At 46.3% G+C, this 57671-nt stretch carries 53 protein-coding genes and 1 tRNA gene (2 of these 54 running past the window's edge); 30 read left to right on the plus strand and 24 right to left on the minus strand.

All coding sequences use genetic code 11. From position 1 onward, the window contains the following. Positions 1-693: the 3' portion of a class 1 fructose-bisphosphatase gene (locus tag ICN25_RS03880; protein ID WP_216179162.1), read on the plus strand. 318 nt of this gene lie to the left of the window's left edge; only the last 693 of its 1011 coding nucleotides appear in the window; its start codon lies off the left edge, out of view; it ends in the stop codon at positions 691-693. A 100-nt stretch (positions 694-793) separates the two neighbouring features. Here ICN25_RS03880 and cphA (ICN25_RS03885) read toward each other — a convergent pair whose 3' ends face one another. Together cphA (ICN25_RS03885) and cphA (ICN25_RS03890) are read right to left on the minus strand one after the other, a co-directional pair. Beyond that, complete coding sequence (gene cphA, locus ICN25_RS03885) at positions 794-3364, minus strand: cyanophycin synthetase (protein WP_216179164.1); 2571 nt, start codon at positions 3362-3364, stop codon at positions 794-796. Then, positions 3365-5557 carry a cyanophycin synthetase gene (gene cphA, locus ICN25_RS03890; RefSeq protein WP_216179166.1) on the minus strand — a complete coding sequence of 731 codons (2193 nt, stop codon included), beginning with the start codon at positions 5555-5557 and terminating at the stop codon, positions 3365-3367. It lies immediately after the preceding gene. Between the two features lie 210 nt (positions 5558-5767). On the opposite strand from cphA (ICN25_RS03890), the gene ICN25_RS03895 reads away from it, so the two are divergent. From ICN25_RS03895 to ICN25_RS03940, 10 genes are all read left to right on the plus strand, one after another. Further along, positions 5768-8116 (plus strand): ABC transporter ATP-binding protein, encoded by a 2349-nt coding sequence (locus ICN25_RS03895; RefSeq protein ID WP_216179168.1) that lies wholly within the window; start codon positions 5768-5770, stop codon positions 8114-8116. Further along, entirely contained in the window at positions 8113-8589 is a 477-nt protein-coding gene (locus ICN25_RS03900; RefSeq protein WP_216179170.1) for a DUF1854 domain-containing protein, read from the plus strand. The genes ICN25_RS03895 and ICN25_RS03900 overlap by 4 nt, the downstream gene beginning before the upstream one ends. A 187-nt stretch (positions 8590-8776) precedes the next feature. Next, positions 8777-9775 carry a tripartite tricarboxylate transporter substrate binding protein gene (locus ICN25_RS03905; RefSeq protein ID WP_216179587.1) on the plus strand — a complete coding sequence of 333 codons (999 nt, stop codon included), beginning with the start codon at positions 8777-8779 and terminating at the stop codon, positions 9773-9775. An 86-nt stretch (positions 9776-9861) separates the two neighbouring features. Further along, entirely contained in the window at positions 9862-10389 is a 528-nt protein-coding gene (locus tag ICN25_RS03910) for a tripartite tricarboxylate transporter TctB family protein (RefSeq protein ID WP_216179172.1), read from the plus strand. 41 nt (positions 10390-10430) lie between these two features. Continuing rightward, positions 10431-11930, plus strand: coding sequence for a tripartite tricarboxylate transporter permease (locus ICN25_RS03915; RefSeq protein ID WP_216179174.1), 1500 nt, complete (start codon positions 10431-10433; stop codon positions 11928-11930). A 97-nt stretch (positions 11931-12027) separates the two neighbouring features. Then, positions 12028-12402, plus strand: coding sequence for a DUF2946 domain-containing protein (locus tag ICN25_RS03920; RefSeq protein WP_216179176.1), 375 nt, complete (start codon positions 12028-12030; stop codon positions 12400-12402). 69 nt (positions 12403-12471) lie between these two features. Continuing rightward, a complete protein-coding gene (locus tag ICN25_RS03925) occupies positions 12472-14619 on the plus strand; it encodes a TonB-dependent receptor (protein ID WP_216179178.1) in 2148 nt (715 codons plus the stop codon). After that, a complete protein-coding gene (locus ICN25_RS03930) occupies positions 14616-15884 on the plus strand; it encodes a sialidase family protein (protein ID WP_216179180.1) in 1269 nt (422 codons plus the stop codon). Before ICN25_RS03925 ends, ICN25_RS03930 begins: the two co-directional genes overlap by 4 nt. Further along, on the plus strand, positions 15881-16363 hold the full coding sequence (locus tag ICN25_RS03935; protein ID WP_216179182.1) for a TlpA disulfide reductase family protein: 483 nt from the start codon (positions 15881-15883) through the stop codon (positions 16361-16363). The genes ICN25_RS03930 and ICN25_RS03935 overlap by 4 nt, the downstream gene beginning before the upstream one ends. 15 nt (positions 16364-16378) lie before the next feature. Next, entirely contained in the window at positions 16379-16843 is a 465-nt protein-coding gene (locus ICN25_RS03940) for a copper chaperone PCu(A)C (RefSeq protein ID WP_216179183.1), read from the plus strand. Positions 16844-16938: 95 nt separating this feature from the next. Here the strand turns inward: ICN25_RS03940 and ilvD are convergent, their stop codons facing one another. After that, positions 16939-18627, minus strand: coding sequence for a dihydroxy-acid dehydratase (gene ilvD / locus ICN25_RS03945; protein ID WP_216179184.1), 1689 nt, complete (start codon positions 18625-18627; stop codon positions 16939-16941). A 229-nt stretch (positions 18628-18856) separates the two neighbouring features. Between ilvD and ICN25_RS03950 the strand changes: the two genes are divergently transcribed. Both ICN25_RS03950 and ICN25_RS03955 read left to right on the plus strand, forming a co-directional pair. Then, on the plus strand, positions 18857-19483 hold the full coding sequence (locus ICN25_RS03950; RefSeq protein WP_216179185.1) for a response regulator transcription factor: 627 nt from the start codon (positions 18857-18859) through the stop codon (positions 19481-19483). Between the two features lie 81 nt (positions 19484-19564). Then, on the plus strand, positions 19565-20617 hold the full coding sequence (locus tag ICN25_RS03955) for a helix-turn-helix transcriptional regulator (protein ID WP_216179186.1): 1053 nt from the start codon (positions 19565-19567) through the stop codon (positions 20615-20617). A gap of 34 nt (positions 20618-20651) precedes the next feature. Here the strand turns inward: ICN25_RS03955 and glnK are convergent, their stop codons facing one another. The 4 genes from glnK to trxB all read right to left on the minus strand — a co-directional run bounded on the left by glnK (position 20652) and on the right by trxB (position 24365). After that, entirely contained in the window at positions 20652-20990 is a 339-nt protein-coding gene (gene glnK / locus ICN25_RS03960; RefSeq protein WP_015420723.1) for a P-II family nitrogen regulator, read from the minus strand. A 51-nt stretch (positions 20991-21041) separates the two neighbouring features. Continuing rightward, positions 21042-22661, minus strand: coding sequence for an NAD+ synthase (locus ICN25_RS03965; protein ID WP_216179187.1), 1620 nt, complete (start codon positions 22659-22661; stop codon positions 21042-21044). Positions 22662-22678: 17 nt separating this feature from the next. Beyond that, on the minus strand, positions 22679-23215 hold the full coding sequence (gene ppa, locus ICN25_RS03970) for an inorganic diphosphatase (protein ID WP_046329807.1): 537 nt from the start codon (positions 23213-23215) through the stop codon (positions 22679-22681). A gap of 193 nt (positions 23216-23408) precedes the next feature. Continuing rightward, on the minus strand, positions 23409-24365 hold the full coding sequence (gene trxB / locus ICN25_RS03975) for a thioredoxin-disulfide reductase (RefSeq protein ID WP_216179188.1): 957 nt from the start codon (positions 24363-24365) through the stop codon (positions 23409-23411). 114 nt (positions 24366-24479) lie between these two features. Between trxB and ICN25_RS03980 the strand changes: the two genes are divergently transcribed. The 5 genes from ICN25_RS03980 to ICN25_RS04000 all read left to right on the plus strand — a co-directional run bounded on the left by ICN25_RS03980 (position 24480) and on the right by ICN25_RS04000 (position 29357). After that, positions 24480-26717, plus strand: coding sequence for a DNA translocase FtsK (locus ICN25_RS03980; RefSeq protein WP_370624690.1), 2238 nt, complete (start codon positions 24480-24482; stop codon positions 26715-26717). Between the two features lie 10 nt (positions 26718-26727). After that, entirely contained in the window at positions 26728-27411 is a 684-nt protein-coding gene (locus tag ICN25_RS03985; protein ID WP_216179191.1) for an outer membrane lipoprotein carrier protein LolA, read from the plus strand. Positions 27412-27465: 54 nt separating this feature from the next. After that, complete coding sequence (serS, locus tag ICN25_RS03990; RefSeq protein ID WP_216179193.1) at positions 27466-28776, plus strand: serine--tRNA ligase; 1311 nt, start codon at positions 27466-27468, stop codon at positions 28774-28776. A 32-nt stretch (positions 28777-28808) separates the two neighbouring features. Further along, complete coding sequence (locus ICN25_RS03995) at positions 28809-29216, plus strand: hypothetical protein (protein ID WP_216179196.1); 408 nt, start codon at positions 28809-28811, stop codon at positions 29214-29216. Positions 29217-29267: 51 nt separating this feature from the next. Then, positions 29268-29357: transfer RNA gene (locus ICN25_RS04000), tRNA-Ser, on the plus strand. Between the two features lie 15 nt (positions 29358-29372). On the opposite strand, the gene ICN25_RS04005 is transcribed toward ICN25_RS04000, so the two are convergent. Beyond that, positions 29373-29921, minus strand: a complete 549-nt coding sequence (locus ICN25_RS04005; RefSeq protein WP_216179198.1) for a YggT family protein — start codon at positions 29919-29921, stop codon at positions 29373-29375. Positions 29922-29964: 43 nt separating this feature from the next. Next, entirely contained in the window at positions 29965-31035 is a 1071-nt protein-coding gene (locus ICN25_RS04010; protein WP_216179200.1) for an ABC transporter ATP-binding protein, read from the minus strand. Positions 31036-31116: 81 nt separating this feature from the next. On the opposite strand from ICN25_RS04010, the gene ICN25_RS04015 reads away from it, so the two are divergent. From ICN25_RS04015 to ICN25_RS04025, 3 genes are all read left to right on the plus strand, one after another. Further along, the gene (locus ICN25_RS04015; protein ID WP_216179202.1) at positions 31117-32673 is read left to right on the plus strand and encodes an iron ABC transporter permease; all 1557 of its coding nucleotides are present in this window, start codon (positions 31117-31119) and stop codon (positions 32671-32673) included. A gap of 62 nt (positions 32674-32735) precedes the next feature. Then, a complete protein-coding gene (locus ICN25_RS04020; RefSeq protein WP_216179204.1) occupies positions 32736-33791 on the plus strand; it encodes an extracellular solute-binding protein in 1056 nt (351 codons plus the stop codon). Between the two features lie 301 nt (positions 33792-34092). Further along, entirely contained in the window at positions 34093-34395 is a 303-nt protein-coding gene (locus ICN25_RS04025) for a hypothetical protein (RefSeq protein WP_255536667.1), read from the plus strand. A gap of 11 nt (positions 34396-34406) precedes the next feature. Here ICN25_RS04025 and ICN25_RS04030 read toward each other — a convergent pair whose 3' ends face one another. Beyond that, positions 34407-35297, minus strand: a complete 891-nt coding sequence (locus tag ICN25_RS04030) for a hypothetical protein (protein ID WP_216179206.1) — start codon at positions 35295-35297, stop codon at positions 34407-34409. A 232-nt stretch (positions 35298-35529) separates the two neighbouring features. On the opposite strand from ICN25_RS04030, the gene ICN25_RS04035 reads away from it, so the two are divergent. Then, positions 35530-35748 carry a YdcH family protein gene (locus tag ICN25_RS04035; RefSeq protein WP_216179208.1) on the plus strand — a complete coding sequence of 73 codons (219 nt, stop codon included), beginning with the start codon at positions 35530-35532 and terminating at the stop codon, positions 35746-35748. Positions 35749-35801: 53 nt separating this feature from the next. Here ICN25_RS04035 and ICN25_RS04040 read toward each other — a convergent pair whose 3' ends face one another. Next, the gene (locus ICN25_RS04040) at positions 35802-36149 is read right to left on the minus strand and encodes a zinc ribbon domain-containing protein YjdM (RefSeq protein ID WP_216179589.1); all 348 of its coding nucleotides are present in this window, start codon (positions 36147-36149) and stop codon (positions 35802-35804) included. Between the two features lie 74 nt (positions 36150-36223). On the opposite strand from ICN25_RS04040, the gene ICN25_RS04045 reads away from it, so the two are divergent. Further along, the gene (locus ICN25_RS04045) at positions 36224-38041 is read left to right on the plus strand and encodes an AsmA family protein (RefSeq protein WP_216179210.1); all 1818 of its coding nucleotides are present in this window, start codon (positions 36224-36226) and stop codon (positions 38039-38041) included. A 3-nt stretch (positions 38042-38044) separates the two neighbouring features. Here the strand turns inward: ICN25_RS04045 and ICN25_RS04050 are convergent, their stop codons facing one another. The 3 genes from ICN25_RS04050 to ICN25_RS04060 are packed head-to-tail and all read right to left on the minus strand — an operon-like array spanning position 38045 to position 38896. Further along, positions 38045-38392: a phage holin family protein gene (locus tag ICN25_RS04050; protein WP_216179212.1), complete on the minus strand. Its 348-nt coding sequence runs from the start codon at positions 38390-38392 to the stop codon at positions 38045-38047. Positions 38393-38449: 57 nt separating this feature from the next. Then, positions 38450-38653, minus strand: coding sequence for a SlyX family protein (locus ICN25_RS04055; RefSeq protein WP_216179214.1), 204 nt, complete (start codon positions 38651-38653; stop codon positions 38450-38452). Between the two features lie 21 nt (positions 38654-38674). Next, a complete protein-coding gene (locus tag ICN25_RS04060) occupies positions 38675-38896 on the minus strand; it encodes a hypothetical protein (protein ID WP_216179216.1) in 222 nt (73 codons plus the stop codon). Between the two features lie 33 nt (positions 38897-38929). On the opposite strand from ICN25_RS04060, the gene ICN25_RS04065 reads away from it, so the two are divergent. Beyond that, positions 38930-39946 (plus strand): LLM class flavin-dependent oxidoreductase, encoded by a 1017-nt coding sequence (locus ICN25_RS04065; RefSeq protein WP_216179218.1) that lies wholly within the window; start codon positions 38930-38932, stop codon positions 39944-39946. Here ICN25_RS04065 and ICN25_RS04070 read toward each other — a convergent pair. Continuing rightward, entirely contained in the window at positions 39936-40352 is a 417-nt protein-coding gene (locus tag ICN25_RS04070) for a putative toxin-antitoxin system toxin component, PIN family (protein WP_216179220.1), read from the minus strand. The genes ICN25_RS04065 and ICN25_RS04070 overlap by 11 nt on opposite strands. Beyond that, positions 40349-40897, minus strand: coding sequence for a YaeQ family protein (locus ICN25_RS04075; RefSeq protein WP_216179222.1), 549 nt, complete (start codon positions 40895-40897; stop codon positions 40349-40351). Before ICN25_RS04075 ends, ICN25_RS04070 begins: the two co-directional genes overlap by 4 nt. 89 nt (positions 40898-40986) lie before the next feature. On the opposite strand from ICN25_RS04075, the gene ICN25_RS04080 reads away from it, so the two are divergent. Together ICN25_RS04080 and hemN are read left to right on the plus strand one after the other, a co-directional pair. Continuing rightward, positions 40987-42597 (plus strand): NAD(P)/FAD-dependent oxidoreductase, encoded by a 1611-nt coding sequence (locus ICN25_RS04080; RefSeq protein ID WP_216179224.1) that lies wholly within the window; start codon positions 40987-40989, stop codon positions 42595-42597. Between the two features lie 19 nt (positions 42598-42616). Further along, positions 42617-44032: an oxygen-independent coproporphyrinogen III oxidase gene (hemN, locus tag ICN25_RS04085; RefSeq protein WP_216179226.1), complete on the plus strand. Its 1416-nt coding sequence runs from the start codon at positions 42617-42619 to the stop codon at positions 44030-44032. Positions 44033-44218: 186 nt separating this feature from the next. On the opposite strand, the gene ICN25_RS04090 is transcribed toward hemN, so the two are convergent. Next, positions 44219-44815 carry an ATP-binding protein gene (locus ICN25_RS04090; protein WP_216179228.1) on the minus strand — a complete coding sequence of 199 codons (597 nt, stop codon included), beginning with the start codon at positions 44813-44815 and terminating at the stop codon, positions 44219-44221. Positions 44816-44916: 101 nt separating this feature from the next. Between ICN25_RS04090 and ICN25_RS04095 the strand changes: the two genes are divergently transcribed. Further along, the gene (locus ICN25_RS04095; RefSeq protein WP_216179230.1) at positions 44917-46836 is read left to right on the plus strand and encodes an ATP-binding cassette domain-containing protein; all 1920 of its coding nucleotides are present in this window, start codon (positions 44917-44919) and stop codon (positions 46834-46836) included. Here the strand turns inward: ICN25_RS04095 and ICN25_RS04100 are convergent. The 5 genes from ICN25_RS04100 to ICN25_RS04120 all read right to left on the minus strand — a co-directional run bounded on the left by ICN25_RS04100 (position 46833) and on the right by ICN25_RS04120 (position 51897). After that, positions 46833-48140, minus strand: coding sequence for an APC family permease (locus ICN25_RS04100; RefSeq protein ID WP_216179232.1), 1308 nt, complete (start codon positions 48138-48140; stop codon positions 46833-46835). The genes ICN25_RS04095 and ICN25_RS04100 overlap by 4 nt on opposite strands. A 6-nt stretch (positions 48141-48146) precedes the next feature. After that, positions 48147-48464 (minus strand): chaperone modulator CbpM, encoded by a 318-nt coding sequence (locus ICN25_RS04105; RefSeq protein ID WP_216179234.1) that lies wholly within the window; start codon positions 48462-48464, stop codon positions 48147-48149. 5 nt (positions 48465-48469) lie between these two features. Beyond that, positions 48470-49450, minus strand: coding sequence for a DnaJ C-terminal domain-containing protein (locus tag ICN25_RS04110; RefSeq protein ID WP_216179235.1), 981 nt, complete (start codon positions 49448-49450; stop codon positions 48470-48472). 131 nt (positions 49451-49581) lie between these two features. After that, positions 49582-51129, minus strand: a complete 1548-nt coding sequence (locus tag ICN25_RS04115; RefSeq protein WP_216179237.1) for a UxaA family hydrolase — start codon at positions 51127-51129, stop codon at positions 49582-49584. 66 nt (positions 51130-51195) lie between these two features. Then, positions 51196-51897, minus strand: a complete 702-nt coding sequence (locus ICN25_RS04120; RefSeq protein ID WP_216179239.1) for a pirin family protein — start codon at positions 51895-51897, stop codon at positions 51196-51198. Positions 51898-51969: 72 nt separating this feature from the next. Here ICN25_RS04120 and ICN25_RS04125 point away from each other — a divergent pair, with 72 nt between their 5' ends. Then, the gene (locus ICN25_RS04125) at positions 51970-53376 is read left to right on the plus strand and encodes a TAXI family TRAP transporter solute-binding subunit (protein ID WP_216179241.1); all 1407 of its coding nucleotides are present in this window, start codon (positions 51970-51972) and stop codon (positions 53374-53376) included. Between the two features lie 31 nt (positions 53377-53407). Next, complete coding sequence (locus tag ICN25_RS04130) at positions 53408-54763, plus strand: DUF3422 domain-containing protein (RefSeq protein ID WP_216179243.1); 1356 nt, start codon at positions 53408-53410, stop codon at positions 54761-54763. A 49-nt stretch (positions 54764-54812) separates the two neighbouring features. Here the strand turns inward: ICN25_RS04130 and ICN25_RS04135 are convergent, their stop codons facing one another. Both ICN25_RS04135 and ICN25_RS04140 read right to left on the minus strand, forming a co-directional pair. Continuing rightward, entirely contained in the window at positions 54813-56090 is a 1278-nt protein-coding gene (locus tag ICN25_RS04135) for an NAD(P)/FAD-dependent oxidoreductase (RefSeq protein ID WP_216179245.1), read from the minus strand. A 9-nt stretch (positions 56091-56099) separates the two neighbouring features. Continuing rightward, a complete protein-coding gene (locus tag ICN25_RS04140; protein ID WP_216179247.1) occupies positions 56100-56429 on the minus strand; it encodes a c-type cytochrome in 330 nt (109 codons plus the stop codon). A 184-nt stretch (positions 56430-56613) separates the two neighbouring features. On the opposite strand from ICN25_RS04140, the gene ICN25_RS04145 reads away from it, so the two are divergent. Continuing rightward, positions 56614-57671, plus strand: partial view of a glycosyltransferase family 39 protein gene (locus tag ICN25_RS04145; protein ID WP_216179249.1) — the 5' portion only. It continues 664 nt past the right edge of the window; only the first 1058 of its 1722 coding nucleotides appear in the window; the start codon lies at positions 56614-56616; its stop codon lies off the right edge, out of view.

Genomic DNA, 57671 nt, shown 5'->3' on the forward strand with positions numbered 1-57671 from the left:
ACTGGTGATTACTTATTGCTATTTGATCCACTGGATGGCTCTTCAAATATCGATGTGAATGTATCCATCGGCACTATTTTTTCTGTACTCAAGAAGCAAGATCCTGCGGCGCCATTACAGACGGAAGATTTCTTATTGTCAGGCCGTCACCAGGTGGCAGCTGGTTACGTTGTGTATGGCCCACAAACTACCATGGCATTAACTCTGGGTGATGGCGTAGTGATGTTCACCCTCAATAAAGTAACTGGTGAATTTGTTTTAATTAAGCACGCGGTAGAGATTTCTCACTCAACCAAAGAATTCGCAATCAATATGTCGAACATGCGCCACTGGGCTGAGCCTGTCCGTCGCTACGTCGATGAGTGCTTAGCTGGTGTGAGTGGAGAGCGTGATAAAGATTTCAATATGCGCTGGATCGCATCCATGGTTGCTGATGTGCACCGTGTTTTATCGCGTGGCGGTATCTTTATGTATCCATGGGATCAACGTGAGCCCCATAAGCCAGGAAAGCTCCGTCTGATGTATGAGGCAAACCCTATGAGCTTCTTGGTAGAGCAGGCTGGTGGCGCATCTACCAATGGTGATCAACTGATTATGGATATGGTTCCCACCGAGCTGCATGAGCGTGTCTCTGTCATGTTGGGATCTAAGGAAGAGATTGAGCGCCTCCAGCACTATCACTCTCAGGCATAACTGGCTGCCAATATTTCTTAGGTGGTAGTAAATTAAAAAAACCCAATCACTGATTGGGTTTTTTGTATTTCAGATGATCACCTGAAAATCAACCAAAGGATTAGGGTTGTACCTTCTCTTTAAGGTAGGCCAGAGATTCTTCTACTTGGTCAATCAGGATTAGGCAAATATCGCCAGCAGATAAATCATTGAGGGCGGTATCAATGGCGAGGAATTCACCGGTAATTTCTTTAACCTGTTTAGCTTTCTTAGTGCCTACCAAGCCTTCTTGAAGAAGCTTAAGAACCTCTCCATCTTCACGGCCACGCTGACACTGATCTTGATAGAGGATGACATTGTCAAAGCTATTGCCCAGAATGCGGGTCAGATCACGAATATCTTCATCGCGACGATCGCCGGCACCACTAATCACTACGTGACTCTTCTTAGGCTTCATAGCCTCAATAGCGCTTGCTAAAGCGCGCATGGCATCTGGGTTGTGACCATAGTCAGCAATCACAGTAGCGCCTTTGTGCTGGAATTGATTGAAGCGTCCTGGCACTGCATTAGCCGAGCTCTCAAAAGAATGAAGTCCACGCGCAATCTTTTCAGCGTCTAGACCTAAAGCCCAGCCAGCACCAATAGAGGCCATCGCATTTTCAATTTGGAATCCTAAAACGCCATTTTGAGTCAGCGGAATCTCGCTTACAGGGAAGCGGAAAAGTACGCGTGCTCCTTTTGAACAGACGATATAGGTACCATCAAAGAAGATTACTTTTTTATTCTTAGCACGATGGGCTGCAATGACAGGGTGGTGTTGATTCTGTGCAAAGAAAATTACACGACCAGTGCAAACATCGCCCATCTTCACGACTATCGGATCAGCAGCATTCAGAACTGCAGCGCCTGTTGGTGCAACGTTCATCACAATGACCCGTTTCAGAATCGCTAAGTCTTCTACGCTAGTGATGTAGTTAAGACCTAAGTGGTCACCTTCACCAATATTAGTCACAACAGCAACTTCGCAACGATCGAATCCGAGACCTTCACGCAACATTCCACCGCGAGCTGTTTCTAATACGGCAGCATCGACATCAGGATGCATGAGGACATTACGTGCACTCTTAGGGCCACTGCAATCACCGGAATCAATTAGGCGATGGTTGATATATACGCCATCAGTAGTCGTCATGCCAACGCGTAAACCAGTCTCATTCAGTAAATGAGAAATCAGGCGAACAGTAGTGGTCTTGCCATTAGTCCCTGTCACAGCTACAACTGGAATACGACCATCTTCACCTAGCGGATACATCATGTTGACGATATCTTCGCCAACAGGGCGGCTCTTGCCATAGGAAGGCTTGAGGTGCATACGTAGGCCTGGTGCAGCGTTGACTTCAACAATGCCGCCACCTTGGGTCTCTAAAGGCTTGTAAATTGCCTCACACAGAATGTCGACACCAGCAATATCTAAACCAATCATTTGGGCGGCTGCAATTGCGCTGGCAGCTACATCTGGATGAACATCATCAGTCACATCAGTGGCGGTGCCGCCAGTGCTGAGATTGGCATTATTGCGAAGTAAAACGCGCTCACCAGTTTTGGGAACATACTGTGGGCTTAAGCCATTGCTCGCTAAATGCGCAAGAGCGATGTCATCAAAACGAATTTTGGTTAAAGCAGTTGCATGGCCATCACCGCGCAATGGATTTTTATTTTCTAGCTCTACTAGTTCAGATACGGTATGTTTGCCATCGCCAACTACTTGAGCGGGTTCGCGGCGAGCTGCAGCAGATAGGCGATTACCAACTACTAGCAAGCGGTAGTCAGCACCAGGTAGGTAGCGCTCAACAATGGTTTCACGTCCAAAGGCTTGGGTAACTACAAAGCCTGCGCGTACCTCTGCTTCAGTTTGAATGTTAGCAACAACACCTTTGCCTTGATTGCCGTCTTTAGGCTTAAGAACAATCGGACCGCCAATTTTTTGGGCGGCGCGCCACGCATCATCAGCAGTAGTAACCACTTCGCCAATCGGAACAGAAACGCCCGCAGCTGCCAATAGATTCTTGGTGAGCTCTTTGTCTTGCGCAATGGCTTCTGCGATTGCGCTGGTGTCACTAGTCTCGGCAGCTTGAATACGCTTTTGCTTGCTACCCCAACCAAACTGCACCATGCTGCCCTCAGTCATGCGGCGATAGGGGATATTTCTTTGTACGGCAGCATCTACGATAGATCCGGTGCTTGGTCCCAAGCGCACATCTTCATACAAAGCCTCTAATTCAGAGAGGGCGGCTGCTAAATCAAATGGCACATCATTGAGTGTTGCTTGGATTAATCCAAAGGCAAAGTCAAAGGCCATGCGCCCAACAACTTCTTCGGTGTACTCCACTACGACTTGATAGACACCAACATCAACGGTTTGTACTGTGCGGCTAAAGGTTACTGGGCAGCCTGCTTGTGACTGAAGGCCTAAAGCAGCATGTTCAAGAGCGTGTGCGAGTGAGAGGATTTCATTATGTCCACCACGACGCATGCTGCCTAATTGAGGAAAGCGTTCGCGAATCTTGATTTCAAACTGAGGGATTGAGTCGATAGAGCGTTCTGTTTCATCGCAAGAAACAATTGCCTCTAGGGCTGTGTGGCGGCTCCACAAATTCGGGCCGCGCAACATGCGAATACGGGTGATTTCCAATTAAACCCCTACTGGAATGCTGGCATCAGAAACAAAGGTTTCAGCACCAGCTTCGATTACGTTGAACGGAATATCTAAGGCCCAAGCTGCAGCAATCGCAGCACCAAGATTCATCGGTTTCCATGGCTCACTGGCGCTAGGCTCACAGTTACGCGGCACTGGAATACTCTTTTGATCATGCTTGGCAGATTTGAGAATGATTTGTTGATTACCAATCATCACTACACGACCACCATTTTTAAGGTGCTCTTGCGCAATAGCGGATGTTGAGTCTTGGGTGAAGAAGATCACCTCACCATCACTGAGTTCTGCCATGCTCGCAACCATTGGGTCATCGGCATTAAGTACGGCAACACCTGTTGGCAAGACCACATCTACTTGCGTTCTAACGATGCTAAACACTTGGTCTTCATCGTAGATGGCGTATTGAGGGAAGTTGGCTTTTGGATCTACATTCAAAACAACGCCAACTTGGCAGCGATCATAAGCAAGACCTTCTATCAACATCGATAGATTGTTGTTCTCGATCACAGCTGCTTCAACTGCACGATTTAATAAAGTGCGACGGGCATTTTCCCAGTTGGCAGCATTGCTCTTTTGAATTGAGCGATGACCAAAAAACAAACCCTTGCTGCAAGACAATCCAACATACAAATTAGTGAGTCGCAAGAAGTGGGCAATCATTTCAGCAACAGGAGTTTTGCCGCGAGCACCGCAGACACCAACTACTGGAATGCGGAAATCAGTGCCTGGCGGGAAAAGATGATTCGCAATTTCTTTGCCAACTGGTTGAGGTTTGCCGCTGGCAGGTTTCAAGTGCATCAATAAACCTGGGCCAGCATTCACTTCAACAATGGCTGCATTCTGCACATCCAATGGTTTGCTAATGTCTTGTGCAACTAGATCAACGCCAGCAATCTCCAGCCCCACTACGCGAGCGGCTAAAGCTACTTGGCTAGCTACTTCCGGATGAATTAAATCGGTGACATCAAATGCAACGTTGCCATTACTTTGAATGAGTACTTTTTGATCCAATGCTGGAATGCTTGCGCCAGTGAGTTTCTGACGCGCAAGCTCTAACTCCACTGCAGAATCAATGCGTACTGGATTGAGTGGACATTCTTCAGTAGTGCCGCGACGTGGGTCAGAATTAATTTGGGTCTGAATGAGTTCAAGCACGGTATGTTTGCCATCACCGGTAACCCAAACAGTTTCGCCTTTAGCTGCTGCAACCACTTTGTTGCCAACCACTAGCAAGCGATGTTCGTCACCAATAATGTGACGCTCTACTAAAACTTCGCTACCTTCATCAATTGCAACGGCATAGGCCGCTTCAATTTCTTGTTGGGTGTAGAGGTTGATAAAAACACCGCGACCGTGATTGCCATCAATTGGTTTGACTACAACTGGCAGGCCGATATCTTGTGCTGCTTCCCATGCATCATCGGCACTAGTAACGGTGCGGCCTTCAGGCGTAGGGACTCCCGCGCTAGATAAAAGACTCTTAGTAAGATCTTTATCGCGAGAAATTGTTTCAGCGATTGCGCTGGTTTGATCTGTTTCAGCAGTCCAGATGCGACGCTGCTTAGCGCCATAACCTAGTTGTACTAGGTTGCCTTCAGATAGGCGGATAGAGGGAATACCGCGCTCTTCTGCTGCATTCACAATGCAGGCTGTACTTGGCCCAAGCAATAGATCGTCACCAAGCTCGCGCAATTCTTCAATGATCGTGCTCACAAGAGCAACAGGATCTTTAGTGTCTTGGGCTAAAGCAAGATACAGGTCACGAGCGTATTTGAGTGCAGTGAGAGTAACTTCTTCGTTAATCGCACTCACCATGACTTTGTAAACTCCGCGACGATCACCATCACGTGCTTTACCAAAGCCGCCGGGGATGCCGGCTAAATTTTGTAATTCCAGGGTCAGGTGCTCAAGGATGTGAGCAGGCCATGTACCTTCTTCTACTCTTTTGAGAAATCCACCAGCTTCGCCATAGCTGCAGCGGTGTTCTTGGAGGCTAGGGAGTGCTTTGACGAGTCGGTCATAAAACCCAGGGATGAGGTTAGAAGGGAAGTCCTCTAATTCACCAATATCGAGCCAAACTTCAATAACAGGATGGTAAGTCCACATATTGGGGCCGCGGAGATGCTTGACACTCAAGATCTCAATGGTTTTATCTAGTAATTGGGGCATATGTGGAATGGGGGGTCTTGGCGCAGCCTCAGAGGGTGAGGGCGGGGATGACTCAGACTATCTCTCTGGTTCTAGTAATTATTCAAAATCCACAAAATTAGCAAAAATACACAAAAAAGCCTACTTCGTTAATTTAACGGCTTTCTGCCCTGTAAAGTTGACAGACTTACTAAATCTAAAAAATCTAGCTCCACTATACTTTTAGGACTAATGAAGCCAGAAATTACCCCAACCGCTCCCCCTTTGCCAACGCTTTGGGCTAGCGCTTTAGAAGCACCCCAATCCCCAGTAAAAGATGCCAACTCAATGCTGGCATGGGTTGAGCTGGATCTTGATGGTGAAATGCGCTTTGAAAAAAGCCTGCTTTGTTTGATCCCAACGGGCTTATTTTGGACGGACGGCACTCACTCAGAATTCTGGCCTATTAGCTCTGGGGCTCATCTTTCGCATGGAGATCATGCTGGAGTAGGGCACCTCAAATTGGAGTCTGAGACTAGTCTGCTGCGACTTTGGTATTTCACCTTAGCCGTCAATCCACAAGTATTGCGCCTACAAAGTAGTTTTAAGCAGTTAATAAAAGGTGATCAGGCCACTAAAGAGCCTGAGGCTTCTGAATACGACAAGCAGGTGTGTCCGGTGTGTTTGAGTCCTAAGCCTGCCAATTCAGATGCATGTCCGACTTGCGACCCGGAAGAGGATGCCCCTCCATCTACTTGGACTTTATTTAAGCTTTGGCGTTTTGCACGCCCTTACAAAAAAGAGCTTTTACTGGGTTTCGTGCTGACTTTGCTCTCTACCGGCGCTACGCTCATTCCGCCGTACCTGACGATGCCTTTAATGGATCACGTGTTGATTCCCTATGAAAAAGGTAATCCGATTGATTTTGCTCTGGCCACCAAATACCTTTTGGCTTTATTTGCTGCGGCAATCGTAGCCTGGGGCTTGGGTTGGTGGAAGACTTATCTGCTGGCCTTGGTGAGTGAGCGTATTGGCGCAGACTTGCGTAATACGACTTTTGAGCATTTACTCAAATTGTCCTTAGAGTATTTCGGCGGCAAAAGAACGGGTGACTTAATTGCGCGTATTGGCGCTGAGACTGACCGCATTTGCGTATTCCTATCTCTTTACGCTTTGGACTTTGCGACCGACGTCATCATGATTACGATGACCGCAGCAATTTTGGTGTCGATTGATCCTTTGCTCGCATTGGTCACTTTGGCACCATTGCCATTTATCGTGTGGATGATTCATGTAGTGCGAGACAAACTCCGTTTTGGGTTTGAAAAGATTGATCGCGTTTGGTCTGAAGTAACCAATATCTTGGCTGATACGATCCCGGGTATTCGAGTAGTGAAAGCCTTTGCTCAAGAAGACCGCGAACTCAAACGTTTTGTTGATTCCAATAAACACAATTTACAAATCAATGATCGCGTCAATCGCGTCTGGGGATTGTTTTCCCCAACAGTCACACTCTTAACTGAAACTGGTCTCTTAGTGGTGTGGGGTTTCGGTATTTGGCAGGTGGCACATCAAAAGGTTACTGTTGGTGTGTTGATTGCATTCCTTGCCTACATTGGACGCTTCTACATTCGACTCGATTCAATGAGTCGCATCGTTTCTCATACGCAAAAAGCGGCTGCTGGAGCTAAGCGTATTTTTGATATCTTGGATCATGTCTCGAGCGTTCCTGAGCCAATTAATCCAGCGCCCTTGGGTGAAGTCAAAGGCCGAATCTCCTTGCGGGGCGTGGGTTTCCGGTATGGTAACCGCGCGGTTTCTAAAGGCATTGATTTAGATATTGCCCCCGGAGAAATGATTGGTTTAGTTGGGCATAGCGGCTCTGGTAAGAGTACTTTAGTGAACTTGATTTGCCGCTTCTACGATGTGAGTGCAGGCTCCATTGCATTGGATGGGCGCGATATTCGTAGTATCGGAATTGCTGACTATCGCAAGCGCATTGGTTTAGTTTTACAAGAACCATTTTTATTCTTTGGCACGATTGCGGAAAATATTGCTTACGGCAAGCCGGATGCTACTCGTGAAGAAATTATTGAAGCAGCACGCGCCGCACATGCACACGAATTTATTCTTCGCTTACCACTTGGTTACGACTCATTGGTCGGTGAGCGCGGTCAATCTCTCTCAGGTGGTGAGCGTCAACGGATTTCAATTGCACGCGCGCTCTTAATTAATCCAAGTATTTTGATTTTGGATGAAGCCACTTCATCGGTAGACACCACTACTGAAAAAGAAATTCAGCGTGCTTTGGATAATCTAGTTAAGGGCCGCACTACGATTGCGATTGCCCATCGACTTTCCACCCTAAGAAAAGCAGACCGCTTGGTTGTGCTCGATAAAGGTGAGATTGTGGAGATTGGCTCGCATGATGAGCTCATGGATGCGCAGGGTGCGTACTACGCCTTGTATCAAGCTCAGCTACGCCATGCTGCCGAGTTGGTTGAAGGTGGCGCTATTGGTGAAAGCATTGAAGAAAGCAAAAATGAACGCGAAGAAGAGCGCCTGCAAGTGATCGCTAAAGAAACTGGAGGTGGCGTATGAGTCATCATCAACAGTCGCACACCTTAGGGCGTGATGCGCTAGGTCGACTTGTATTCGTTGACGCTGCTGGCACACGTCATACAGGTGTCTATCCAGTTAGAGCCTTCCCGATTACCGCTCCAGGCGCTGGTATCTCCATCATGGATCAGTCTGGCAAAGAATTATGTTGGTTTGATGGCATCACCGCTATTCCAGAGGGTGAGTTAGCTCTGATCGAAGAGGAGCTAGCTGCCCGTGAGTTCATGCCAGTGATCGAAAAAATCACCAAGGTGTCTACTTTTGCTACCCCGAGTATTTGGGATATCGAAACTGACCGTGGCCCCACCAGAATTCGCCTCAAGGGCGAGGAAGACATTCGCCGTATTGCTGGCAATACGCTTCTGATTGCTGACTCCAATGGCCTCCAATTTTTGATCAAAGATTCCACTCAGCTAGATAAAGTGAGTAAGAAACTTTTAGATCGCTTCCGTTAAGAATTTCCCCCATAAAAGTCGTACTAGGGTTACTACTAATAAGCTAGTGTTACCCCTAACTGTCCATTTGGCAAATATTGATGGCAATCAAGTATTCATGCCCTGATATGGATAAAAATCCATGCATAACAAAGAGAAGCCAAAGTAATATTGGTATTCAAAATTTATTGGAGGAGCGTTCATGAAGATGAAGTTAAAAGGGGCATTGATTTCCACCGCATTAGCCCTCGGTGCTGCTGCTGTTTCACCTGCTTTTGCTGCTTGGGAACCAACCAAGCCAGTTGAGTTCATTATTCCTGCCGGTCCTGGCGGCGGTGCTGACCAAATGGCGCGCATGATCCAAGGCATCATTACAAAGAACAACTTGATGAAACAGGCAGTGATTCCTGTGAACAAGGGTGCAGGCGCTGGAGCTGAAGGCTTCTTGGCAATGAAAGAAGCTAAGGGCGATCCAAATAAGATCGTGATTACGCTCTCCAACTTGTTTACAACTCCATTGGCAACAGGCGTTCCATTTAACTGGCAAGACATCACTCCAGTAGCCATGTTGGCACTTGACCAATTCGTTTTATGGGATAACTCTGACAAGCCTTACAAAACTGCCAAGGAATATATCGACGCAGCTAAAGCGGCTGGCCCTGGCAAGTTCAAGATGGGTGGTACTGGCTCTAAGTCTGAAGACCAGATCATTACTGTAGCGATTGAAAAAGCAACTGGCGCTAAGTTCACATACATCCCATTCAAGGGGGGTGGCGACGTTGCTGTGCAGCTCGTTGGTAATCACATTGATTCTTCTGTGAACAATCCAATTGAAGCAGTAGCTCAATGGCGTGCAAACAAATTACGCGCATTGTGCGTATTTGATGACACTCGTATGCCTTACAAAGAAAAGATCACTACAACTCAGTCTTGGAATGATGTTCCAACTTGTAAAGAAGCTGGCGTGCCAACTGACTACGTGATGTTGCGCGGCATTTTCATGGCTCCTGGCGTAACTCAAGAGCAAGTTGATTACTACATCAACGTGTTCAAAAAAGTACGTGAGACAGCAGAGTGGAAGAAGTTTATGGCTGATGGCGCATTCAATCAGACATTTATGACTGGTAAAGAGTTCAGAAATTGGCTCACATTAAATGAAGCATTGCATAAGCAATTAATGGCTGAAGCTGGTTTCTTGGCTAAGTAATTTTTGAGAAATTAAATAGGACCCCTAAAAGCGGGGTCCTATTTTTTGAGCAAGCGTATCTACTAACTTTATTAAAAAATATAAAAATGTCTGAACATACAAACAATACAAATCAAGACTCAGTCATTAGCGTGAGAGCGATGGACATCATTACATCGCTCGTGTTCCTGGCAATAGGTCTGACAGTGATGATTGGTAGTCTGAAGTTGGGTGCTAGCTGGGGTGTTGATGGTCCAGAGGCTGGTTATTTCCCTTTCTATATCAGCTTGATCATCATGCTATCTAGTACGGTTACTTTGTATCAATCTGCAATCGTGAACAAGAAAAAGAAAACCGAATCCTTTGTTGATAGCGAGCCCGCCAAGCAGGTGATGGCGGTATTGTTGCCAGCAATTGTGTTTGTGCTTGGCGTGCAATTGATTGGTATTTATGTTTCCTCGGCTCTCTACATCGCAGTCTTCATGGTGTGGCTGGGAAAATATCCAATTTGGAAGGCTGTTGCTGTCTCTGTTGGTGTGAGCGCGGCGCTTTACCTCATGTTCGAATACTGGTTCCAAGTTCCATTGCCACATGGTGCATGGTTCAATCCACTCGAGTTTGTGGGCGTAAATTAAAAAACAATAACTATTAAAAAAGATTAAAAAAGGAGTCTAAGTTGGAAGAAATTAACGCTCTATTCAGCGGCTTTGCCGTTGCAATGACACCCTTTAACTTGCTATTAATGCTTGTTGGTGTAACTCTTGGTGTGATTATTGGAGTATTGCCTGGTTTGGGTGGTGCGAACGGTATTGCGATTCTGTTGCCTTTAACCTTCACAATGCCTCCAACATCCGCAATCATCATGTTGTCCTGTATTTACTGGGGCGCATTGTTTGGTGGTGCGATTACATCCGTACTCTTTAACATCCCTGGTGAGCCATGGTCTGTTGCGACAACCTTTGACGGTTATCCAATGGCTCGTAATGGTAAAGCTGGCGAAGCATTGACTGCAGCGTTCACATCATCATTTGTGGGTGCGTTCTTTGCGATTGTGATGATTACCTTCTTGGCACCATTGGTTGCGAAGTTCGCTCTCCAATTCGGTCCGCCGGAGTTCTTCTCGGTCTACCTCCTGACCTTCTGTAGTTTTGTGGGTATGAATAAAGGTTCGCCATTCAAGACAATTTCAGCAATGATGTTGGGCTTTGCTTTGGCTACCGTTGGTATGGATACCGTTACAGGTCAGTTGCGTTTAACTTTCGGTAACCCAGAGTTGATGCGTGGTTTTGACTTCTTGATCGCTGTGATCGGCTTGTTTGGTATTGGCGAGATTCTTCTTTCAATGGAAGAGGGCTTGGCCTTCCAAGGTGCTGCAGCGAAGATTCGCGGTAAGGTTGTTTGGGAAACTTGGAAGCAGTTACCAAAATATTGGGCAACTTCATTGCGCAGCTGCTTGATTGGTTGCTGGATGGGCATCACTCCAGGTGGTGCTACTCCTGCATCTTTCATGGCTTACGGTGTTGCAAAACGCGTATCTAAAGAAGGTGACAAGTTTGGCACTGGAAAAATGGAAGGTATTGTTGCTCCAGAAACAGCAGCTCACGCTGCTGGTACAGCCGCCTTGTTACCAATGTTGTCATTAGGTATCCCAGGATCACCAACAGCTGCTGTGTTGCTTGGCGGTTTGTTGATCTGGGGCTTACAGCCAGGTCCATTACTCTTCGTTGAGAAGCCAGACTTTGTTTGGGGTCTGATCGCTAGTATGTACTTGGGTAACTTGGCAGGCTTGTTTGTTGTATTAACTTGCGTTCCATTGTTCGCCTCAATCTTGAGAATTCCGTTCTCCATCATTGCTCCAGTCATTATTGTGATTTGTGCGGTTGGTGCATACACCGTCCACAATGCGATGTTTGACGTTTGGTTGATGTTGGGCTTCGGCGTGTTGGGTTACGTCTTCAAGAAACTCGATTACCCAATGGCACCTATGGTCTTGGCCTTGGTGTTGGGCGACCGTGCAGAAGATTCTTTCCGCCAGTCCATGTTGTTCTCACAAGGTAGCTTAGATATTTTCTTCTCTAACTACTTGGTAGGTGCGATCACTACATTGGCTTTGGTATTGCTGTTCTGGCCATTGATTGGCAAAGTTATTGGCAAGAAAAAGGCAGCTGCAGCATAAGAGTGAAATAAGCTAGAAATAGCGATTTCATAAGGGAAAAGGGGCGCAAGCCCCTTTTTTCATGCCTAAAGCAAAATTCCGATAAAATCTCCCCATCATGAATTTCCGCAAAAATCGCCTCATTCACTGGATTGCTGCTCTAGCAATCGCAATGAGTGCGCTTGCGCCAGCAGTTTCTCAAGCGGTATCGCTAGCGAAGCATGGTCAAGGTTTTGCAATGGAAATCTGTTCTGCTGATGGCGCTAAGATGCAAATTCAGGTGCAGGGCGATGATCAGGCGAATGAATCTGAATCTATGCAGCCTTGCCCATACTGCGTTGCTCACACAAGCATTGCTCCATCGTTCAATACGAACCTCACATTCCAAGCGCCGCAAACATTGTCTTTGCTGCCACAGCTTTTCTATCAATCACCCAAGCCTCTCGCTGTTTGGGTAACACCGCCTTCAGCAGCACCTCCCACACAAGCCTAAATCTTTTTAGGGCATAGCCTAGCTATGTAGTTGGCAACCAAGTTGCCGTGATGTTGTGTGGAGAATTACATGTTTTTGAAGCAAAAGAAAATTAGCGTATGCATTGGCATGCTATGTGGATCGGTATTGATATCTAGTAGTGCTCAGGCTCAAATTGCACCTCCGCCTGATTACGATCAGAAATTGGCTGATATGGTTGTGACTGCGACGAAATCAGGTACCACTCTTAAGGATATGACTCAGAACACCACAATTCTGACGAAAGAAGAGTTGGAGATTGCACCCGACCAAACGATTGATCAAGTTCTTAAAAACCAGACAAGCGTATTTTTAAACGATCAGCCTTATTACGAGAAAGATCCAACCGGACAAAGTATTAACGTCCGAGGCTTGGGAAATGCGAGAACTTTAGTTCTGATTGATGGTGTGCCTGCTAATGATGCGATGTATGGAACCGTGCAGTGGAATTTAGTGCCAATGTCAGCAATCCAAGATGTCGAGTTTATTCGCGGCGGGGCTTCTAGTCTTTATGGAAATATGGGTATGGGCGGTGTGATTAACATTACTACCAAGCCCATCAGCGATAACAAGGGCGAGGTGTCGGGAAGTATTGGATCTTACGCAACTGGGACTGCAGCCGTATCAAAAGAATTTTCAATAAGCGACTCCTTTAAGTTGAGAGCTTCAGCTGATTACTTTAGTACCGAGGGCTACCAAAATATCGCAACAATTTCTCCGTCTTCGCAAGCCGCCCTTAAGCGTGGGATGGGAAATGAAAGTGCTGAGAGTGCTAACTATCGTTTACAAGGCGCTCTAAAGGTTAGTCGGGACACTGATGGATTCTTCAATTTCGGACTTCATTCAATGTCGAACTTACCTACGGGCGGTTACAACTTTGCTAGAAAATCTACCAATGAGACAACGCTTTCCGGCGGCACCACTACAAGGCTGAATTCTAGTGAGCAAGTTCAGGTCAATGCTTTCTATGAGAACACGACCTTGCAGCAGCAAAATGTAGCCTCAAATAGCCCATATATTAATGCTACCTTCCACAATCCCTACTACCAAGTTGGGGGCTCAGCTCAATATACAAATAACTTTCAAAATGCAGTAATTGATCAACTTATCTTAAGTGCTGATGCGAAGCAGTTATCCGCATCAAACTTTCAAAATAACTATAACTCTCCCGGCAATGCAAATTTACAAACTAGTAAATTGGGTGTAATGACTTCTCAGGTTGTTGCTCAGGGAACGCAAAACTTTTTAGGTATTTTGGGTCAAGTAAAATCAAACTTAACATCTATACCTCTTCAAGCTACCTTATCAGCCAGGGTGGATAACTGGACCAGTCAGATACCTGTAAATTACACTCAGCAGGTTGGTCAAGCCCAGGTAAGTCAGGCAGTGCCAAATCAGTCTCAAACTAAGTTCAGCCCAAATCTAGGCTTGTTGTACCGAGCATCAAAAGAGCTTGATTTTAGGGCCGCTGCTTATCAAGCATTTCATGCGCCTGGACTTAACAATTCCATACGTAGTTATGGTTCAGGTTCTAGTTATGTCAGCAATAATCCACTGCTAACCCCAGAAAATATGACTGGTTATGAGATTGGATCTGATTACCGATGGAGATCCGGTTTTATACAGGTAACTGGATTTAATGCAAATGTAACAAATGCTATTGCTACGTACACTATGACAAGCGCTCAAATCGCAAGTACATGCGCGCCAGTATGCACGGCTGGGGCAAAATCCTATAGTAATGATCAGTCGTTAAGAAGTACTGGTTTAGAGTTGCAGGCTCACTATGACATTAGCTCTAAATGGGCAACAGATTTAGGGTATACGCTCACCAAGGCTGTATTAACTTCCACCTATGGGGCAATTAGTCAGGCATTGAACCCAACTGGCGTTCAGATTGCTGGAACACCAAGAAATATGGGTAGTGCAAGCCTTACATATTTTCCGGTACCAAAGGCAAGTTTGACTGCCTCAGTGCGTTATATTGGAAATTCTTGGTATGACACGGCTCATACTTCGCCAATACCGGCATATGCTGTAGTGGGTGCAAGAGCTAACTACGAGGTAACTCCAAATGCAACTGTTTACTTGAGTGCTGTGAACTTATTAAACCGTAATTACGTAACATTTGGTTCCGGCTCTCAATACATTGCTGGTCAGCCTCAAACAATCACTGTTGGTGGTCGGATAACATTTTGATAACAATAAAAAACTCACTTCATTTCAAGCCACGTGACGTGGCCAAGGTTTTAATTCTGAGTCTCTTGGTATGGGGTGGGATTGATCTGGCCGTTGCTCAAATGGACCACGCATCCCACTCCGGAGCGAGTGCGCCTGCCAAGCCTTCTTCATCATGCAAGGGATCGGGTTTAGATTGCGCGAATTCTGCAACGCCATTTTTGGGTAAGGATGGTAAGTTGCTTCTGGCCTGGACTGGTGGTGGATTTGTTTCAGTTGCTAAATCTGATGATTTGGGAAAGACGTTTACATCCCCTATAGTTATTGCGGAACATGGAAAATCTCTGGACGCTGGAAGTGATGCTCGCCCACAAATCGTTTCTGATTCCAAAGGTAATATATTTCTGGCTTATGCATTTTTCAAAGATGGTAATTGGAATGCACAGATTAATACTGCTCGATCCTCCGACGGAGGTCTCAGTTTTACGACCCCCATCCCGCTGATAAAAAATGGTTCTAGCGAGCGCTTTCCTTCAATGGTGATTGGTAAAGATGACTCCATATTCTTGGCTTGGATTGATAAGCGTTTAGTTGCTGATGCGAAGAAGTCGGGTAATCCGCGTCTTGGTGGATCCATCGCTTACTCATTTTCAAATGATGCTGGGAAAACGTTTCAGCCTGAGAAAATAGCTAATGAACAGAGTTGTGAATGCTGTCGTATAGGTTCCAGCATTGATCCAAAGGGTGGGGTAGTCATTGTTTATCGAGCTATTTTCCCTGGTGGTATACGTGATCACGCCACGCAGTTAATTAAGGAATCCTCGTCCGGAAAAATTCGCAGAGTCTCTAAAGATGAATGGAAGACTGATGCTTGCCCTCACCATGGCCCTGCAATCACAGTTTCTAGTGCTGGAAAAATGCATGTGGCTTGGTTTACTCAGGGAGCTGCTCGATCTGGAGTGTTCTATTCCAACTCTAGTAATCAGGGCGAAACCTACTCGAATCCAATCAGAATTGGAGGTGAGCATGAGAATGTTTCGCGCCCTTATCTCCTCGCTCAGGATAAGTCCATTTGGTTAGTTTGGAAGGGGTTTGATGGGGTAAAGACATCTGTGTACCTTAAGAAATCACCGGATGATGGCGTTACATGGTCTCAGGCAACCTTGATTGCGCAGACAAGTGCTTATTCAGATCACCCTCTGTTAATTAGTAATGGGGGCGATGTCTTTTTATCTTGGCTAACCCGAGCCGATGGCTATCAAGTCATTAAACTAAACGGCAAATGATGAAAAAAATACTTTTTACCCTTTCTCTATTTGTTCTGACAATGCACACTGCCTTTGCGGATGTATCCACTATTCAGGCTTATCAGAAAGGGGATTGGAGCTCTTTATTAAAGAAAAATGCTGGCCAAGCAGTGGCCGTTCATTTTTGGGGCGTCACTTGTGCGCCTTGCGCAAGAGAAATGCCTCAATGGGGCACGTTTCTCTCCACGGATAGAAGTGCGAAGGTGATATTCATTCAGGTTGATGAAGTACCCCTCGAAGCGACTAAAAAAATGTTAGCTAAGGCCGGCTTAGATAAAGCTTCCAGCTATTACTTAAATACTCCCTTCGATGATTATTTTCGCCATGAAATTGATCCGCAGTGGCGTGGTGAAACTCCAATGACTTTGTTGATTGATAAAAATGGAAAGATAGTCCGGAAAATAGGGCCGATAAATTTTGTTGAGTTAAAGAAGTGGTTCGCTAAAGGTGTTTATTAATTTAAGGAGAGTAATTTGAAAAATATTGTGATTGGTTTAATTTCTTTGTCTGCGGCAGCATTTACTACTGGAGCCTATGCTCAAAACGCAAAAGTGGGCTCTCTGCAAATTGAGAATGCCTATACCCGTTCAACTGTGCCGGGCCAAATGGCTGCTGGTGGTTTTATGAAGATCGAAAACAAAGGTGGCGTGGATTTATTGGTATCAGCTAGCTCTCCAGTGGCTGGCGAGGTGCAACTGCATGAGATGGCCATGGAAGGCAATGTCATGAAAATGCGTCAAGTGAAAGATATCCCCGTGCCAGCAGGTGGTGCCGTTGAATTAAAGCCAGGCGGTATGCATTTGATGTTCATGAATATCAAGGCGCCATTAACTGCAGGCGAGACTGTTCCAGTTAAGCTCAAGTTTGCTAAAGCGGGTGAGGTGGAAGTGAAGATGCCTGTGAATGCTATGGGTAATTCTGGAGCTATGAAGCACTAAGCACATAGTTTTTTGCATTCAGCTTCGGCATTAAAAAAGCCCCTAGTTTTACTTAGGGGCTTTTTGTTTTGATGCTTTGGATTTATTGCTTATGGTTAATCCAAATTGAGATCGGTTACTGCACCTTTACTTGCAGTGCTCGCAAGGTGAGCATACTTAGCAAGTAAGCCACGGGTATAGCGTGGTTTAGGTTGTACCCAGGCAGCGCGACGCTTCGCAATCTCTTCATCGCTCACATTGAGTTGAATGAGTAACTTATGGGCATCGATCGTCACCGAGTCACCTTCGTGAATAAGGGCAATTACACCGCCCACAAAAGCCTCAGGGGCAACGTGACCTACAACCATTCCCCAAGTGCCGCCAGAAAAGCGTCCATCAGTGATGAGGCCTACTGTCTCGCCTAAGCCTTGACCAACGAGGGCAGAGGTAGGGGCAAGCATCTCACGCATACCAGGGCCGCCTTTAGGGCCTTCATAACGAATCACCATGACGTCACCGTCTTTGATCTTTTGCGCCATGATGGCTGCCATTGCATCATCTTCGGAATCAAATACACGAGCAGGGCCAGTAATGGATGGGTTCTTGAGACCAGTAATCTTGGCAACACAACCTTCAGGAGAGATGTTGCCCTTCAGAATAGCTAAGTGACCTTGCTTGTACAGCGGGTTGTCTAAAGTGCGAATCACCTTTTGATCGGCGCGCGGTACTGATGGAACGTCTTTCAATGTTTCAGCAATCGTTTTGCCAGTAATCGTTATGCAATCGCCATGCAATAGTCCGCCATCTAGCAAGATCTTCATGACTTGCGGAATACCGCCAGCTTCATGAAGGTCGGTTGCCAAATATTGTCCAGAAGGCTTCATATCGACGATGACGGGAACACGCTTACGAATGCGCTCAAAGTCATCAATAGTCCAGTCGATCTCAGCAGCGCTGGTGATAGCTAGATAATGGAGAACAGCGTTAGTGGATCCACCAACAGCCATGATCACACTAACTGCATTCTCAATCGATTTTTTGGTGATGATGTCGCGTGGACGTAAATTATTCTTAATTGCCTCAACTAGCACTAAAGCTGAGTCATGAGCACTGGCAACCTTCTCGGCATCTACATTGGACATAGTAGAAGAGTAGGGCAGGCTCATACCTAAAGCTTCAAAGGAGGAGCTCATGGTGTTTGCAGTGTACATACCGCCGCAAGAGCCGCTACCTGGGCAAGCATGTTGCTCTACGCCCTTGAGGTCTTCCTCACTCATGCGACCAGAGGTGAATTCACCAACAGCTTCAAATGCGGAAACAATGTTCAGATCTTTGCCTTTGAAGTGACCTGGCTTAATCGTTCCACCATAAACATAAATACTGGGTACGTTAGTGCGTGCCATCGCCATCATGCCGCCCGGCATGTTCTTATCGCAACCGCCGATGACTAGAACACCGTCTTGCCATAAGCCGTTGACGCAAGTTTCAATACTGTCCGCAATCACTTCACGTGAGATGAGGGAGTACTTCATGCCTTCAGTACCCATGCCAATACCATCGGAGACAGTGGGTGTTCCAAACATTTGCGCTTTTGCACCAGCTTCTTCAAGAGCAGCTACCGCTGCGTCTGCCAGTTTTTGCAAACCGCTATTACAAGGGGTGATGGTGGAATGACCATTTGCTACACCAACCATCGGCTTAACAAAATCCTTCTCTTCATAGCCCATCGCGTAATACATTGAGCGATTGGGTGCGCGAGCAACCCCTTCGGTGACATTGCGCGAGCGTTCATTGAGGCGTTTCATGCTGATATTGACTCCAGAAAAGAATTTGTCGAAAAGCTCTATTGTGCCGTGAGACCAGTAGAAGCGCAGGGGTTTATGTAGTCTTTCCTATGCTCCTGTCATGCGCCGCAACAAGCAGATTTCTCTATTGTATTTGCTGATTGGGCCTCATTATTAGCTTGAGAGCTAATATCCTTGGTAAAAAAGCTGCGGTACATTGCCTTATCTATTACTTTTCCTTTTAAATTCAATGACTAAAGTTGGCCATATTTACCTAATCGACGACGATGAGTCGATGCGTACCTCTTTAAGCAGAATGCTCAAGGATGTAGGTTATATCGTGGAGGATTTCTCCTCTGCTGTGACATTTTTAGAGGATTCACTACCTGTAGCACCTGCAGTTATCTTGCTCGACATGCAAATGCCAGATATGACTGGCCTAGATCTACAGGAAAAATTGATCCAACTTGGTCGTAAAACCCCGATTGTGTTTGTGAGCGGCCAGAGCCACCCCCATCAAATCGTCAAAAGCCTGAAGCGCGGAGCGGTTGATTTCCTCTTTAAACCCTTCAATTTGGAGGATTTATTGAAGGCTGTTGCCGATGCCCTGGAGTTTGATAGACGTCAGCTCAAACGCGTTTCTAAAGAGGTGGAAACCAAGAAAGACTATGCGACCCTCACGCCTAGAGAAAAGGAAGTCTGCTTTTGGCTGGTCAAGGGATTGCTTAATAAAGATATTGCCGTCAAACTGGGAACAACAGATGCCACGATTAAGGTCCATAAGGCTAGAGTGATGGACAAGATGCATGTGGAGTCAGTTCAAACATTGGTAGCAAAGTATCTTGAATCCGATTTAGAAAACATCCAGAAAAGCTAGCTCTTGAGCTAATTTCCCTGGTGTTATATAGGCACTATTATTGGGCATCATTTCGACAGATAAATCACTTTAAATACTTTCGTGACTGCTAATACTAAGCTACCTGAGATTCGTAAAGAGGCATTTGCTCAAGCCAGGGAAAAGCTCGCCCTCAGCGCAAAAGATCTCGGTGGTATGGCTTGTCTTTCACATCATCAAATCTCTCAAATTGAAAATGGCGAGTCCAGCTATTTCTACGGAGCTCAGAATAAATTTACCGCTGCTAAGAAAGTAGCAAAGCTTCTGAACTTAAGTGATGAGGAAGCATTTGACTATGGCTCTCAAGCCCCAGTAAAAATTATTGAAGAGTCAAAAGTTGAAGAGCCTATTAAAGCTCCAGCAAAAAAAGCGCAGTCAAAAAAAGAAGCTGTAGCAGTTAAAGAGGTAGTGGAGGAGACTCAAGCTCCCGTATTAGTGACTGAAGAAGAAAAAAAAGATCCAGTCCAAAAAGCAGAAACTACAAAAGTAGAACCTGCAAAAGTTACCCTAAAACAAACTCCTTTTTCCGCAGCTTCATCAAGCTCAAAGCCTACCTCATCAAAGAAGATGTTTCTTTGGCTCAGCGTATTGGCTGCGCTGGTGTTCTCAGTAATTAACTTGCGCCCACTCTTTTTTGCTGACAAGCCAGAAGAAATCGTTGTTGTCAAAGAAGAAATTATTGAACCAGCTCCTGCTGCAACCCCAGTAGAGCCTGCGCCAGTCGCCCCAGCCGCGGCTGTGCCAGCAGTGCCGGTTCCTGCGGCTAGTGCCGAGGCCTCAACAGCTTGCCCGGCTGAGGAAGGCATTATTAGCTATAAGCCTGATGCGCCCCGTAAGGCTGCGGATATGGTTTACGTGCAAGTTAAAACCAAGCAAGTGATTTGCGTAAGTGATGCTTCTGGAAAGATACAGAACAAGATGGTTGAGCCTGGTGTGGGCGCATCCTTTTATGGCAAGCCGCCGTTTAAAGTGCTGACTGGTGGCCTTGCTCAGGCAGACGTATTTTTTCAAGGCGCAAAAGTGCGCCTGACAAATTTGAATTACAAAACCTTGATATTGGAAGCTGCTGAAGTGGTGGCACCACCCGTAGACCGGACAGATTCTCAGCAGCGCTAACCCTTCGGAGGATTAGCGCATTGAATGCTGATGCTTAAACTGCTGAGTCGTTAGTTTCGCCAGTGCGAATACGAATAGCCTGTTCGATTGGGCTAACAAAAATCTTACCGTCACCAATCTTGCCAGTGCGTGCAGCTTTAGTAATTGCTTCAATTGCTGAATCTACGCGGTCATCAGCAACAACTACTTCAACTTTTACTTTAGGCAAAAAGTCGACTACATATTCGGCGCCACGATAGAGTTCGGTGTGACCTTTTTGGCGACCAAAGCCTTTAACTTCAGTAACAGTCAGTCCGGTAACGCCTACTTCAGCTAAGGCTTCACGAACTTCGTCAAGTTTGAACGGCTTAATAATGGATGTGATTAGCTTCATATATTCCCCTTAATACAGTAATCATACCTAGAACTGAAAACGAATGCCCAGTTACGCCCTAAATTGGGATGTAATAGGGTAGCGCCAGTCACGCCCAAAGGCTCGGGTGGTCACACGGACGCCTGGAGGTGCTTGGCGACGCTTGTACTCGTTGAGCTTAATCAGGCGGGTTACTTTTTCTACGCTGTCGGCATCAAAACCGGCGGCAATAATTTGGGCGATAGATTGGTTTTGCTCCATGTAGCGCTCTACGATCCCATCCAATACTTCGTAGGACGGCAAGCTGTCCTGATCAGTTTGATCGGGGCGTAATTCTGCAGAAGGGGCGCGAGTCAAAATCCGCTCCGGAATAATTGGGGCAATACTATTGCGATAGGCGCATAAGCGATAGACCAAGGTTTTGGCGATATCTTTGATGACGGCAAATCCGCCAGCCATATCTCCGTACAGAGTGCAGTAGCCAACAGCCATTTCACTCTTATTGCCGGTTGTTAAAACTAGGCGACCAGTTTTGTTGGATAGCGCCATTAGAAGAGTGCCGCGCACTCGTGCCTGAATATTCTCTTCAGTAGCATCGAGCTTTAAGCCTTTAAATTGCTCAGCCAGTGCAAGCTCTAGAGCCTCTACAGGTTCGCTAATAGGAATCTCATCGTATTGAACACCTAGATTCTGTGCCATTTCTCTAGCATCAATCCAGGAGATGTCGGCCGTGTAGCGTGAGGCCATCATGACGGTGCGCACTTTGTCTGCACCTAAAGCATCCACCGCAATCGCTAGTACCAATGCAGAATCCACGCCACCCGAGAGGCCAATGATGACGCCTGGAAAACGATTCTTCTGAACATAGTCGCGCACACCTAAAACGAGTGCTTGATAAGCTTGAGCTTCTACGCTGGAAGGTGTCACTAGAGCTCCAGGCTCTAAATCAGCTGCTGCATTGACATCAACATAGCCAAGAGCGGTTTCAAACTGCGGCATAGTCATAACTACTTTGCCTGCACTATTTAAAGCAAATGATCCGCCATCAAATACCAATTCATCTTGACCGCCTACAGCATTGACATAGACCAAAGGCATCTTGCTTACGGTAATCTGTTTGCGTAGCACCTCAATGCGTAAAGATTCTTTTTGGAGGTGATAAGGCGAAGCATTGAGAACTAGCAGTACTTGGGCGCCAGCTGCATGAGCCTGCTTAGCGGGGCCTTCATGCCAAGCATCCTCACAAAGAATGAGCCCGTATTTGACTCCGGCATTTTCAAATACACAGGCTTCATTGCCCGGAGTGAAATAACGTACCTCATCAAACACTTCATGATTGGGTAACTCTTGTTTGGCATAGCCAGCAATAACTTTGCCATCACGAATGACGGAGGCGTAGTTTTGCAAACCAGCGGCAGTCTTTTTAGGGTGACCAATAATCACGGTCAGCCCTGGAAATTTTTGGAGCTCTAGCATTAAACAACTGAGCTCGCGATCGGCGGCCTCAATAAAAGCAGGGCGCAATAACAAATCTTCTGGGGGATAGCCGGTAAGCGAGAGCTCTGGCGTAAGAACTAATGTGGCGCCTTGTGCATAAGCATCTGCGGCGGCTTGAGAGATGAGCTGCGCGTTGCCAGGCAAATCACCCAAAAGAGGGTTGATTTGCGCTAAGGCGATTTTTTGCGAGCTCACTCCCAATGACTGCGAAATTACTTCTGTGACTTAGCGTAACCTTCGATGCCGTCCAAAATTTCTTTATGGGCACCAGCAACACCAGTCCAACCTTTAACTTTTACCCACTTACCTTTTTCGAGATCTTTGTAGTGCTCGAAGAAGTGTTGAATTTGGGCGAGGAGTAATTCGTTTACATCTTCAGGTTTTTGCAAATGCTTGTAGATTGGCAAAATCTTGTCTTCTGGAACGGCCAACAACTTCGCATCTTGTCCACCTTCATCTTCCATCTCTAACATGCCGATAGCGCGGCAGCTCACTACTGAGCCCGGAACTAATGCAAATGGAGTAATGACGAGAACGTCAACAGGATCACCGTCACCAGCAACTGTCTTAGGGATGTAACCGTAGTTGCATGGGTAGTGCATTGCTGTACCCATGAAGCGATCTACGAATAGGCAGCCAGTTTCTTTATCTACTTCATACTTCACCGGATCCGCATTCATTGGGATCTCAATAATGACGTTGAATGATTCTGGGATTTTCTTACCTGGGCTGACCTTGTCGTAACTCATAAATACTCCGGTTAGTGATTAATGGATACCTCGATATTAGCAAAGAGGTGTCGTAGCGATTATTTTAAAGCTTTCCAGGCCCGCTTAAAGGCCCGTAATTAGTTAATTTGCTCGGGTAAACCTCTACTGGGCTGGGCTGAAATGAAAAACGCCCAGCAGAGCCAGGCGTCATCTTGCGTTGGTGAAGCGGCTATTACTCCAAAGTCTCCAAATAGCGCTGTGCATCTAATGCGGCCATACAACCTGTACCTGCACTGGTGATCGCTTGACGATAGATATGGTCTTGCACATCACCCGCTGCAAATACGCCAGGGATATTGGTGGCGGTGGCATTACCTTCCAAGCCAGAGTGAGTCTTTATGTAGCCGTTATTCATATCTAGCTGACCAACAAACAACTCGGTATTAGGCTTGTGACCAATTGCAATAAAGGCGCCAGTTACAGCAAGATCTTCTGTACTGCCATCAGCTTTCTTGATGCGAACACCAGTAACGCCTTTTTCATCGCCAAGTACTTCGTCAAGGGTCGAGTTCAATTTGAGTTCGACTTTGCCTTCAGCTACTTTCGCCATGAGGCGATCATTGAGAATTGGCTCTGCACGGAATTTATCGCGACGGTGAATCACAGTAACTTTTTTAGCAATGCCAGTCAGGTATAACGCTTCTTCAACAGCAGTGTTACCACCACCGACTACGCAAACATCTTGATTACGATAGAAGAAGCCGTCACATGTTGCGCATCCAGAAACGCCGCGACCCATAAATGCCTCTTCACTAGGAAGGCCAATGTATTGAGCAGAAGCACCCGTAGAAATAATGAGGGCATCACAGGTATATGTGCCGGAATCACCAACCAAGCGAATCGGTTTTTCAGTTAGCGCAGCAGTATGAATGTGATCAAAGATGATGTTGGTATTAAAGCGCTCTGCGTGCTTTAAAAAACGATCCATCAGCTCTGGTCCTTGGACGCCATCTGGGTCTGCTGGCCAGTTTTCTACATCAGTGGTGGTCATTAATTGACCGCCTTGGGCTAGGCCAGTAATGAGGGTTGGGCTCAAATTAGCGCGGGCTGCATATACGGCAGCTGTGTAGCCGGCAGGGCCTGAACCTAGAATAAGGACTTTAGAGTGTTTTGGAGTATTTGTAGTCATCTCCAAATTATAGGATTGCTTGATTACAATCGGTAGAACATGGCAAGAACCGCATACCCGAAGTCCAAAACCCCTTTAAGCCCCCAGCCCCCTGAGAATCAAGGGCAGGGTAGGATGCCCCGCCTCCTTTTAGAGGCCCGCTGGTTCATCTCCTGCGGCTTATGTTTGGGCTTATTTGCCATTTTGTTGACCTATTCCAAGGCTGATCCAGCCTGGTCGCATGCCAGTTTTGAGGTTCCCAAGAACCTGGGCGGCCGTTTTGGGGCCTATTTAGCGGATTTATTGCTCTATATCTTCGGTATCTCCGCTTTTTGGTGGGTGGTGCTCTTTGGCCGTCGTGTTCTGAGTGGCTGGCGTGAGCTATGGAGCATTCCTTTGCCGCCAGACCCAGATGCCAAACCAGACTCCTTATTAATGCGTTGGCTGGGCTTTGGGCTCACTTTGCTGAGCAGTATGGGTCTTGAGTCCATTCGGATGCATTCGCTTGCCTGGGAGCTTCCAAGACCTCCTGGAGGCATTTTGGGTGAGCTTATTGGCGATCCCTTACAGATGACCTTAGGCTTTACTGGCTCCACCCTGGTTTTGCTATTTACTTTGTGTGCCGGACTATCTTTATTCCTCCATTTTTCTTGGCTAGATGTTGCTGAAAAAGTAGGGCGCTCGCTTGAGCTCACCTACAACCGCTTGCGTGAACGTCGCGATAGTGAAGAAGATCGCAAGTTGGGTGAAGCTGCAGCCGAAGAGCGCGAAGAGTTTGTTGAAGAGTTTCGTGGGCGCGTTGAAATTGCTAAGCCAGTACAGATTGTTCGTGCCCCAGTAGAAGTTGTGAAAAGCGCTCGAGTAGAGCGTGAGAAACAGCAGCCACTATTTGTGGATATTCCGGATTCAGAGTTACCTCCGCTGGCATTGCTTGATCCTGTGCCAGAAGCGAAAGAAACGATTTCAGCAGATGTATTGGAATTTACTTCCCGTTTAATTGAACGCAAGTTGGCTGAGTTCAATGTGGAAGTGAAAGTCATTGCTGCCTATCCAGGCCCGGTAGTAACCCGTTACGAAATCGATCCCGCCGTTGGCGTGAAAGGCAGTCAGATTGTGAACCTCTCCCGCGACTTGGCACGTTCGCTGGGCGTAGTGAGTATGCGTGTGGTAGAAACCATTCCAGGTAAGACCTGCATGGCCTTGGAGTTACCAAACCCAACGCGTCAATCGGTTTACCTTTCAGAGATTTTGAGTTCACAGGTTTACAACGATAGTCATTCCAACTTAACCCTCTCTTTGGGTAAAGATATTGCTGGTAGCCCGATCGTTGCTGACTTGGCGAAGATGCCGCATTGCTTAGTTGCTGGTACGACTGGTGCTGGTAAGTCTGTTGGTATCAACGCAATGATCCTTTCCATTCTCTTCAAGGCTAAGCCTGATGAAGTGCGTCTGATCATGATTGATCCGAAGATGCTCGAGATGGCCATGTACGACAAGATTCCGCATCTCTTGTGCCCAGTTGTGACTGATATGAAGCAGGCGTATAACGCGCTCAATTGGGCTGTAAACGAGATGGAGCGTCGCTACAAACTGATGAGTAAGTTTGGTGTGCGTAACCTGGCTGGCTTTAATAAAAAGATTTTAGAAGCGGAAGAAAAAGGTGAGAAGCTTACCAATCCATTTAGCTTGACTCCAGATGATCCAGAGCCAATCTATAAAGCACCTGTCATCGTTATCGTGATTGATGAGTTGGCTGACTTGATGATGGTCTCTGGCAAGAAGATTGAAGAGTTAATTGCACGTATTGCACAAAAAGCGCGTGCTGCTGGTATTCATTTGGTATTGGCAACTCAACGTCCAAGCGTGGATGTGATTACTGGTCTGATTAAAGCCAACGTGCCAACCCGTATTTCATTCCAAGTAAGTTCAAAAATTGATAGCCGCACCATCCTAGATCAACAGGGTGCTGAAGCACTGCTCGGTATGGGTGACATGCTTTACATGGCACCGGGTACTGGTTTGCCGGTTCGCGTTCATGGAGCCTTTGTTTCTGATGATGAAGTCCATCGTGTAGTGGAATGGCTCAAAGAGAAGGGCGAAGCCAATTACATTGACGGTGTTTTGGAAGGTGCCGACGAATCCAATATTGATGCGCTGACTGGTGAAGGCGGCGGCGAAGCTGATCCTTTGTATGACCAAGCAGTAGCCATTGTTTTGGAAAACAAACGTCCATCTATTTCCTTGGTGCAGCGTCATTTACGCATTGGTTATAACCGTGCAGCTCGCTTACTCGAGGATATGGAGAAAGCCGGTTTAGTTTCGAAGATGGGCAATGGCGGCAATCGCGAAATCCTTCATCGTCCTTCTGAATAAGGCGATCCTCTTGTGTAGATTTTTTTCAGCAGCAGCTTTAGGGCTCACAATTCTTTTATCTCCAAGCATGGTGTTTGCAGATGGTGAAAGTGGTGCAGAGCAGTTGCGTCAGTTTGTACGTAATTCCAAAACAGCTGAGGGTGAGTTTGTGCAACAGCAGTTGCGCGCACCCAAAGCAAATGAACCGCAAGACAAAGGTTTAAAAGTGGTTCGTCAAACACAAGGGCGTTTTGTGTTTCAGCGTCCGGGCCGATTTATCTGGGATACGCAAAAACCATATGAGCAAAAACTGATTGCCGATGGCAAGCAACTTATTTTGTGGGATAAGGATTTAAATCAAGCTACTTTCAGACCTGCTGGTCAGGCTTTGGCTGCTACCCCTGCTGCAATCTTATTTGGTGAAACTTCTTTAGATCAGCATTTTGATTTGGTTGAAGGCGAGGATCGTCTGGGTATGAAATGGGTTGCTCTCGTGCCCAAGAAAAATCCTAATGCCAAAAATGGCAACGACTTGCCGTACACCAAGATCTCCGTCGGAATGGTCAATGGCCTCCCTAAAGCGCTAGAACTCATTGATGGCTTGGGTAGCGTGGTGTTGGTCACCTTGGATAAGATCCAGCTCAATGTGAACCTACCTGCCAATCGCTTTACTTTTGTTCCGCCCGCCGGAGCGGAAGTCTTACGCTTAAACTAGAGCTAAATTAGCAATAAATTCGTACTCACCGCACCCTAACCAGTAGAGCATTACATGATTGATCCGCAATTACTCCGCAAAGATATCGCAGCTGTTGCTGCCCGTTTAGTTACTCGCAAATTTCAATTGGATGTTGAGAAGTTCAACACCTTGGAGTCTGAACGTAAATCTTTGCAAACTCGCACTGAAGAGCTGCAGGCTAAACGCAATCAATTGGCTAAAGCTATTGGCATGAAAAAAGGTAAGGGCGAAGATGCTGCTACTGAAATGGCAGAAGCAACCCAGATTAACGTCGACATGGAATCAGGCGCAGCTCGCTTAGCCATTTTGCAGGCAGAGATTGCAGATTTCTTAATGGGTATTCCAAACCTGCCAGATGAAGCAGTTCCAGTAGGTAAAGACGAAACTGAGAACAAAGAGGTAAAACGTTGGGGTCAAGAGCCTATATTTGATTTTGAAATCAAAGATCACGTTGACCTTGGTGGACCACTAGGTCTCGACTTCGAGGTGGCAGCCAAGATTAGTGGCTCACGCTTTGTAGTGCTGAAGGGCCCTATCGCTCGATTGCATCGTGCTTTAGCGCAGTTCATGCTTGATACCCACACCACTCAACATAATTACCAAGAGGTCTATGCACCTTACATGGTGAACGCCGCTTCAATGCGCGGTACTGGTCAGTTGCCTAAGTTTGAAGAGGACCTATTCAAGGTGCCTCGTCAGATGGGCGGCGAAGATGGATCAGGCGAAGCAAAAATCGAAAACTTTTATTTGATTCCAACAGCAGAAGTGCCAGTAACTAATTTAGTTCGTGATGAGATTGTCAATGCGGATACATTGCCTATGAAATACGTTGCACATACACCATGTTTCCGCTCTGAGGCTGGTAGTTATGGGCGCGATGTGCGCGGCATGATTCGTCAGCATCAGTTCGACAAAGTAGAGTTAGTGCAAATTACAAAGCCAGAAGATTCAATGCAGGCTTTAGAGGATTTAACTGGTCATGCAGAAAAGATTTTGGAGTTGCTAGAGTTGCCTTACAGAAAAGTATTGCTCTGCACTGGCGACATGGGTTTTGGTAGCACCAAGACTTACGACTTAGAGGTATGGGTGCCATCACAAAAAGCCTATCGTGAGATTAGCTCTTGCTCGAGCATGGGTGACTTCCAAGCAAGACGCATGCAGGCAAGATTTAAAGCGGGTCAAGGTAAGCCAGAATTAGTTCATACATTAAATGGCTCTGGTCTTGCAGTGGGAAGAGCATTGGTTGCATTGCTGGAAAATAAACAGCAAGTAGATGGCAGTATTGCTATTCCTAAAGCTCTGCAGCCTTACTTGGGCGGCTTAGAAGTTCTCAAGAAAATTTAATCTTAGAGCAAGTGAAAAGTGGTCTCAGTCAAATGAATAGGCGCTCAGTATTTTTATTCTTGATTGGCACAGGATTGATGTCTCAAGGTGTTTTCGCTGCTGAAAAATTCTATCGCTGCGAGGTATTAAGTGATGCCTACATTAAAACTAATGGAGAGTTAGCGGTAGTTAAAGACAGCCCTAGAGTTGGTCTGGAATTTGTGGTGATCAAGAAAACTGGGGAAGTTGTTGGAGATGTGATGGATACTCTCAAAAATCCCAAGGTGCTGGCTTCCGGAAGCGCAAGCAATTCTTATAAAGTCATTTGGACCCAAAAAGCTGAAGGTAAGAACGGCTTTTTTGTGGAATATCTCAGCATCGAAGAGTTTGTAAAAGGTAGTAAGAAGCCCTTCGGGTTCTTTTCTGGTGGACTTCTGATGACAGGCGTCTGCGAGCAATAGATTGCAGGGCTTCAAGTAGGGATAGCGTTTAAGTTCTATCCTGTAGTTAACGGAGAGGTGGCAGAGTGGTCGAATGTACCTGACTCGAAATCAGGCGTACTGTCAAAGGTACCGAGGGTTCGAATCCCTCCCTCTCCGCCAATTAGCTAAACATGACTAAAGCTTTAAATTCCCCAGAATGATTTGTAGCACTTGCAGCATGAGCAGTAGCGCGAGTGGGGATAAATCTAAGGCACCAAAGTTGGGTATTGCCTTCCGAATTGGAGTGAGCAGGGGATCAACTAATAGCGATACTAAGAACTGAATTTGAGTCCCTGCGCCAACCCAAGAAAGAATGATGCTGGCAAAGACCAGGCCAACTAGACCCGATAAGGTAAGGTCAAGTAGATCAATCAATGCAAGTGCTAACCAAGAGATATCAATTGAGGTTGCGCCAGAGATCAATAGCAGAATCGAAATCTTGCACAAAATTAAAAGATAAGCTGCAACGCAACTCGCTAGATCAAAGCGGCCAATGCTAGGTATGAAGCGTCTTAGCGGGAGAACAATCCAATTACTTAAAGGCAGAATATAAGCGCCAATGGACTTACTTTGTCCTGCACCTAAATTGAAGGCAAGCCACTGTAAATAGCAGCGTAAAAGGCAAGCCCCCGCAACAATGCTAACGAGTACCTGAAGAATGAGATTGGCGATTTGTATCAACATCAGCATATTGTAGGTGGTTTAAACCGCGGGTGGTGAGCAGCACTTAGTCGCTAAAGGTCACCACGTGATCAGCCACTAAGTGGATGCCAATCTTTTCACCAATTGCATGATCATGGTGGCTGGGTACAAAAGCAAAAATCTCAGTACCCGATGCTAGCTTGAGCGTATATAGAAAGTCAGCGCCTCTAAAGGTTTTACGCACAACCTCTGCTAGCAAGGTGCTGTTGTCATCATGCTGAATATCATCGGCACGCAAGAGGACATCGATTTCTTTGCCGACTTCCTTACTGCGATCTTCTTCTAAGTCGAGTTCACCCAACTCAATGTTGACTTTGTTGTTAGCTTGTACGACGCCTTTAACAAATACCCCACGACCAATGAAGTCGGCGATATAACGATTAGCTGGTTTGTGATAAAGCTCGTACGGGCTATCCCACTGCAAGACTTTGCCGTCTGTCATCACGCCGACTTTATCTGCAATCGCAAAGGCCTCAAATTGATCATGAGTTACTAGTAGTGCAGTAATGTTGTTTGCCTTGAGGATCTCTCGCATCTCACCCGCAAGACGTTCTCTGAGTTCAATGTCTAAACTAGAGAAGGGCTCATCAAGCAAAATTAAATCTGGCTCTGGAGCCATTGCTCTGGCCAGTGCAACACGCTGTTGCTGGCCACCACTGAGCTCATGAGGATAAGCATCAGCTTTATCTGCGAGGGAGACTCGCTTGAGCCACTCCAGCGCCACGGACGATCTTTGCTTGCTTGGTAAGTGTTGCAAACCAAAGGCAATGTTCTCTAAAACGTTGAGATGGGGGAAGAGGGCGAAGTCCTGAAAGACCATGCCTACTTTTCTTTGGTTGGGCGGGAGGTGGATGGAGGCGGAGCTCACGATCTGATCGCGGAGGAGGATTTCTCCTGCTTTAACAGGCTCAAACCCACAAATTGCTCTCAAGACGGTAGATTTGCCGCAACCAGAAGAGCCTAGTAGGCAGCCAATTTCTCCTTGGGCAAGATTAAGTTTGAGGTCTTTAACTGCAGTGACGCGACCCTGACCATCTCGACTTGGATAGTCGATTTCGAGTCCTTTGATCGAAAGCAGTGTGTGAGCGGAGTTCATCCCTATAATTTTCTCATTAATACTAGTATTCAATGCTGGTGGTTTAATGCATAGCTAGAGTCTAAACGGATTGCCGATTTCATGAATCGTATTGTCGTGCCACTTGCCCTGTTGTTATTTTTGCCCCTATTTGGCTTGGCAGCACCTTTCCTATTCTCCGGAAGTGACCAAGTAGCTACTGGCACTCTTAGCCACCTCTGGAACTTTGTGTTGGGTGGATATATTGTCTCAACTCTGGTGCTTATTCTTGGTGTTGGAGTAGGGGTATTTATTCTCGGGGTGGGTAATGCCTGGATCATTGCTAGCTACGATTTCCCTGGTAAGAAAATATTTGAGTGGGCACTCATTCTGCCTTTAGCTGTGCCCACCTATGTCATGGCCTACCTATTTGTAGATCTCTTGCAATTTTCTGGACCCATACAAAGCACGCTTCGTGTAGTGCTGGGAATGGATTCACTTTGGTTCTTTCCGGATCCAAGATCTCTGAGCGGGGCTATCTGGTCTTTCTCTTTCTGCCTCTTTCCTTATGTCTACCTGATTACGCGTACTGCATTCTTAGAGCGTAGTGGTCGATTAATTGAGGTTTCAGAAACGCTTGGCTATAGTCCGCTTCGGGGATTTGTGAAGTTGGTATTGCCAATGGCTAGGCCAGCGATCTTTGCAGGCATGGCTTTAGCTCTCATGGAGGTCTTAGCGGATTTTGGAGCGGTGTCTTATTTTGGCGTGCAGACTTTTGCGACTGGCATCTTTAAGGCATGGCTTTCTTTTGGTGACCGCATAGCCGCAGTGCAACTTGCTCTTGGTCTTTTGAGTTTTGTTTTGCTTATCTTCTTTATTGAACAAAGTAGTCGCTCAAAATTGCGCTATGCCTCTTCAACACGGGGGAGACCATTAGCCAAGTCTCTACGGGGCAAGAATGCCTTTTTTGCTTTTGCATTTTGTGGCGCTACTCTTTTATGTGGATTTCTGTTGCCGGCATTTGCGCTCCTGCAATTACTGTTCAAGCAAGGCCTCACGATCGACATTCGTTATCTTGATTGGTTGAGTAATTCTTTATCTGTTTCGATTCTGACGGCGCTAATCTCCGTTGCGCTCGCCGTATTCTTTGCTTACTCAGTACGAATGCATGCGCGCTTAGCTTGGGTCAATCGATTGCTAGGCTTTGGTTATGCCTTGCCTGGAGCTGTATTGGCTATAGGCATCCTTTCTTTCCTAGAGATCTTTCAGCTTGCTTGGTGGATGTCTGCCAGCATGTTGGTATTGATTTATGCTTACTTGGTCCGCTTCCTTTCCTCCAGCTTGCAAAGTGTTGAGGCAGGGCTTGTACGCATCACGCCGTCTATGGATGCATCTGCAGCGCTACTTGGACTTTCTAAAGCGCAGATTCTGAAGCGAGTGCATGTACCCTTGCTTAAGCGCAGCCTCATCACTGCTGGCCTCTTTGTATTTGTGGACGTGATGAAAGAGTTGCCGGCAACTCTATTACTGCGCCCATTTAACTTTGATACTTTGGCTGTCGCTACCTATCAGCTGGCAGCGGATGAGCGTCTTGCCGAGCTTGCCCTCCCGTCCCTAACCATTGTTTTAGTTGGACTTTTCCCCGTACTGCTGCTTTCCAGAGTCATCTCCAAATCTTAATTGATAATCATTCGTATTTGTGATAAATTAGATTTACTCTAATTTTGATCGTAAATACAGCAATGGCAACTCAAGCGATTCACAAATTCCTAGTCGCAACCTCATTGGCGCTGAGCAGCTTTATAGCTTTGCCATTACATGCTCAAGAAGCCAAAGAGTTGAATCTCTATTCCGCTCGTCACTACCAAACAGATGAAGCGCTCTATAGCGATTTCACTAAAAAGACGGGCATCAAGATTAATCGTATTGAGGCTGATGACAATGCGCTGGCTGAAAGACTGAAAAGCGAAGGCGCCAATAGTCCAGCGGATGTGATCTTGATGGTCGATGCAGCGCGATTGTGGCGCGCACAAATTGATGGCTTCTTTAAACCCATTCATTCCAAGTATCTAGAGAGTCGTATTCCAGCGAACCTACGATCTAAGCCTGATCCAGAGGGATCAACTTGGTTTGGCTTTTCAACTAGAGCTCGACTCGTGGTCTACAACAAGGCAAAAGTAAATCCACAAGACGTCGACACTTATGAGAAATTAGCTGAGCCCATGAACAAGGGTAAGGTATGTACACGCTCAGGTGCACATCCATATATGTTGTCATTGATTGGTGCCATGATTGAGCGCCGTGGTGAGGCGGCTACCGAAGAGTGGGCTAAGGGCATGGTGGCAAATATGGCTCGCCCTCCAAGAGGCGGTGATACCGATCAGATCAAGGCGGTTGCTTCAGGCGAATGCGGAGTGGCATTAACAAACTCTTACTACCTAGTTAGACTCTTGCGTTCAACCAAGCCAGAAGATCAAGCTATTGTTTCTAAGATTGGTTTTGTTTGGCCTAACCAGCAGACAACTGGCACACACATCAACATCGCAGGTGGTGGTGTAGCCAAGAATGCACCGCATTCACAAGCCGCTATTCAGTTTCTTGAATATCTCGCTAGCGATTCGGCACAAGAATATTTTGCTAACGGTAATAACGAGTGGCCTGTGGTGAAGTCAGTCAAAATTGAAAATGAAGGTCTCAAAATGTTAGGGCCTTTCAAGGCTGAAAGCATTTCAATTGCTGCGATTGGCAAGAATCAAATTGCTGCACAACGCCTGCTCGATCGAGTTGGCTATAAGTGAAATATATTAGGGAAAACCCTTGACTTTTAGAGGGTTTTCGTTTACATTAGAACTTCGCTGAGAGCCGGCTTTCAGCATAAGGAGCGTACAGACTAGAGTTTTACCGCAGTTGTGGAGACTGTCAGTACGCTTCTTAAAAACATCCTCAAAAGCAGTAGCCAGGTCGCATCAGTGATCATCTGAAAATCAGAAATGAGCTACAGCAAATCAAAAAATATTTAAAAAGAATTCAAAACAACAGCAGGGTCTCTGCTCGTTTGCAATTTATATCTTGAGCCTTTGGTGCCTAAAGGTCGCTAGAATGGATCCATTCTTTAAAGGCTTGGATTTCTATATGAAAATCATCTCGAGTGTTCTAGTGCTTGCCGTGTCGGTGGCCATGTTGGCTTGCTCAACACCGACAAGTAATTTTGGTGTCTATCAACAGTCTGATGGAACAATTGGGGTGCATGCCCCAAAATCTGCAAAAGATACTGAAGCGCAGGCGGCTGCAGCAGAGGAGTGTAAAAAACTAGGAAAGCGAAGCGCCACTATTGTTGAAACTCGTAAAACAGTGAACGACCGCTTTCCTATGACTTACATTTTTGTGTGCAATACCTATTAAGTTACAGCTACTTAGCTAAGCAACCATTTCTTAATGGATTTGTTTACACACATTGCATCTAAAGCTAGTCCAAAGAACTCTGAGCCATTGGTAACCATGCTCTCAATAGCCTCAACCTTGCCAGATTTCACGCCACGCAAATAAGTTGCTGCACGATAGCGTAGGAAGTGTTCATTCTCACCTTCTTCATTATCTGTAGAGCAGATTTCTAAGCTGCCATAGCGAGTTTCTGGGTTGATATTCAGAATAGAGAGGCCTAATGCGCCAATGAGCTTTTCTGGAACAGGGATTGGAACGTAAGAGTAGAGGGATACCAACTGCTCTTGCTCATCGACTTCAATGATGTGGTCAACATCGAACACATCTTTTTCTGTCAATTCGGTTTCACCGGAATCGCCACCACCAAATGTAGACTCAAATTGCAACATTGCTGTATTGCTGTCTTTTGAGATCTCAATCATGTCAGGGTAACCAAGCAAGCCTTTCCACCAGTACATGAGTGAGAAGGTGCAAGGTTTAACTTCAACTAAACCCTTATTGGTTGATTTGGCAAAGTACAGGCCGTAGAACTCGTCATCTTCCTCGAGTCCGTACTGATCGACTTTCAGCTTCTTTGGCGCAGCTGCCTTTGGTGATTTCTTGGCAGCTTTCTTAGGGGCAGGTTTTTTGGCTGCCGGCTTCTTTGCCGCTACCTTTTTAACTGCCTTCTTTGCTACTGGTTTTTTTGCAGCCGCTTTTTTGGCGACAGGCTTTTTAGTTGCTGGTTTTTTCACTACCTTCTTTACAGCCTTTTTGGCTACCACTTTCTTAGCGGCAACTTTTTTAACGGCTTTCTTTGCAGGGGCTTTTTTTACCACCTTAGTAGCTACTTTCTTTTTTGCTGGAGACTTCTTTGTAGCCATGGTCTATTACCCTTCCTATTGGTAGTTAATGTGCTTAGCGCACAAGTTGATATTACTTCAGTTCTATCTACTTTTGCTGATACCTATATGGGGATTTACCTTGCGATATCAAGGGTCAAGATCCAATTGTTTTTTAGCTATATTTAAGCGGGGGCGGAGAGCTTGAATTTGAGCGTTAACTTGCTACACTGGAGCTGTGCAGTTATGAATAACCTCAACTTAAAGAGAATCTATGTTCCCTGAATATCGCGAGTTAATTACTAAGCTGAAAACATCAGATCGTCACTTTTCCCATTTATTTGATAAGCATAACAATCTGGATCAAAAGATTCAGAGGATGGAGGCTCACACTGAGCCCAGCACCCCTGAGGAGATTGAGGTTTTGAAAAAAGAAAAACTCTTATTGAAAGATCAGCTGTACGCAGTTTTGAAAAAAGCCAGCGCTGCTTAATGGTGGCGGACCATCGGAGCCCATATATGGGTCTGATGGTCTTTAATTGAGAATTAGGCTTTCTTCAAAAAGCAGGCTTTGAGCAACATATTGCCGGCCTCTGTTTTACAGTCCACCTCATGATCGCCGGAAACTAGGCGAATTCCCTTAATCTTTGTTCCTACCTTGAGTGTTGTGGATGACCCCTTAACCTTCAGATCCTTAATGAGGGTTACTGTATCGCCATCAGCCAGTAAATTACCGTTGGCATCTTTCACAATCAGAGCACCTTCATCTTCTTCTGCGCTGGCTGCCATTGGCCACTCATGGCCACATTGAGCGCAAACAAAGTTCTCGCCGTCAGGATAGGTCATATCCTCTTGGCAGGCTGGGCATTTTGGAAGATTGGCGGTGGAATTCATCAGTAGCACTTGAAAAGTCATGTAAGTATGAATTTTAGTCTACGGACAGCTTGGTAATTTAGAATCAGTTAACAATGAATAAATCAGTCAAAATCATCGTCGGAGCTTTGGGTGGGGTAATCATCCTGTTTGCGGCGGGAGTATGGTACGCGAGCGCAACGGTTGACCCAGTGCAATTAACTAAATTGCTCTCCACCTCAGTTAAGACCGCTACAGGTAGAGATTTAAAAATCAGTGGACCTGTGAGCTTAAGTTTTTTCCCGGGAATTTCAGTTTCAGCAGAGCGCTTGAGCTTAAGTAATGCAACTTGGGCATCCAATCCTGAGATGCTGACTCTCAATCGCATTGATTTGAACATTAAGATGCTGCCGCTACTTAGTAAGCGCATTGAGGTTGGTAGTGTGAAACTTGCTGGTCTTGAGCTGCATCTTCAAAAAAATGCATCAGGCAAGGCGAATTGGGATATGAGTACAGACTCACCCAATACTACCCCTGGTTCTAGTGGTGAAAATGCAGACACCTCTTCAGTTGGTGATAATTTGATCTATATGGATAGTGTTTCTGTTGTGGATGCTCAGATTCAGTATCAAGATCCTTTTAACTCAATTGCCAATTATCAAATTAAGCGTTTGTCATTAACGGAGAGTGGGGATAAATCAAACATCTCGCTCAACATGCAGGTTCAGGGTCAAGCTCTAGAGCTCAGTGGAAAAACAGGCTCCCTTGCTAAGGTGCTGAAGCAGTCAGATGCTTCATCGATGCAATTTCCAATCGACCTTAATCTCGCTATAAATGGCAAGACCCTGTCGATTAAGGGTGAGGTAAGCAGGTCCCCCAAAGATATGCCCACGATCAATTTGGCTTTAAGCTCAAAAGCCTTTGATTGGCCTAACTTGAGTGCGGCTGTCAATCAAGCTCCTCAGCCTTCAAATGCGCTTAAGTCAGCTCAAGTGGTGCATCAACCCGCAAAGCCGCAATCCAAATACTTATTTAGCAGTGAGACCATTCCTTTTGATGCATTGCCTCAGGCCAAAGGGAAGGTGCTTATCAACATTGCGGAGTTGGACCTGCCAAAGCGTAAGCCAATTGAAAATCTTCAAGCCACTCTGCAGCTAAATGGTAATGAAATTGATATTCCAAATCTGACTTTTCAGATGGGTAAGGGAAGTGCTGATTTGCAGATTAAGCTCTCAGGATTTGATGGAGCAAGTCCTGCGTTGGCAGTCAAGGGTGTCACAAAGGATTTCACGCTCGAGAATTTATTGGCTAGGCTTGATCCAAATTCCAAGGTCAGTGGGGGCGCCATGAAGTTGGCATTTGATGTGAAAACATCCGGAAGTAGTCTTCATCAGCTGGCTGGAAATTCGAATGGAAAATTCCAATTAAGCATTAATCAAGCTCAAATGGGCACGAACTTTTTAAATGATGCTGGTGACTTCGTAGTCACACTCTTGGATTCGATGAACCCGTTGCGTAAGAAAACGAGTCAAACAGTTTTAGAGTGCGCAGTTGCCTATTTACCAATTAGTAATGGCCAGATCAATATAGCCAATACAGTTGGCGCTGAAACCGATAGATTGAATGTGGTGTTAGCTGGCTCTATAAATCTAAAAACAGAAGCTGTTAATCTCACGATTGATCCTCAGGAAAAATCGGGTCTGACCACTGGTCTTGATTTAGCGGGACTGGTGAAGATGGGCGGAACGCTAGCAAATCCTAAGGCCGGCATTAATCAAGCTGGTGTTGTGAATAGCGCCGTCTCAATTGGACTTGGATTTTTGACTGGTGGCGCAAGTATTTTGGCTGAGAATGCCAGATCAATGACCTCTAAAGGTCGCCCTTGCCGCGATGCTCTCCACCCCTGGTCAGATATCTACCCCGGGGCGGAGTAATTCTTAAAACAATATTCCGCTGACAAAGAGGCTGAATAAAGAAATAAAGATGCTGGCAAAGAAAGCGGTCCAGAAGCTAGAGATCGTAAAGCCGCCTACCACTGCAGACACTAGCATTAACACTAAGGCGTTGACTACCAGCAGAAACAGCCCCATGGTAAGAACGGTTAGTGGCAGAGTAAAGAGAATGAGTAATGGTTTGACTACCGCGTTGGCAAATCCAAGCAATAGGGCGGCAATTAATAGTGAGCCACCATCCGCAAAGCGCAAGCCGCTAAAAAGATAGCTGGCGACCCAGAGGGATAAAGAAGTTAAACCCCATTGAACTAAAAACGGTACTAAGTTACCCATGACAAATGTCCTTTGTTAAAAAAGCTGCGATATTTACGCTAAATGTTATCAGGGCTTTTAATAGTGCGGAGGAATTTCATCTTTGGGGCTGCTATTGCCTGCCCCATCGCTACTACTGGCTTGCTCCTTAATGGATTTAAGCTCGCGATATAGAAATTCAATCTGCTGCTGTTGCTTGTAGATGGTTTGATTCAGTTGATCAATCAAATCTTCAGTAAAGCTGAGTTTGATTTCAAGGTTGGCGATGCGATCTTCGGTCATTTTGGTTCCTCTGTCCTTATCTTAAGCATCAACTAATGCAAATCGACCATCTTCCATTTCTGCTTTTGGTCTGATCCAAAAATCATGCGACTGGAGTGATTCATATACGTAAGCTGGTTCTAGGTTGACTTCAACATTAGCGAGCAGCACCACCTTATAAAAGCCACCAGTCTTAATGTGTCTTAGCTTATCGCCGGGCTTAAATAGGCCGTCATCGGCATCCGCCATTTTTGGTTTGCTCATGTCAAAAAAGTGCTTTCTCAGTATGATCTACGTATGACAAATTCTGTCCCGTACTCCATTCTAGATATATCTCCAATCCCGCAGGGATTTACTGCTGGAGACGCCTTGCGTAACTCATTAGATGTTGCTCAACATGCGGAGGCTTTGGGCTATACCCGTTACTGGGTGGCTGAGCATCACAATATGACGGGTAATGCCAGTTCTGCTACTGCAGTCTTAGTGGGCTATATAGCTGGAGGCACCAAAACCATTCGGGTTGGGTCTGGCGGCGTGATGTTGCCAAATCATGCCCCACTAGTCATCGCAGAGCAATTTGGTACTTTGGCATCTATCTACCCTGGGAGGATTGAGCTGGGCTTAGGACGTGCGCCAGGAACGGACCAAATGACTGCTAGAGCCTTACGGCGAGACTTACTGGGAAGTGATGATCGCTTTCCGCAGGATGTGCGAGAGCTGCAACATTACTTTGGCCCCGTTCAGGAGGGGCAAGCAGTAAAGGCAATTCCGGGAGCTGATACAGAAGTGCCGATTTGGATCCTAGGCTCCAGTTTGTATGGCGCTCAACTCGCAGCTCACTTTGGGCTGCCTTATGCATTTGCCTCGCACTTTGCGCCGGAGCAATTGCTGGATGCAATGTCTACTTATCGTGAATTATTTAAACCATCCGATAAGCTCAGTAAGCCTTATTCTGCATTTCTGATGAATGTAGTGGCCGCCGATACCGATGAAGAGGCTGCTCATCTCTTTACTACTTTGCAGCAGAACGTCATTCGTATGCGTCGGAACACTCGTGGTCAATTACCACCACCAATTGCAAATTTAGATGACTTCTGTGAGCCACACGAAAAGACTACCGCCGCTCATGCTCTTCGATGCTCAGCTGTTGGGTCTATGGAGACAGTGAGAAAAGAGATGCAGTATTGGCTCGATCAAACTGGCGCTAACGAAATTATCATCACAGGCCAAATTTATGATCATCAAGCACGCTTGAGGTCATTTGAGATCGCTGCTGAAGCGGCTAAGGGATTGCGCTTTAGCTCTAAAGCGTAAAGGCGTTGTAGTCGCTTGTAATTAGGATATCTTCTAGAGCGGCTCGACTGGCGATATGGAGCAGGGCATTATCTTTGCTGATGAGTATCGCTGGCCTGAATTGATAGGCTAGATCTAAGAAGATTTGATCATCGGGGTCTTGGCATTTCCAGGGCGCAGAAGCCAGGTTTGAGTCGTCATGGTGCTGTGCGAGGGATTGCCATTGATTCAAAATTGCGGCTTGAGTTACTTCATCGAGTTTAAAGAGCGAGCGTGAGATGACATCAGCAAACTCGACTAAAGTCTTTTGACTAGCAAGTGCCTGAATGCTTCCATCCACAATTGCTTGTTTCAGATTGACAGCTCGCTCGTCATTAAAGACAAAAATATCTAGCAAGATATTGGTATCTAAAACTACCGGTTTCATTGCTGTTGATTGCGCCAGATTTCTGGGGTGATGGTGACTTGACCTTTATCTGAAGAAACGTAAGCCTCTCCATCTTGAATATTGACATGCAAAACCATGCTGCGCTCAACGAGATTGTTAAGTTCTTTAGCTTGCTCAGCTGGAATGGAAATTACCTGAAGATTGCGAGCGCGAGTCAATTTATTCGCAATGCCATCCCACCAGATTTTGCTAGTGTGCCCACCGTAGCAATAGACGATGACTTGATCGGATCGCCCGCAGGCTTTTAGGATGCGTCGTTCATCAGGTTGGCCGACTTCAATCCAAAGTTTGATGGCATCCGTGAGGTCTTTGATCCAAAGGTCAGGCTCATCGGTATCGCTCAAGCCTTTAGTAAAAGCTAAATCTTCCTGGGCTTGGAGGGCAAAGGCGATGATACGTATCATCATCCGCTCTTCAGTTTCAGAGGGGTGCTTAGCGATGGTGAGGGAGTGACTGCCGTAATAGTGGCGGTCAGAGTCTGCGACGTGGAGGTCGGCTTTGTGGATAGTTGCGCGTAGAGCCATGGCGCATTATCGCCTTTAAAAGGGGGTAAGCCGGATCTCCCAGTATTATTTAGAAAATTACCCTGATTTACTGTGTATCGTAGAGTCCCATGATCCGTATTACCGAACTTCGTCTGCCTATTAGCCATGCCCCTGAGGCATTGGAAGAGGCAATCTTGAAGCGCTTGAATATTCAGGCTCAAGACTTGATTCAGGTTGACGTTTTTAAGCGTAGCTACGATGCGAGAAAAAATGTCGCTCTAGCGTTTATCTATACCGTTGATTTATCGGTAAAAGATGAAGAAAAATTGCTTAAGCAGTTTGCGAATGACATTCATATAAGGCTATCCCCAGACACGAGTTACCACTTCGTCGCCAATGCTTCACAAGTGAAGAGCGCAAGCTTTGAACGGCCCGTCGTCATTGGATTTGGCCCCTGTGGAATTTTTGCTGCCTTGGTGTTGGCACAGATGGGCTTTAGACCCATCGTATTGGAACGTGGCAAACCAGTCCGGGAGCGTACTCAAGATACTTGGGGCTTATGGCGTAAAAATATCCTCAATCCAGAATCGAATGTGCAGTTTGGTGAGGGTGGTGCAGGTACCTTCTCTGATGGCAAGCTCTGGAGTCAAATTAAAGATCCGAAGTTTTATGGTCGCAAAGTCATTGCTGAATTTATCAAGGCGGGCGCCCCCGAAGAAATTCGTTACGTAGCCAAGCCACATATTGGCACCTTTCGATTAGTGGGTGTGGTCGAAAGAATGCGTCAAGAAATTATTGAGCTTGGTGGAGAGATTCGTTTCTCGCAAAAAGTAGTTGGCTTTGATATTCAAAATGATCGGATTACAGGCGTCAAAATTGAAGGCCATGCTGATTTGCCTGCTAGTCATGTGGTGCTTGCTTTAGGCCATAGCGCTCGGGATACCTTTGAGACTCTTCACGCGGCAGGTGTTTATATGGAGGCAAAGCCGTTTTCAGTAGGCTTCCGAATCGAACACCCTCAGTCTTTGATTGATAAGGCACGCTTAGGTCCGCACGCTGGCAATGAGCTCATAGGTGCAGCCGATTACAAATTAGTGCACCACGCCAAGAATGGCCGCGCAGTCTATAGCTTTTGTATGTGCCCGGGCGGAACGGTTGTTGCCGCAACCTCTGAACCCAATCGCGTTGTGACTAACGGGATGAGTCAATATTCTCGTAATGAGCGTAATGCCAATGCCGGTATCGTTGTTGGCATTACTCCTGAAGACTATCCCGGTGGCCCGCTAGCGGGTATTGAGTTTCAAAGGGCTTTAGAGTCCAAGGCGTATGAATTAGGCGGATCTACCTACGAAGCCCCAGGTCAATTGGTGGGGGACTTCTTAGCTGGCAAGGCATCTACAGACTTTGGCTCTGTCATGCCCTCCTATAAGCCTGGCGTTTACTTAACAGACCTCGCTGATGCATTGCCTGCTTATGCAATTGAGGCAATCCGAGAGGCGATCCCTGCTTTTGAGAAGCAAATCAAAGGCTTTTCAATGAAGGATGCAGTATTAACCGGTATTGAGACCCGTACGTCTTCTCCTTTGCGGATTACTCGAGGCGCTAACTTTCAGAGTCTGAATGTCAAAGGTCTTTATCCTGCGGGCGAGGGTGCTGGCTATGCCGGTGGAATCTTGTCTGCTGGAGTTGATGGGATTAAAGTAGCAGAAGCGGTAGCGCTCGACTATCTATCCAAATAATCCAATAAGCTAATTTCTGATGAGTTCTGTAGTGCCTGTATCTACCCCAAATGAAAAAGAAGTACTTTTTCATCCAGAGCTATTACAGAAGTTTGATATCAATGGGCCGCGCTATACCTCTTATCCTAGCGCCGATCGCTTTCACAATGAGTTTTGTGAGTCCGATTATTTGGGGGCTTTGCAGCGTGTAGCTAAAGTCAATGAACCGCTATCCCTGTATTTCCATTTGCCGTTCTGTCCCAATATTTGTTACTACTGTGGTTGCAACAAAATTATTACCAAAGACCATGGTCGAAGCGCTAAATACATCAAGTATTTAGCCAAAGAGATGGCGATGGTTTGTGCTGCTATGGGTGCCCAGAAAAAAATACCGGTGACCCAGCTGCATTGGGGTGGTGGCACGCCTACATTTTTATCTCACGAAGAGATGATTGAGTTGATGCACCATACGCGTGAGCATTTCGATCTACTTCCTGGTGGCGAATATTCGATTGAGATTGATCCACGACGAGTGACTGAGGCCGATATAGCTTTATTAGCGGAGTTGGGTTTTAACCGCATCAGTCTTGGGGTGCAAGACTTTAACCTCGAAGTGCAGCAAGCGGTGCATCGCGTGCAGACTATAGAAGAAACTCAAGCAGTAATGGATTGGTCTAGGAAGTATGGATTTAAATCCAGAAGCGTTGATTTAATCTATGGCTTACCAAAGCAGACTCCTGAGACCTTTAAAGAAACTGTTGATGCGGTTCTTAAGATGAGTCCAGATCGATTATCAGTTTACAACTATGCGCACTTGCCCCATATTTTTAAACCGCAACGCAGAATTGCTGAAGCAGATTTGCCCGGTGCTGCCGATAAGCTAGATATTCTGTCGAACACGATAGCAAGACTTGGTGAAGCAGGTTATGTATTTATTGGCATGGATCACTTCGCAAAACCAGATGACGAATTAGCGATTGCGCAAAAAGAAGGAAAGCTTCATCGAAATTTCCAAGGCTATTCCACGCAAGCAGAGTGCGATCTCTTGGCTTTCGGTATTTCTTCTATTGGTAAGGTTGACGATAGCTACTCGCAAAATGTACGTACTTTAGATGAGTACTATGCAGCCATTGATGATGGTCATTTGCCCACCCTTCGAGGTCTTCAGCTAGACAAGGATGACTTGCTTCGCCGTGAACTCATTGGCGAGTTGATGTGCCAATTTGCTCTGGATACTGAGCTTTTTGCCAAATCCCATCAAATCGAATTCCCAAGTTACTTCAAAACAGAGATTGAGGAGCTAAAGCACCTAGAGGAAGCTGGTCTGCTCGAGTGGCAGGGCGCCAAGATGGTCGTTCCTATCAAGGGCAGACTCTTGGCTAGACGGGTGGCTATGACCTTTGATCGCCATCTAAGGGAATCTCAGGCTAAGGGCACTTATTCCAAAGTTCTTTGATCAAATAAGCCTCAAAAATTGATCGATTTGATATAGATCAAAAACTCATCAAAACAGTGTTGCTTTAAAACCAATAAAAAATTTCAGTAGCCCTTGCATTTGGTTTGCATCAAATGACCCCCAGCTTTAATTTAAAAATAGATCCATCAATACAGCACATTAAGGGTTCTATTTTTTGGCCTCTACTTATCGAATGAGGTGATCGATTAATTTCTCAAACTTAGCTTCATCGAAATGTAAATTGTCGAAGCGCTGTATTGCAATATGTTCTGGTGGCTCAACTCTACGTTGAGTGTATTGATCCCAGTGTTTGAGTTTGTATTCATCTCGAGGGTCTGCGCGCTTCTCCATTCGACTCTTTGCCTCCCTCTCATCGAGATCTATCCAGGCAATTTTGATGCTGGATACACTGGGGACTCCTAGCTCTTTGGGATTGAACATTCGGCCGCTTTGGATTTCGCTAGAAAACGGACCTACCAAGATAACGTTAACTCCCAGTTGTAGATTTTCTTTAGCGATGGCGAGCAGCCCTGCATATTCCCAATCCCTCAGGTTTTGGAGATAGAAGGGGCTATCGCGATCATTGGGATTGTTGGTGGTGAGCTCCATGACATGGGCACTATAGGCACCATACACAGTGTCTTTGTCCAAAAAGAAAAAGTCTTCTCCTGTTTTCTCAATAATGAGTGGTAGTGCCTTTTTAGCCAAGGTAGTTTTACCTGTGCCAGCATGGCCGGCAAAGAGGATAAGTCGTGGAGCACTAAGGCTGAGCTTACAGGTCATTTATCTCTTTATTTGGAGGTATTGCTTGAGTAAATTCTACTGCTCAATCCCATGTTTATTGGAAATATCCCCACTTTGGGTGAAGTGACGATAATGTCGCCATGGCTTTAATCGTACTCACTGATGCAAAACTGGCTTTTGGCCACGTTGACCTCCTCGCAAATACTGCTTTCTCATTGGAATCTGGGGAGCGTGTTGGCTTAATTGGCCGCAATGGCACGGGCAAATCTTCCTTGTTGAAGATCTTGGCTGGCATAGAAAAAATGGATGATGGTTTGCTGCAATATCAGCAAGGCCTCCGAATTGCCTACGTTCCGCAGGAACCTATTTTTGAGGCTGAGGAGACGGTGTTTGATGCGGTATCCAAAGGCGTGGCTCAGGCTAAGGCGCTGCGTGAAGAATATGAGGCTCTCAGCGTCGGGGAGTGGGATGATGCAGCCCACCATCGTTTAGATGAAGTGCAATCCCAATTGGAGGCCTTAAGTGGCTGGAATTGGGAGCAGCGCGTTCACGAAACTTTAGATCGCCTGCATTTAGAGGCTGAGGTAAAGATTAATACTTTATCGGGCGGAACTAAGAAGCGTGTTGCATTAGCCCGCGCTCTAGTAGAGATGCCTGACGTATTATTGTTAGATGAGCCTACCAACCATTTGGATTTAGATTCGATTTCTTGGTTGGAAGATTTACTTAAAGAGTACAAAGGCTCTGTAATTCTGATTACCCATGATCGCGCTTTCTTGGATAACGTTTGTACGCAGATTGTTGAACTTGATCGCGGTATCTTGCGCACCTATCCAGGTAACTTTTCGGCCTACGAGGTATTAAAAGATCAGGAAATGAATTCCGAGTCTTTGGCCAATGCACGTGCAGATAAGTTGCTTGCCCAAGAGGAGGTCTGGATTCGCAAAGGGGTTGAGGCAAGACGTACACGCAGCGTTGCCCGTATAGCCCGTCTTGAAGCACTTCGGACAACACGCTCGCAGAGACGTGATGCTGTTGGGCAGGTCAAGCTTGCAGTTTCAGCTGGAGATCGAAGTGGCAAGATTGTTGCTGATCTTCAGAATGTCTCTAAGTCTTACGATCGCCCGATTGTGAAGGATTTCACAGCAACGATTTTGCGTGGCGATAAAGTGGGTCTACTTGGCCCTAACGGTGCTGGCAAGACTACGCTCCTTAAATTGATTCTCGGAACGATCGCACCAGACTCCGGTACGGCAACAATGGGTACTCGTATTGAAGTAGCTTACTTTGATCAGATGCGCGAAGGTCTTGATCTCAATGCTTCACTTGAGGATTACATAAGCCCAGGTAGTGAGTGGATTGAAATTAATGGCAATAAGAAACACGTTAAGAGTTATTTAAGTGATTTCTTATTCGCACCAGAGCGCACCAATTCACCAGTAAGTACTTTGTCTGGTGGAGAGCGCAATCGCTTATTGTTGGCGCGTTTATTTGCGCGCCCTGCAAACGTCTTAGTTTTAGATGAGCCAACTAACGACTTAGACATTGATACTCTAGATTTGCTCGAGCAGTTGCTGCAGGATTACAAGGGAACTGTGTTCTTGGTCAGTCATGATCGTTACTTCTTAGATAACGTGGTTACCAGCATCATTGCCAATGAAGGCGATGGATTTTGGCGCGAGTATGAGGGTGGTTACGAGGATTGGAAGATTCAGAAGGCTCGCTCAGACAAGATTCGTGCAGCTAATGGTGGTGCCAAGGCTGAACTAAAACCAGAGGCAAAGATTGAGTCCAAAATTGAATCTAAGCCTGTAGCTGCAAAGTCTGGGGTGCAAAAACTCAACGGCAAAGAGCGTCAGGAGTTAGAAGTTTTACCTTTGCAGATTGAAACTCTCGAAACAGAGCAGGCGGATATTGGGATTGCGATGAGCAATCCGGATCTCTATAAAAATGAGCCTGAACTAGCTGCCAGCATGCAAGCACGCCTATCTGAAATCACGGCCGATCTCGATATCAAGCTACAGCGATGGGAGCTGCTCTTAAGTCGCTCAGAATCTTAATGTAACTTGGGGTGCTTGGATTTGAGTCGTGAAAATGCCTCAAGTCCAAAAGATGCGACAAGAGCAATGAGTAGGGCGATAGCGCTAGATGGTGCAGTCTTAATCGTATTCATCAGCAGTGCGGTGAATAAGCTCAGATTGATTGCAATCGCACACCACAAAATTTTTGGATTCGCTCCAGTTTGCTTATGTACGCGAATATGTCCGTAGGTAATCACCGCATAAACCAATAGAAAAGCTAGGCTAGCCATTTGACCCACTTCACTCAAAGGGAAGATTAGGGCTAAGATAATGACGCCAACTGATGAGAAGGTGAGCGCATGAAGATTATTCTTAAGCACGGTGTTACCTAGCGCGCTGGAAACCTCTTTCTTTTTAGCCACATCAGCCGCGATATTAGAGGCTGCAAAAATAGTAGCATTGACTGCTGCAGCACAGGCTAGCAATGCAGAAATGCTAATGACAATAAATCCCAGTTGACCTGCTACCAATTTTGCTGCGTCAGCGAGAACATGCCCATTGTCAGTTTGTATGATGCTTAGGGGCATGAGTAACACAACGGCAATGCTCACGGCTAAGTAGGCGATCGTCACCAAGATCAGCGCAGAAAACATTGCTAGAGGTAACTCTTTTTGTGGGCTCTTCATCGCTGATGAGGAGTTGGTCACGACACCAAACCCCTGGAAATTAATATAGAGAATACCGGCAGCTACCGCAATGCCTTCTATGGAGCCACCCGCCATGGGGTAGCTCTTGAAGTCTGCGTGATGAAATCCCATCGCTGAAAAGACTAGAAGACTAATTACTACTAGACCAATAGCAAATGTTTCGGCCTTACCAACCAGGCTGGGCCCAAGAAGATTCAGAAATGTACAAATCAAAATGATTGCTGCAGTAATGCATTTCAAGAGAATGGGTGAGAGATCACCACCAAAAAGTGTATTGGTGTACTCGACAAAACCTGCTGCGTATAGAGCGGCAGCAATTAAGTATGCGATGTATTGAAATAGATTGATGCTGCCGGAAATGATCCCCGGCCCAAAGCTCATTACTGTAAAAGTGGCTGCTCCACCGCTGCTTGGATAAGCGGCGCCGAGTTTTGCGTACGAGTAGACCGAGAAAGAGGCTGCTATAGCTCCAATCAGAAAAGCTAGAGGCACATGGGTGCCTGCATGTGAGCTTGCCAAGCCAAGTAGGGAATAGAGGCCTGCACCCATCATTCCGCCGATGCCTAGCGCGGTCGCAGAAAAAAGACTAATGTCCTTGGCTTGCTTTGGGTTGCGTTTAAGTAAGTCTGAGTTCAATGGCGCTTAACCTAAATTCGTACGAAGCAGCTGGCTACGTAAGCGGGTGATTTCATCCAATAGGTCGAGCGCTAAGGCAACTCCAGGAGTATTGAGCTCCAGGTCGTGGGCAAGATGCGCAGCAGTTTTTGCGCGCTGAAGTGAATCTCCGCTAAAGCGCCAATCTTCTGGGGATGAACCAGTAGGACTCAGAACGCCTTCGGTTACCCAAGACATGATGAGATCCTCTGGTGCGCGTGTGGCTTGTGAAATTTCCACAATGCTCATGTGCACCTCTTCTTCAACAAGACTACCTTCGATCCAGGTGATTTGTGTTTGTGTCATGTTCATCATCCCTTCAGGTGGGTTCTGGGGTTGAAATCAAAAGCTTTCTCTAGTGATTGATAGGCTTCTTTTTGTGCATCGGTATCGGCGCCAGGCAAAACAATATTTGGCACTACATATAGGTCACCAGCTTCTTTGCTGGGGATTCCTTTTTCTTTGAGTCGCATCTTGCGGCCTGTTGCTGTCCCAGCTGGAATTTTTAATTCCAAAGTAGAACCTGCAGGAGTGGGGATATTGACAGTTGTTCCGAGAGCAGCTTCCCATGGGGCAAGAGGTAGGTCAAGGTAAACATCTTTGCCATCTACACGGTAAATCGGGTTTGGATGGAAATCAATTTCAAGATATAGGTCGCCTGCAGCACCGGAGCCTATGCCTGGTCCACCTTGACCAGCTAAGCGTAGATTTTGTCCGGCTTTAATGCCTTTAGGAATACTGACATCGAGTTTGCGCTCTTGAGTACTGACATGACCATTGGCATCTTGAGTTGGCATATGCAGAGCAATGGTGCGCTTTGCTCCATTGTAGGCATCGGCTAGATCAATCAATATTTTGGCGTGATGATCTTGGCCTTTGAAGTCCATGCCTTGACGTGGGTTCCCACCACGACCACCTTGGCGATGCCGACCTCTGCCAAAGAGTGATTCAAAGAATTCACTTTGATCACCTTCGTAGCCTCCACCAAATCCACCGTGACCACCACCAAAGTTGCCGTCGGAATACTCAAATCCTTCATTCCAATTTGGTGGTGGAGTGAAGTCTTGGCCATTTTTCCAATTGGCACCCATGCGATCATAGGCAGCACGCTTTTCAGTATCCTTGAGAACGGAGTAGGCCTCACCGACTGCCTTGAATTGCTCTTCAGCACCAGCTTCTTTATTCACGTCCGGGTGGTATTTGCGAGCTAGCTTGCGGTAAGCCGCTTTAATCTCTGCTTCGGTTGCGCCACGCGCCACACCGAGTGTTTCGTAGTAGTCCCTGAATTTCATAATCCTAATGAATTCCTGATTAAATCAATAAGTTCAATTCTACAGTCCCCGGCGGTGATTTCTAGCTTCTTTTGGGCAAAGAAAAAGCGGACATCTTGCCCGCTTTTAGCGATCTTGAGCTGCAGCTAGGTTTAGCTCATTACCCCAATTTGCCATGGTACAAACTCGTAATCTCCTAGGCCCAATAATTCGCTTTTAGAGGCCTCTCCCGAGGCCGTTCTGAGGAAGAGTTCAAATATACGTTGACCCATCTCCTGAACTGAAACGGTCCCATCTAAGATCTCACCGCAATTGATATCCATGTCTTCGGTGAGTCGCTCGTACATCGGTGTATTGGTTGCAAGCTTGATGCAAGGTGCTGGCTTTGATCCAAACATGGAGCCACGCCCCGTGGTAAATGCAATCAGGTTTGCGCCACCAGCAATTTGACCAGTTGCGGAGACAGGATCAAAACCGGGCGTATCCATAAATACGAAACCCTTGGCTGTTACTGGCTCTGCATATCGATACACTTCCATTAAAGGTCCAGTGCCGCCTTTCATAGAGGAGCCAAGTGACTTCTCAAAAATATTGGCCAGACCACCGATTTGATTCCCGGGGCTCACTTGTCCATTGATTTGGACATCGCGGCCAACCGAGTATTCATCTTTCCACCAACGAATACGTTGGATTAATTTTTCACCAATGGCCTTGCTCGCTGCTCGACGAGTGAGTGTGTGTTCAACGCCATAAATCTCAGGTGTTTCAGAAAGGATGCCCGTACCGCCATGGCGCGACAAAATATCAATCGCGGCGCCTAAGGCTGGGTTCGCAGTAATTGAAGAGAATCCGTCTGATCCGCCGCACTGTAAGCCAACACAGAGGTGACTTGCAGATACGGTCTGCCGCTTCACTTTATTGGCTTCCGGCAGGAGTGCTTTAACAGCCTCAATACCTGCTTCAATAGTTTTGCGTGTGCCACCAGTTTCTTGCATGATGAAGGTATGCAAAGTAGAGTTTTCTTGAAGAGCCTCTTGCTCCATCAATCCTTTGAGTTGATTGCGCTCACAACCTAAGCCAATGATCAGGGCTGCAGCGAGATTGGGGTGCTGAGCATAGCCCGCCATCGTTCTACGCAGTAATTGCATTGGCTCGCCACTCATTTCCATGCCGCAACCGATGCCATGGCTAAAGGCAACAACACCATCAATATTCGGAAAGTCTTTTAAGCGTTCAGGCGTAAACCATTCCGCAATTTTGTTGACGACTGTTGCGGAGCAATTGACTGTAGAAAGGATGCCAATGAAGTTGCGAGTGCCCACTTTTCCATTGGCACGGACGTAACCCTGGAATGTTGCGCGTTCAGACTCTGGCAGAAGGGTGGTGGGTTTGTATTCGCTGGCATAGGCATAGTCGCGATCGAATTCTCGAAACTCAGTATTGTGGCTATGAACCATCGTGCCAGCTTCAATATCAGTGTTAGCAAATCCCACAGTCACGTTGTATTTCAGAATGGGTTCGCCCTTGGCAATTTTTTTGGCTGCAATTTTGTAGCCCGCTGGAACCTGGCTGCGACTTGTGAAATTTTCACTGGGCACCCCTTCGCCAATTGCCACATCAACCCGAGCAACGACAATATTGTCATTCGGATGGAGGCGAATGATGGGGCCTATTAAGCGCTTTTCTGAAATCTCGATCATGGGGGTGTATTCAAATTGATGGGTTCGTCAGTTAGAAGTACATCGTAAGACTCAAGCGGAAAATTTTTAATGACTCAGGTCAAAGATAATGACTTCAGCATCATTGCCGCCGCTGATGAGTAGGTCACTCTCGTTTTCTATGAGCAGGGCATCGCCACCAGACAGAGGGATGCCATTGATCTGTAGCGATCCCTTCACAAGGTGAGCGTAGGCTTTACGCCCTGGATCGAGATCTAACTTTTGGGATTGAGATCCATCAAATAAACCTGCATACACTTTGGCATCCGCATGAATTTTTACCGCATTACCCGATCCATCTTGAGAAGCAATCAAGCACAGCTTGCCTTGCTTATCCGCGAGTGGAATAGTTTTTTGCTCGTAACTCGGAGGAATTTCCATCAGGTTTGGCTCAATCCAAATCTGTAGGAAGTGGGTGGTTTGATCTTTAGCGTGATTGAACTCGCTGTGGGTAACGCCGGTTCCAGCACTCATGCGCTGAACATCCCCAGGCGGAATACCTTTGACATTTCCCATGCTGTCTTCGTGAGCTAATTCACCAGATAAAACATAGCTGATGATTTCCATATTGCGGTGCCCGTGCTTACCAAAACCCATGCCTGCGGCTACCCGATCCTCGTTGATCACCCTTAAATTGCCCCAGCCCATAAATTGAGGGTCGCGATACCCGGCAAAAGAGAAGGAGTGAAAGCTTTTAAGCCATCCGTGGTCAGCATAGCCGCGGTCTTGAGCTTTTCTGAGGGTTAACATGATGTAGGTCTTTTCTGGAAAGGGATAAGCACATTATCATTAGCTTTTGACATATTTGCTGATTGGCCTTCCATGGGAAGTATCAAACAAGACATTAAAGAAACCTACTTGGGCGTCTACGAGACCGCCCAAGAAAAGTGGAGCGACTTTACCCAGTTTTTAGTAGAGGCATGGCCTATATTGGCAATCCTATTATTGGGTTTAATTGGGGTTTGGTGGTATGCCGATCCACCACCACCTAGACATGTTGTGATGGCAACGGGGCAGCCCGGAGGATCCTATCATGCTCTAGGAGAGAAATATGCTGCCTTTTTTGAGAAAAAAGGAATCACCCTTGAGCTTTTACCAACGAAGGGCGCTGAAGAGAATGTTGCACATTTAGTTGATCGAAAGGATCCCGTGCAAGCAGCCTTTGTACAGGCTGGTGCGTTTAAACCCCATGACATTGTTGGAGTTCAATCCCTTGGGACGATATCTTACGACCCGATCTGGTTATTTTATCGAGGTACCGAGGTCAACACAAATGATTACCAAGAGATAAAAGCACGATCCCGTTACTTTCTTAACTCCAAAATTTCGGTAGGTATAAAAGGTAGCGGAACGCATGCGCAGGCGATGAAAATTCTGAAGGAGAATGGATTTGAGGAGGGCCCTAATTTTCTTTATCTTTCAGGGGCGAAAGCAACCGAGGCTTTGCAAAAAGGTGAGATTGATGCGGCGTTTATTGTTGATGCTTACGAAGCCCCCAATGTCCAGGCTCTCTTAGCGGATCCAAACTTGCATCTATCCGCATTTCCCAGAGCAGAAGCCTATTCTCGTTTATTGCCTTATATGCAGATTCTCAAGGTTCCAGCTGGTGGATTTAGTTTGATACGCAACTTTCCTTCTAGAGACATTCAGCTGATGGCATCAACCACCAATTTACTGATTGATGACAGAATGCATCCGGCACTGCAATTTTTATTCTTAGAGGCCGCTCGCGAGATTAATGGAAAGGCCACCTTCTTTTCGGAGCGCGGTGAATTTCCTGCTTTCAAAAATACAGGCCTACCGCAAAGTCCAGTCGCTTTGCACTACGAAAAAAATGGCTCCCCATTGTTGATGACCTATTTACCATTCTGGTTGGCTGAGTTGGTCAATCGTTTGATATTTGTATTTCTGCCATTCTGCGCATTGGCTTACCCAATACTACTGACCTTGCCAGGCTATCGTAATAAGCGCATGCGTCGGAAGATTAATCAGTTGTATGGAGTCCTAAAGAGTTATGAGCAGGAGTTGACCAATAACTATCAGCCGGAAACGAGAGACGAATACCTCAAGAAATTAGATCTACTGGAGTATCAAGCTCTTCAGTTAAAGGTTTCTAAGAATATGGCTGGCGATTACTATGCATTGCGAACCAGCATTGACTATGTCCGTAACTGCTTGAATCGGGGTGAGCATCCTTATCAATTTGAAGATGAGAATGGTGGCGTATAGTTTGCTAATAGCAATTTAATACGCAACGCTTATGAAACCATACGATCACCCAGCTCGAAAACAGTTGCATGAAGAAGTGCATGCCAGGCCGCCTATCGCGCTTTGGCCAAATGAGAGGGTGTTATCCCAATCTTTTTTACTTGATGCGGATTCTCGTCAGTCTCAGATTCTGTGGATTCAAAAGCTCAGCGCTGCATTGGGCATCTCCAATGATGGTGAGCAAGACCACTCTTTCAAGATGCTTACTCTGGCGCCTGAGCCGGAGAGGGTGCTGATTAAATGGGAGTTACATGGTGAGTTTGCAACCATCGCAGCTATTGTGCATAACCCCGCAAAAATTACTGGACCACTGCTGGATTCTCGTCTCGCCTTAGAGAAGGGTTTAGATAATTTATTTCATAGTCTAGGTTGTCCAACCATTGTTGAGGCAGGCGGCGAAAGAATTTCCGCCTTAGATCTGGCGTTTGAGCATCGCCCTTTGTTTGCAGAGGCTCAAGAGGTATCAGCTATTTTTAGTGGAAATACCGTCTTGGGTAGTTATATTCTTTCAAGCAAGAAAGCGCAGCTGTGGACAGACTTACGCTTGGATGAGGATGGCTATATCTCTTACTTCATTCCACACGATGTTTTGGGTTCACGACAGGCTGGTCGCGTAGCGCGAGCGATTGCCGAAGCCGAAACTTATCGCATGGCTGCAATGATTGCTTTCCCCGTAGCCAAGAGCCTCTCTATGCCACTCAGAAGTGCGGAGTCGGAATTAGCGGATTTATCTAACAACATCTCTCAACTCCAGACTGAACCAGGTGTGCATACTGAAAAAGATGGACAGTTCTTAGGAGAACTTTCTCATTTGGCATCAAGAGCGGAGCAGTGGATATCAGGCTATGGCTTACGCTTTACTGCTGCTGAGGCCTATAGCCAATTACTCAGTAAAAACTTATATGAGCTAGCAGAGTCTCCAATTCCAGGCGTCCAATCTCTCTCTGAGTTTATGGATAGACGTTTTCAACCTGCCATGGGTACCTGTATTTGGACTCAGCGCAGATTAAAAGAATTGTCTGATCGCATCTCAAGAACAACACAAACTTTGCGAACGCGTATTGAGTTTGTAAATGAAGAACAGACGCAAAAACTGCTCGCTAGCATGGATCAGCGTGCGCGTCTGCAATTGCGCTTGCAGGAAACTGTGGAGAGCCTATCAGTTTTGGTGTTGACTTACTATGCCGTGAGCTTATTGGCCTATGTCGCCAAAGGTGGCAAAGAGGCGGGCTTTGCTATTCATCCAGAAATTGTTGCTGCAATTGCTGCTCCAGTGGTGGCGATCATCTTCTTGTTTATTAGCAAGCGACGACGCAAGAGAATTGTTGAGATGGGTAAATCTCTGTAGGCATAAAAAAAGAGGCCGAGGCCTCTTTTTTAATTGATGCAAATACTGCTTAACCCAGGCTATCAGCCCAGATGTTGTGCGCCCAGCCCCAAGCATAAACACCCTCAAGGGTAGATGGTGCAGGTGATAAGCCACCAGAACCTGGAACGGTCTTAAAGGTTTTCTCGGCAGCGTTGTATTGATGAACGCTAGCAACGTGAACCACTTCGCGATCATTTACAAAGCTGTAGCAAGTATTGGTCAGCACTGGTGCTGGATTGACTTCCCAGCCACTCAATTCCGCAACGATAGCTGCAGCTGCTACTTTGGCGTGTTGGTTAGCCATATGGCCAGACTTCGGCATTAATGGCGCAATTTGAATAGAGTCACCCAGCACGTGAATATCTTTGCGAGCAGTTGATTCAAAGTTTAGGAAGTTGACATTCACCCAGCGGCCATTGGAATTGGCTAAGCCAGTTTTTATGGCAATCTCACCAGCGGACATTTGCGGGAGAACGTTCAATACATCAGCTTTAACGTCATCCTCAACTTCGAGCTTCAGTGTTTTAGTTTTCGCATCAACACCAACTACATTGCTCTTTGGTCGGTATTCAATGATTCCAGCATACTGTTCAGCCCATACCTTCTTGAATAAGGCGCCCTTGGATGTCACATCTTGATTGGCATCCAAAATGACGACCTTACCTTTAGGGTTGTGGGTCTTGAGGTAGTTGGCAACCTGGCAGGCGCGCTCGTACGGTCCAGGAGGGCAGCGATATGGAGCTTCTGGGATCGTGATGGCAAAGGTGCCACCTTCACGCATAGCGGCAATTTGCTTATGCAGAGCAACAGTTTCTGGTCCTGCTTTCCAAGCTTGGAGAGTGACGCCATCCTTATTGGCTTGCGCAAGACCCTCAATGCTCTTGAAATTCAGTGAAACACCGGGAGACACAATAGCTTTGTCGTAACGCAAAGTCTTGCCTGAGGCGAGTGTAACTGTTTTCTTATCCGGGTCAATGCTGCTGACACTGTCTTGAACAATCTTGATGCCATGACGCTTGCTCAGGGTGTCATATGGAGAGGTGATTTCGGCTAAAGTGCGCGAGCCACCAATCACTAAATTGGACATTGGGCAGGAAACAAATGCTGTGTTTGGCTCAATCAGAGTTACTCGTGCAGTGTTATTGGAGAACAAGCGCAAATATTTAGCAGCAGTAGCGCCGCCATATCCACCACCAATGACCAAGATTTCTGCTTTTTGTAAATTCGCTGCCTTTGCTGGGCTTGAAAGACCTGCAAGTAGACCTACTGCTGCAGCGCTCTGACCTATAAAATGTCGACGATCCATGGCGCCTCCTTATTGTTTCTTGCCAAGTTGATTGGCAATGGTGGTGAGTTGTTCGTCTGTGTAACCTTTGGCAAGTTGCGGCATGATGGTGCCTTCTCGTGCGCCAGACTTAAATGCTTTTAATTGAGTCAGCATTTGTTCGCTTGTAAGGGTATTGATCAGCGGCATACCGCCATCAACCACACCTTTGCCATCCGTACCGTGGCAATTCGCACAAGTTGCGGCGAGGCCACGTTTATATAATTGGTCGGCAGTTTGAGCGAAGCTGAGCCCGCTCCACTGGCTTAAGCCAATGAGGGCGCTGGCCACCAAAATGGGTTTTAAATACTTCACTTGCATAGGGATAATCTCCGTCTTACATACAGCTGTTCTTAGGATGATGCTGATTGACTCTATCTTAATCAGATGGGGATGGGATTGGTGGTTTTACTTAGATTGATTTTCAATATGCTCAGAACCAAAAACGAGGGTACTGCCCTTGATAGTTTTTAGCTTTTACCCTCAAGAGCTATAAACTAACGATATGCGTGGCTCTTTTACTTACCGAAATGCAATCTTCATCCTACTTCTAGGTGTATTTACCTACCTCTATGGTTTGGATAGTCGTTTTGCTCCAAAGAATGGGGATGAATATCCCTATATGCACATCGTCCGGATGACTGCTGATGCTGGAGCTTGGTTACCCCTCCAATCTGAGATGGATGGCATTAAAAATACCAAGCCGCCTTTGGTGTTTTGGGAAGGTATCGCTAGTACGGGGTGGGGGAGTGACTGGACGCTCTTGGCACTGCGTTGGCCCAGCGTTTTATATACCGGCCTAACGGCATTGTTCTTATTTCTGACGGTGGCTCGGTATAGCGGCAGAAAGCAGACTGGCTTATTGGCGGCTTTGGTATGGCTTTCCTTTTTTGCAACCTATCGCTATGGCCGACCATTTTTGACAGATCCCCCCGAAGTGTTTTGGTTGAGCCTGCCATTCTTTGCGCTGCTTTATTGGGGTAGGACTGCATTTGAATCCAAGCTTTTTTTTCCGGTAATGGCGGGCGCCTGCTTTGGCATGGCTTTACTCTCAAAGTCGTTTGCTTATATTGTTCCTGCCACATTTGCCTTGGGCTTGTTTTACTGGCGCTGGCGTGAGTGGAGTATCCCGAAAGTCTTATTGCAAGACTTATATAAAGTGATATTGATTGCTATTCTGGCTTTGGGTGTATTTGCACTCTGGTTTTTGCTAGATCCATTTCCGGAGGCAGTCTGGAAAGAATTTGTATTGGGTGAGAATGCCGGCAAGTTCGAGGCGCGTAGCTCTAACTACCTTTTAGATTTAGTGCGTGGCGGGGACAGTATTTGGATGCTGGCTTTAACCACCTTAGCCAATGCTGGACTATTTACTTTCGTATTGATATCCGCATTGATTCAATCTTGGAAACAGCGGCGCTTCATATCGCTTGAAGAGGGCTTATTACTGCTTTTAGTATTGGCATTCTTCATCGTCTTTAGTTTGCCAAGTCAGCGTTCTGGCCGCTATCTATTGCCGGTAATGCCAGCCTTCGCTGCTTTGATTGCAATGTATTGGGATCGATT

The sequence above is a fragment of the Polynucleobacter sp. 80A-SIGWE genome (assembly GCF_018882295.1).
Lineage (GTDB): Bacteria > Pseudomonadota > Gammaproteobacteria > Burkholderiales > Burkholderiaceae > Polynucleobacter.

Bases quoted from the DNA above. Each gene is read 5' to 3' on its own strand.
- cphA (WP_216179166.1), bottom strand. From the start codon at position 5,557: ATGCCCCAATTACTAGATAAAACCATTGAGATCTTGAGTGTCAAGCAT.
- ICN25_RS03895 (WP_216179168.1), top strand. From the start codon at position 5,768: ATGAAGCCAGAAATTACCCCAACCGCTCCCCCTTTGCCAACGCTTTGG.
- ICN25_RS03900 (WP_216179170.1), top strand. From the start codon at position 8,113: ATGAGTCATCATCAACAGTCGCACACCTTAGGGCGTGATGCGCTAGGT.
- ICN25_RS03905 (WP_216179587.1), top strand. From the start codon at position 8,777: ATGAAGTTAAAAGGGGCATTGATTTCCACCGCATTAGCCCTCGGTGCT.
- ICN25_RS03910 (WP_216179172.1), top strand. From the start codon at position 9,862: ATGTCTGAACATACAAACAATACAAATCAAGACTCAGTCATTAGCGTG.
- ICN25_RS03920 (WP_216179176.1), top strand. From the start codon at position 12,028: ATGAATTTCCGCAAAAATCGCCTCATTCACTGGATTGCTGCTCTAGCA.
- ICN25_RS03925 (WP_216179178.1), top strand. From the start codon at position 12,472: ATGTTTTTGAAGCAAAAGAAAATTAGCGTATGCATTGGCATGCTATGT.
- ICN25_RS03935 (WP_216179182.1), top strand. From the start codon at position 15,881: ATGATGAAAAAAATACTTTTTACCCTTTCTCTATTTGTTCTGACAATG.
- ilvD (WP_216179184.1), bottom strand. From the start codon at position 18,627: ATGAAACGCCTCAATGAACGCTCGCGCAATGTCACCGAAGGGGTTGCT.
- ICN25_RS03950 (WP_216179185.1), top strand. From the start codon at position 18,857: ATGACTAAAGTTGGCCATATTTACCTAATCGACGACGATGAGTCGATG.
- glnK (WP_015420723.1), bottom strand. From the start codon at position 20,990: ATGAAGCTAATCACATCCATTATTAAGCCGTTCAAACTTGACGAAGTT.
- ppa (WP_046329807.1), bottom strand. From the start codon at position 23,215: ATGAGTTACGACAAGGTCAGCCCAGGTAAGAAAATCCCAGAATCATTC.
- trxB (WP_216179188.1), bottom strand. From the start codon at position 24,365: ATGACTACAAATACTCCAAAACACTCTAAAGTCCTTATTCTAGGTTCA.
- ICN25_RS03980 (WP_370624690.1), top strand. From the start codon at position 24,480: ATGCCCCGCCTCCTTTTAGAGGCCCGCTGGTTCATCTCCTGCGGCTTA.
- serS (WP_216179193.1), top strand. From the start codon at position 27,466: ATGATTGATCCGCAATTACTCCGCAAAGATATCGCAGCTGTTGCTGCC.
- ICN25_RS03995 (WP_216179196.1), top strand. From the start codon at position 28,809: ATGAATAGGCGCTCAGTATTTTTATTCTTGATTGGCACAGGATTGATG.
- ICN25_RS04005 (WP_216179198.1), bottom strand. From the start codon at position 29,921: ATGTTGATACAAATCGCCAATCTCATTCTTCAGGTACTCGTTAGCATT.
- ICN25_RS04010 (WP_216179200.1), bottom strand. From the start codon at position 31,035: ATGAACTCCGCTCACACACTGCTTTCGATCAAAGGACTCGAAATCGAC.
- ICN25_RS04015 (WP_216179202.1), top strand. From the start codon at position 31,117: ATGAATCGTATTGTCGTGCCACTTGCCCTGTTGTTATTTTTGCCCCTA.
- ICN25_RS04020 (WP_216179204.1), top strand. From the start codon at position 32,736: ATGGCAACTCAAGCGATTCACAAATTCCTAGTCGCAACCTCATTGGCG.
- ICN25_RS04025 (WP_255536667.1), top strand. From the start codon at position 34,093: ATGGATCCATTCTTTAAAGGCTTGGATTTCTATATGAAAATCATCTCG.
- ICN25_RS04030 (WP_216179206.1), bottom strand. From the start codon at position 35,297: ATGGCTACAAAGAAGTCTCCAGCAAAAAAGAAAGTAGCTACTAAGGTG.
- ICN25_RS04035 (WP_216179208.1), top strand. From the start codon at position 35,530: ATGTTCCCTGAATATCGCGAGTTAATTACTAAGCTGAAAACATCAGAT.
- ICN25_RS04040 (WP_216179589.1), bottom strand. From the start codon at position 36,149: ATGAATTCCACCGCCAATCTTCCAAAATGCCCAGCCTGCCAAGAGGAT.
- ICN25_RS04045 (WP_216179210.1), top strand. From the start codon at position 36,224: ATGAATAAATCAGTCAAAATCATCGTCGGAGCTTTGGGTGGGGTAATC.
- ICN25_RS04050 (WP_216179212.1), bottom strand. From the start codon at position 38,392: ATGGGTAACTTAGTACCGTTTTTAGTTCAATGGGGTTTAACTTCTTTA.
- ICN25_RS04055 (WP_216179214.1), bottom strand. From the start codon at position 38,653: ATGACCGAAGATCGCATCGCCAACCTTGAAATCAAACTCAGCTTTACT.
- ICN25_RS04060 (WP_216179216.1), bottom strand. From the start codon at position 38,896: ATGAGCAAACCAAAAATGGCGGATGCCGATGACGGCCTATTTAAGCCC.
- ICN25_RS04065 (WP_216179218.1), top strand. From the start codon at position 38,930: ATGACAAATTCTGTCCCGTACTCCATTCTAGATATATCTCCAATCCCG.
- ICN25_RS04070 (WP_216179220.1), bottom strand. From the start codon at position 40,352: ATGAAACCGGTAGTTTTAGATACCAATATCTTGCTAGATATTTTTGTC.
- ICN25_RS04075 (WP_216179222.1), bottom strand. From the start codon at position 40,897: ATGGCTCTACGCGCAACTATCCACAAAGCCGACCTCCACGTCGCAGAC.
- ICN25_RS04080 (WP_216179224.1), top strand. From the start codon at position 40,987: ATGATCCGTATTACCGAACTTCGTCTGCCTATTAGCCATGCCCCTGAG.
- hemN (WP_216179226.1), top strand. From the start codon at position 42,617: ATGAGTTCTGTAGTGCCTGTATCTACCCCAAATGAAAAAGAAGTACTT.
- ICN25_RS04090 (WP_216179228.1), bottom strand. From the start codon at position 44,815: ATGACCTGTAAGCTCAGCCTTAGTGCTCCACGACTTATCCTCTTTGCC.
- ICN25_RS04095 (WP_216179230.1), top strand. From the start codon at position 44,917: ATGGCTTTAATCGTACTCACTGATGCAAAACTGGCTTTTGGCCACGTT.
- ICN25_RS04105 (WP_216179234.1), bottom strand. From the start codon at position 48,464: ATGACACAAACACAAATCACCTGGATCGAAGGTAGTCTTGTTGAAGAA.
- ICN25_RS04110 (WP_216179235.1), bottom strand. From the start codon at position 49,450: ATGAAATTCAGGGACTACTACGAAACACTCGGTGTGGCGCGTGGCGCA.
- ICN25_RS04115 (WP_216179237.1), bottom strand. From the start codon at position 51,129: ATGATCGAGATTTCAGAAAAGCGCTTAATAGGCCCCATCATTCGCCTC.
- ICN25_RS04120 (WP_216179239.1), bottom strand. From the start codon at position 51,897: ATGTTAACCCTCAGAAAAGCTCAAGACCGCGGCTATGCTGACCACGGA.
- ICN25_RS04125 (WP_216179241.1), top strand. From the start codon at position 51,970: ATGGGAAGTATCAAACAAGACATTAAAGAAACCTACTTGGGCGTCTAC.
- ICN25_RS04130 (WP_216179243.1), top strand. From the start codon at position 53,408: ATGAAACCATACGATCACCCAGCTCGAAAACAGTTGCATGAAGAAGTG.
- ICN25_RS04135 (WP_216179245.1), bottom strand. From the start codon at position 56,090: ATGGATCGTCGACATTTTATAGGTCAGAGCGCTGCAGCAGTAGGTCTA.
- ICN25_RS04140 (WP_216179247.1), bottom strand. From the start codon at position 56,429: ATGCAAGTGAAGTATTTAAAACCCATTTTGGTGGCCAGCGCCCTCATT.